Origin of the sequence: Streptomyces sp. SID13666 (assembly GCF_010548325.1) — a bacterium.
Taxonomy (GTDB): Bacteria; Actinomycetota; Actinomycetes; order Streptomycetales; family Streptomycetaceae; genus Actinacidiphila; species Actinacidiphila fildesensis.
The window spans coordinates 57,418-115,088 of record NZ_JAAGLX010000006.1 but is presented as its reverse complement, the minus strand read 5'-3'; the positions used below and the strand labels follow the sequence as shown (position 1 = coordinate 115,088).

Sequence of the window (57,671 nt, the reverse complement as noted above, 5' to 3'; positions counted from 1 at the left end):
GGATCTGTACGAGATCCAGTGGTCCGCGGTGGACGCGGATCCGGCGGCTACGGCAGCGGAGAACACGACCGCCCTCGACGAGAGCGCGCTGCTGCGCGTCGTGTCACGGGCCGATGCCCGGTCCACGGTCATCGACGTTCTCGCGCAGGTGCAGACATGGCTGGCCGACGAGTCCCCCGCCGGTTCGGACGCCAGGCTCGTCGTCGTCACCCGGGGCGCGGTCCCCGCGCTTCCCGGGGAGGACGTCACCGATCTCGCGCAGGCCGCCGTGCACGGGCTGGTCAGGGCCGCGCAGGCGGAGCACCCGGACCGGATCGTCCTCGTCGACACCGACGCGGAGGCCGGTACCGGTCAGATACCCGCCACCGTCCTCGCGTCCGACGAGCCGGAACTGGCCGTCCGCAACTCCCAGTTGTACGCACCGCGGCTGGCCCGTACGGCACCGTCCGCCGAGGCGACCCCTTGGCGCACGGACGGCACCGTCCTGATCACCGGCGGCACCGGCGGTCTGGGCGCGCTCACCGCCCGCCACCTGGTCACTGAACACGGCGTCCGCGACCTCCTGCTCACCAGCAGGCGCGGACAGAACGCCCCCGGCGCAGCCGAACTCGCGGCCGAACTCACCCAAGCCGGCGCCACCGTCACCATCGCCGCCTGCGACGTCTCCGACCGGGACGCCCTCGCGGAACTCCTCGCCGATGTGCCGTTGAGTGCGGTGATCCACACCGCGGGTGTCGTGGACGACGGGACCGTCGAGTCCCTCACTCCCGGCCAGGTGGGCACGGTGTTCGGCCCGAAGGCCGAGGCCGCGCGTCATCTGCACGAGCTGACCGCGCACCTCACCCTCGACGCGTTCGTGCTCTTCTCGTCGACGGCCGCCACCTTCGACGGCACCGGCCAGGCCAACTACGCCGCCGCCAACGCCTATCTCGACGCCCTCGCCACCCACCGCCGTACGCACAACCTGGCCGCGACCTCGCTCGCCTGGGGCCTGTGGGCTCCCGAATCGGGCGGCATGGGGGCGGATCTGACGCAGGCGGATGTCGACAGGGTTGCGCGCGGCGGTGCGTTGGCGCTGGGGCGCGAGGCGGGTCTCGCGCTGTTCGACGCGGCGCTGATCGGCGGGAAGGCCCATCTGCTGCCGGTGCCCTTCTCCACGGCGGCGCTGGAGGCGCGGGCCGGGAGCCAGGGCCTGCCGGCCATCCTGCGGGGGCTCGTCAGGGCACCCGCGGCACGGCGCGGCACCGTAGCGGCCGCAGCGGGTGCCGCGGAAAGCCTGAAGGACCGGCTGCTCAAGCTGCCGCCGGCGGAACGTACGCCGGTGGTGCTGGACCTCGTGCGGTCCCAGGTGGCCGCCGTGCTCGGGCACTCGGGAGTGGACGCCGTCGATCCGGCACGCGGCTTCGGCGGGCTGGGCTTCGACTCGCTCGCCGCCGTCGAGTTCCGCAACCGGCTCACGCCGGCGACCGGGCTGCGCCTTCCCGCGACGCTGATCTTCGACTACCCGACCTCCGAGGCCCTCGCCGAGTACATCCGCGAGCAGCTGGCACCGGCGCCCTCGGGCCCGGCGGCGCTGCGGGCCCTGGAGGCCGAACTGGCGGACCTGGAGGACCGGCTGGTCACCACGACCGACAACGGCGACGTGGACGAGCAGGACCACACCCGGGTCACCGACAGCCTGCGGGCCCTGGTGGCCCGCTGGACCGCACTGCGCGCCGGAGCCGCGGAGGCGGCGGCGTCCGCCGCGGCGGACGAGGCCGAACTGGCCTCGGCCGACGCGGACCAGCTCTTCGACATTCTCGACAGCGAGTTCGAACCTCTCGACTGACCCGCCCGGCGCCGATGCCGGCGCACCCCCGTATGACCCGCATGACTCGTATGAGGAGAGATCCGACATGGTTGTTCAGGACCCCGCGCCGACAGCGGCCACCCGTAAGGAGACGGACCTTTGGCTGCTGGAGCGGCTGGTACCGGGATCGGGCGTCAACAACCTGTCCCTGACCTTCGACGTGGAGGGTGAGATCGACTCCGCGGCGCTGTCCCGGGCGCTGACCCTGGTGGTGCGCAAGTACGACATCCTGCGCACCGTCTTCCGCACCTCCGAGACCGACCTCACCAAGGAGGTGCTGGCGGCCGACGCGATCACCTCGGTCGACGTCACCTCGATCGACGTCACCGAGACGGAAGCCGCCGAGGACGCTCTCCAGGCCGCCGTCGAGGCGTTCGTCGCGGAGCCGTTCGCCCTGGACGGGAGCCCGCTCGTCAGGGCGGCGCGCTTCCGGCGGGCGGGCGGCGCCGGCGATGTGGTGAGCGTCGCGCTCCACCACCTCGTCTTCGACGCGATGTCGACCGTCACGCTGCTCGGTGAGCTGATCAGCGCCTATCAGGCGCCCGACACGTACGCGACCGACCCGGTCGCCGCGGTCGTCGAGGCGGAGCCGTCCGAGGAGAGCGTCGACTTCTGGCGCGACCAGCTCCGCGGTTTCCGCGGCGCGGACGACGGCCTCTGGTACGGGAATCCGGCCTCGGCCACCCCGAACCTGGCGGGCGAGACCCTGCAGTACCTGCTGTCGGACGACGCCCTCGCCGTGGTCGGCCGCCTGCAGCGCGAGCTGCGCGCGCCGGAGGCCGTGATCCTGCTGGCCGCGTACTACCTGCTGCTCGCCCAGCACGGCGCGGGCTCGGACATCGTCGTCGGCTCACCCGTCAGCGTGCGGCCGCCCGGCCACGAGGGCGCCATCGGCTATCACGTCAACGTGCTGCCGCTGCGGGTGCGGATGGACCCGGTCCAGCCGTTCAAGCGGCTGGTGAACCGGGCCCGCGCGGTGTTCCTGGAGAGCCTCGGCGAGCCGGGCGTGACCGCCGAGTCCGTACTGGACGAGGTGCGGGACGGCGGCTCCTCCTCCTGGCGGAACTCGCTCTTCAACCACCTGTTCAACTACGTGCCGGGCGGCACCTCGGGAACGTTCGAGGTGGCCGGGCACCCGGCCAGGATCCGTGGGGTGGAGAACGGCTTCAGCAAGTTCGACCTGGAGTTCTTCTTCATGCCGGAGCCCGAGGCGGCGAAGACCACGATCCGCGCCGTGTTCCGTACCCAGGTCTTCACCCCGGCGGACGTGGAGCTGCTGCTCGCCCGCTACGACGCCCTGCTGTGCACCCTCGGCGACCAGCTGGACCGGCCGATCGGGGAGATCTCCGGCTGGAGCGCGGCCGACCACGCCGCGGTCCTGGCCGGCCACCGGGACGGCCTGCCCGAGGCCCTGCTCGGCCCGTCCGTCGCACCGTTCTCCGGCTACGCGAAGCTCGCCGCCAAGTCCGACAGTTCGGCCCTGACCCGGGCCTTCGTGGCCGCCCCCGACGGGACGGAGCTGCCGGTGGGCGTCCGCGGCGAGCTCTGCCTCGCCGACGAGGCGGTCACCCGCACCGGTGACGTGGCCCGCTGGCTTCCCGACGGCCGGATCGAGATCCTCGGCCGGCTGGACCGCCGGGTGACCGTGCAGGGACTCGCGTTCGGCCTGGAGGACGTCGACGCCGCACTGCTCGCGCACCCCGCCGTCGACGCCGCCGTGACCGTCGCCGCGGGCGGGGTCCTCGTTTCCTTCGTCGCCACCGCCGGCATCGAGGCCGGTCCCGGCCTGCTGGACCAGCTCTGGAAGCAGGTGCGCACCGACCTTCCCGGCCCGGCGGAGCCGGCCCGCATCATCGTCACCGAGGGGCTTCCGACCGTGAACGGCGCCCCTGACCTGCAAGGCCTGCGGCTGCGTGCCGAGGAGCTGCTGCGCACCGAGGCCGCGCCGGAGCCGGTGGACACCACCGAGCTGACCCGTGCGCTGATCGCGCTGTGGAAGCAGTTCCTCAAGCGCGAGGACCTGGACGCGGATTCCGGCTTCTTCACCAGCGGCGGCCACTCGCTGCTCGCCGTCCAGCTGCTGCAGCGCGTCAAGCGCACCACCGGTATCCAGGTGAAGATCCGGCTGGCCGACCTGTTCGCTCACCCGACCCCGGAGAAGCTCAGCGCGTACATCTCGGGCGAGAAGGCGTAGCGGGCCGCAGGAAGCACGACGGAGGGGCTCGTACCGGCTGATCCATCCGGTACGAGCCCCTCTTTCTTGCCTACGCGACGCAGAACTCGTTGCCCTCGGGGTCCTGGAGGGTGACCCCGTAGTGGTCCAGGCCGTCCTGCGACAGGACGCGGACCTTCGTGGCGCCGGCGGCCACCAGCCGTTCGGCCTCGGCGTTCACACGGGCGGTACGGGTCTCCAGCGGTACGTCCCGGCCGCCGCCGACCTTCAGGTCCAGATGCAGCCGGTTCTTGATCGTCTTGGCTTCCGGCACGACCTGGAAGAAGATGCGGGGCCCGGCGCCCGTCGGGTCGACGAGCGAGTCGGCGCAGCTGTTGGACGGGTCGCCGAGCTCATCCTCGGGCACCCCGATGCTGATCCAGTACGCCCGCCAGGTCGCGAACCCGGCGGGCGGTTCCTCCTCGCGGTACCCCAGGGCGGTCGCCCAGAAGGGGACCAGCACGGCGGGTTCGGCACAGTCGATGCTGATCTGCAGAGTGGTCATCCCTCCATCGTGCCCGGAGGGACTGACAGCGGCCGGTCCGGCCGCGCCGCCCCGCTCGTCAGCCGACCTCGGCCAGCCAGGCCTTCATGACGGTGTCGAAGCGCTCGGGCTCCTCGACGTGCGGCATGTGGCTGGACTGCTCGAAGAGCTCCCAGCGGGCGCCGGGGATGTGGTCGAGGAACGGCTGGATGGTGGCGGGGGTGGCCTCGTCGTACGCGCCCGAGATGATCAGGGTCGGGACGGCGACGGCCGGCAGCCGGTCGATGACCGTCCAGTCCTTCAGGGTGCCGATGACGTGGAAGTCGTTGGGGCCGTTCATGGTGCCGTAGACCGTGGGGTCGCTCTGCAGCTCCAGGAGCGTGGCGGCGACCTCGCGCGGCAGCGGGTTCGCCCGGCAGACATGGCGCTGGTAGAAGGCGTACACGGAGCGCTGGTAGTCCGGGTGGTCGAAGTCCTCGGTGGCCTCGTGGCGGCGCAGGGTGTCGCGGTGCACCGGCGGCATCGCGTCCTTGAGGCCCTCGCACGCCGCGCGCCACAGGGGCATGGAGGCCGGGGAGTTGGCGATGACGAGGCCGCGCAGCCCGGCCGGGCGGCGGACGGCGTGCTCCGCGCCCAGCATGCCGCCCCAGGACTGGCCGAACAGCAGGTAGTCGTCGGCGATGCCGAGGTGGGCGAGGAGGTTGTCCAGCTCGTCGAGGAAGAGGTCGACGGTCCAGAAGTCGGCGCCGCGGTCGGGCAGCCGGGTGGAGCCGCCGTTGCCGATCTGGTCGTAGTGGATCACCGGGCGGCCGGTGGACGCGGCGAGTTCGGTCATCCGCAGCAGGTAGTCGTGGGTGGAACCGGGGCCGCCGTGGGCGACGACGAGCGGGGTGCGCCCGGTGTGCAGATCGCCGGTGACCCGGTACCAGGTGCGGTGGCCGCGGAAGGGGGCGGTGCCCTTCTGGGTGGGGGCGGGGAACATCGTGGAGTACCTCACGTCTCGGCTCGGCGGTGGCTCGGGTGGGGAGAGGGGAACGGCCGGGAAACGACACCGGCGCCGTCGGCGGGAGGCTTCCCCGCTGACGGCGCCGGTGCCGGCGGCCGGGCGACGATCAGGCCCTGGCGGCCTCACGGCGGGAGTTGAGGATGACGGCCCCGGACAGGACGACCGTCCAGCCGGCGAGCACCAGGGCGGCGACGAGGGTGCGGGTGCCGTGCAGCAGGGCACCGTGGCCGATGTCGGCGAGCCAGTAGCTCGGCAGGGTCTTGACGACCGCGGTCAGCCAGCCCGGGAATCCCGTGGTGGGCAGGAGCAGTCCGCCGAGGAACCCGAACAGCAGCACCAGGCCCTGGAGGTACATCTGCTGCTGCTCGACGGCCACGTACAGGCCGATGACCAGGCCGAGCACCGCGCACGGCAGGGCGGCGATCCAGATGCCCAGGGTGATCTGCAGCCAGCCGGCGACGGAGAGGTGCACGTCCTGGAGAGTGGCGCCCGCGAGCGCCACGAAGAGCGGGCCGGGCAGCGCCACGATCATGCTGACGACGATCTTCGAGAGCAGGTAGTTGCGCGGCAGCAGCGGGGTGAGCCGCAGCTGGCGGTGCCAGCCGATGGAACGCTCGTGGGCGACCCGGGCGCTGGTGTGCATGGAGGAGGTGAAGGCGCTGTACGCGGCGAGGCTGCACATCAGCCAGGCGCTGTACGTGATGCCGTTGGAGTGCGGGATCACCTGGTTCTTGTAGAGCATGCACTCCATGAGGTAGAGGCCCACGGGCAGCACGATCGCGAAGATGATGAAGCGCGGGCCGCGGAGCATCCGCTTGATCTCGATGGACAGGTAGCCGGTCATGCGGCGTCCTCCTGCACGTCCGTCTCGTCGGCGGCGGTCAGCGAGAGGAACGCCTCTTCCAGCCCGCTGGCGCTGATCTCGATGTCGTACGCGTCGGGGTAGGTGGTGAGCAGGGCGCGCAGGCTCTTGTCGGAGTCCTCGCAGTGCAGTTCGACACGGCCCAGGCGCAGCGCGGCGGCGGTCACGCCGGGCAGTGCGCGCAGGTCCGCCTCCTTCGCGTCGGGGACCGAGGCGCGCAGCACGCGGCCCGCGGTGAGGGCACGGATCTTGGCGACGGTGCCGTCGGCGGCGATCTCGCCACCGCGCATGAGGACGACGCGGTCGGCGAACTCCTCGGCCTCGTCCAGGTAGTGGGTCGCGAAGACCACGGTGCGGCCGGTGTCGGTGAACTTCCGCATGGACTCCCAGAACTTGCGGCGGCTGCCGACGTCCATGGCGGAGGTCGGCTCGTCGAGCACCAGGAGCTGCGGGTTGCCGATGAGCGCGCAGGCGAAGCGGGCGCGCTGGCGCTGGCCGCCGGAGAGCTTGGTGCCGCGGCGGTCGACGATGTCCTCGATGTTGGCGCGGCGCAGCACCTCGTCGAGGGGCAGCGGCTTCTTGTAGAGGGAGGAGATCATCTCCAGCGTCTCGCGGACGGAGATGTCGTCGATCAGCGAGCCCTCCTGGAGGACGGCGCTGACCAGCCCTTCCCGCACCGCGAGGTAGGGGGCCCGGCCGAAGATGCTGATCTCGCCGGAGGTGGGGTGGGACAGGCCGAGGATCATGTCGATGGTGGTGGACTTGCCCGCGCCGTTGGGGCCGAGGAGCGCCACGACCTCGCCGGGGGCGATGGTCAGGTCGATGCCCTTGACCGCCTGGACCTCGCCGTAGACCTTGCGCAGTCCGGTGACGCGGATGGCCGGCTCGGCCTGGGACGCGGGCCCGGACTTCCCCTTGGCCTCAGCGGCTGCGGGAGCCGGCGCGGGCTCCGGCGGTGCCGCTACCGGAACGGTCCCCTCTGCCCTGGCGGTGGTCTTCTCTGTGGTCTTCATGTCACATCCGGATCTGTCGGGAGAGGTCCTGTGCGGTCAGCAGCTCGGCCAGCGCCGTGGCGGCGCCTTCGTCACGCAGCAGGTCGGTGTGATCGCAGTCGAACCGGAGTTCACGGGCCACTGCTCCGGCCGCGCCGTCCGGGTCGGTGGAACGCAGCCGGTTGAGTCCGCTGAGCGGGCTTCCGGAGCTGAAGGCGACGGCGTCCGTCCACGCGGTGGCGGCCGAGGAGTTGAGCTGGCCGGCCGCGACGACATAGGCGACGAAGGAGGTGAAGGACTCGGTGAACTCGGTCCGGCTCTCGGGTTCCAGCTCGATCTCGTCGAAGGCGGCTTCGCTGATCTCCCGGAAGAGTCCGACGAGCACCGGGCCGATGTACCCGAGGTTCTCGGGGTCGGCCTCCAGCGCCTGCCGGGCGGTCTCCTGGGCCTCGGCGACCGGTTCGGCACCGATGATTCCCGCGAACAGCTCGACGGACTTGTGGAACTGCCAGAGCAGACCGAAGGCGTTGGCCTGCTCGGGGTCGAACAGGATGAGCTGGGGGGCTCGTTCCTGCCACTGCGCTATGCGGCCGGCCAGGGCGGCGGCGTACACCGCTCCGGCGCAGAAGCCGAGTACGGCACCGACCTGCTGCCCGCTCGCGCGGACGTCCTCGAACCAGCGGTCGAGGTACTCCTCGCCCGACGGCCCGATGTCGGTGGCGATGGCCTGCGGCATCGTCTCCCAGACCGGATGGCTGGTGGCGGTGAGGCCGACGATGTCGGCGAATCGCGCATCGGGTCGCCCGGTGGCCGTGAAGTCGACCGCGAGGACCAGATCTCCTGGGCCCTTGCCGCCGATTTCCCACCATGCATCGGATTTCTCCACCAACAGCCCCTTCCGTTCCCTGCTGTCCCGTGCACCCGCATGGGGAGTGCTTCCGATGCTAGAAGCGGGCAATTGCACTGAGATCCCCTAGCGGACCCCCTAGCGCCCCCTACTCGTCGGGAGTACTCGCCGCGGCCGGGGCCGGTGCCGCTTCCACGGTCTCCAGCAGGTGCTCGGCCAGCTCCTCGGGCGTCTCGTACTCGTAGATCACGGCGGCGGACAGGCGGGCGCCGACGGCCGCGCCGATCCGATCGCGGAACTCGACGGCGAGCAGCGAGGAGAACCCGAGGTCGATGAACTCGCTGTCGTCCTCGATCTCCTCGGCGGACGCGTGGCCGAGGACGGACGCGGTGACCGAACGCACCAGCTCCAGCAGGAGCTCGGCGCGGGCCGGGCCGTCGGCCGCGTGCAGCCGCCGCTGGAACTCCAGCGGATCGTCGGCCGGCTCTCCCCCAGCTACCGCTGGGAGGTGCCCCCCGACGGCGTCCGGCAGGTCCAGGACGCTGCCGGCGGCACCGGGAGCGGCGGGTCCGGCCGAGGCGCGGCCGGCTGCCGCCAGCCAGTAGTGCTGGTGCTGGAAGGCGTACGTGGGCAGCGGGGTCCGGCGTGCGCCGGTGCCGTCGAAGAGCGCGGTCCAGTCCACGGCGGCGCCGCGCATCCGCAGCCGGGCGGCGGCCTCGGTGACCGCGTGCGGCTCGGTGCGGTCCCTGCGCAGCACGGGGAGCACGGCGGCGGGCGCCGGTGCGGTCAGGCAGTCGCGGACCAGCGCGGACAGGACGGCGTCCGGGCCCAGTTCGACGAACGTGGCGGCGCCCTCGGCCGCCAGGCTGCCCACGGCGTCGGCGAAGCGCACCGTCTCGCGGACGTGCCGCACCCAGTAGTCGGGGCTGCGCAGTTCCTGCGCGGTGACGGGCTTGCCGGTGAGGGACGACACGATCGCGATGGTCGGCTCGAGGTACGTCAGCCCTGCGGCCACCCGCCCGAACCCGTCGAGCATCGGCTCCATCAGCGTGGAGTGGAAGGCGTGGCTGACGGTGAGGCGCTTGGTCTTGCGGCCCAGGTCACGGAAGTACCCGGCGACCGCCTCGACCGCCGCCTCGTCGCCGGAGACCACGACGGCCTCCGGGCCGTTGACCGCCGCGATCCCGACTCCTTCGGCCAGCCGCGGCAGCACCTCCGCCTCGGTGGCCTGGAGGGCCGCCATCGCGCCGCCGGCCGGCAGCGCCTGCATCAGCCGGCCGCGGGCGGCGACGAGCGCCGCCGCGTCCTCCAGCGACCAGAGCCCGGCGACGTGCGCGGCGGCCAGTTCGCCGATCGAGTGCCCGGCGAGCAGGTCGGGCCGCACGCCCCAGGACTCCAGCAGCCGGTACAGGGCCACTTCGAGGGCGAAGAGCGCGGGCTGCGCGTAGCCGGTCGTGTCCAGCAGCGCCGCCTCCGCGGTGCCCGGCTCGGCGAACAGCACCTGCTGGAGGGGGTGTTCGAGGTGCGGGTCGAGCGCGGCGCACGCGGCGTCCAGCGCCCGCGCGAACGCCGGCTGTGAGGCATGCAGTTCACGGCCCATGCCGGGCTTCTGGCTGCCCTGCCCGGTGAAGAGGAAGGCGATACGTCCGCTCCCCTGCGTCTCCTGGACCACGGCCGGGCCCTGGCTGCCCGCCGCGAGCCCCTCCAGCGCGGCCAGCAGCTCCGCCCGGCTGTCGGCGACGAGCGCCGCCCGGTGGCTGAGCTGGCTGCGGGAGGTGGCCAGGGACAGTCCGATGTCGGCGGCCGACAGGTCCGGGCGGTCCGTGACGTGCGCGTGCAGCCGGGCGGCCTGGGCGCGCAGTCCCGCGGCGCCCTTCGCGGACAGCAGCCAGGGCACCGGACGGATCTCCGGGGCCGCGGCGGCCTCGGCCGGCTCCTCCTGCGGTGCCTGCTCCAGGACGACGTGGGCGTTGGTGCCGCTGATGCCGAACGCGGACACCGCGGCGCGGCGCGGCCGGCCGCTGTCGGGCCAGGCGCGGGCCTCGGCGAGCAGTTCGACGGCGCCCGCCGACCAGTCGACGTGCGGGCTGGCCTCGTCGATGTGCAGCGACTTGGGGAGCACCGCGTGCCGCAGCGCCATCACCATCTTGATGACGCCGGCGGCGCCCGCGGCGGCCTGGGTGTGGCCGAGGTTGGACTTCACCGAACCGAGCCACAGCGGCTGGTCCGCGGGCCGGTCCTGGCCGTAGGTCGCGATGAGCGCCTGCGCCTCGATCGGGTCGCCCAGGACGGTGCCGGTGCCGTGCGCCTCGACGGCGTCGATGTCCCCGGTGCTCAGCCCGGCGGCGGCCAGCGCCTCCAGGATCACCTGCTGCTGGGACGGGCCGCTGGGGGCGGTGAGGCCGTTGCTGGCGCCGTCCTGGTTGATGGAGCTGCCCCGCACCAGGGCGAGGACGGGGTGCCCGTTGCGGCGCGCGTCGGAGAGCCGCTCCAGGAGCAGCACACCGACGCCCTCGCCCCAGCCGGTGCCGTCGGCGGCCTTCGCGAACGGCTTGCACCGGCCGTCCGGGGCCAGCCCGCGCTGCCTGCTGAAGTCGATGAACGTGTCGGGGGTGGCCATGACGGTGACACCGCCGGCCAGCGCGAGACCGCATTCGCCGTTGCGCAGCGCCTGCATCGCCAGGTGCAGGGTCACCAGCGACGACGAGCAGGCGGTGTCGACGGTGACGGCCGGGCCCTGCAGCCCCAGCGCGTACGAGACCCGCCCGGAGAGCACGCTGCCGGCCGTACCGGTGCCGAGGAAGCCCTCGACGCCGTCCGGGATCGACGCCCGGTCCGAGCCGTAGTCGTGGTACATGACGCCCGCGTAGACGCCGGTCCGGGTGCCGCGGACGGTCGCCGGGTCGATCCCGGCGTGTTCGAACGCCTCCCAGGACGCCTCGAGCAGCAGCCGCTGCTGCGGGTCCATGGCCAGCGCCTCACGCGGGCTGATGCCGAAGAACGCGGCGTCGAAGTCCCCGGCCCCGGCGAGGAATCCGCCCTCCTTGGCGTAGCTCTTGCCCAGGGCGTTCGGGTCGGGGTCGTAGAGGTTCTCGACGTCCCAGCCCCGGTCGGTGGGGAAGCCGCCGGCGCCGTCGCCACCGGCGGCCAGCAGCTCCCACAGTTCCTCGGGCGAGGTGATCCCGCCCGGGTAGCGGCAGCTCATGCCGACGATGGCGACGGGTTCGCGGGTCCTGTCCTCCAGGTCCTGGATACGGCGGCGGGCCTGGAGGAGATCGGTGGTCGCCCGCTTCAGATAGTCGCGGAGCTTCTGTTCGGTGTCCGTGGTCATGCGTGCTTCAGCTCCTTGTATCGGGCGAGCGGGCGATCAGGTGGGACGGGTCAGTCGGAGCCGATCTCGCCGTCCAGCAGCGCGAACAGCTCGTCGTCCGAGGCTTCGTCGACGGTCGCCGCCGCGTCCTGGGCGGCCGGAGCGGGCGCTGCCGCGTCGTGCCAGCGGGACATCAGCGCCTGGAGGCGCACGGTGACCTTGGAGCGGGTCAGCTTGTCCAACCCGTCGGTGTTCAGCAGCGGTTCGAGCTGTTCCAGGCTCGCGAGCAGCGCCTGCGCGGGGTCGTCGTCGGCGGGGGCCAGCGCCTGGAGGAGGTGGTCGGCCAGCTCCAGCGGTGTCGGGTAGTCGAAGACGAGCGTGGCCGGCAGCCGCACCCCGGTCTCGACGACGAGGCGGTTGCGGAACTCCACGGCCGTCAGCGAGTCGAAGCCGAAGTCCTTGAACGGCTTCTCCGCCTCGACGGGCTGGTCGGCGGCGAAGCCGAGCACGGCCGCGACCTGCTTGCGGACCAGCCCCAGCACCAGCTGCGGCCGTTCGCCGGCCGGCAGCGCCGCCAGCCGCGCGGTGAGACCGCCGTCGGCCGCGGCCGCTCCGCCGGCCGCCGCCGCGCGCCGTACCGGCCCGCGCACCAGCGACCGGAACATGCCGGGCACGTCACCGCTCATGGCGCGGCCCAGGGCCCGGGTGTCCAGACCGACCGGCACCAGGAGCGCCCGGTCCGCGGCCACCGCCGTGTCGAACAGCGCGAGGCCCTGCTCCTGGCCGAGGGCGAGGATGCCGCCGCGCGCCATCCGTTCGACGTCGGCCCCGGTCAGGGCCGACCCCATGCCGCCCGTCGCCGGGTCCCACAGGCCCCAGGCGAGCGCCGTGCCGGGCAGGCCCGCTGCCCGGCGCTGCGCGGCGAGGCCGTCCAGATAGGTGTTGGCGGCCGCGTAGTTGCCCTGTCCCGCGCCGCCGAAGACGCCGGCCGCGGAGGAGAACAGGACGAACGCGTCCAGCTCCAGGTCCGCCGTCAGCTCGTGCAGGTGACGGGCGGCGTCGGCCTTCGGGCCGAGGACGGATGCGACACGGGCCGGGGTCAGCTTGCCGATGACACCGTCGTCCACGATGCCGGCCGTGTGCACGACCGCGCTGAGCCGGACGACACCCGCCAGCAGTCCGGCGAGGCTGTCGCGGTTCGAGACGTCGCAGGCCGCGACGGTCACCGCGGCGCCGGCCGCCTCCAGTTCGGCGACCAGGGTGTCCGCTCCGGGCGCCTCCGGGCCGCGCCGGCTGACGAGCAGCAGGTTCCGTACGCCCCGGGCGGTGACCAGGTGCCGGGCGACGAGCGCGCCCAGACCGCCGGTGCCACCGGTGATCAGTACGGTGCCGTCGGAGCGCCAGGGGGCACCTTCGGCTTCCGCCTCCGACGTGCCGGCGCGGACGAGCCGCGGCGCCCACAACACACCGTCACGGAGTGCCAGTTCGGATTCGGCGGCGGAGAGCACGCCCTCCGGAACCCCGTCCGCGTCGGTGTCCAGCAGGACGATGCGGCCCGGGTTCTCGGCCTGGGCGGCCCGGACGAGACCGGTCACCGCCGCCTGGCCCAGATCCGTCACCCCCTCGCCGGGGGTCACCGCCGCCGCGCCGCGGGTCAGGACGAGCAGCCGCCCGTCCTCGTTCGCCTCATCGGCCAGCCACTCCTGAAGATCCGTCAGTACGGAGGCGACCGCGTCGGCGGCAGAGCGCCCGGCCGGTGCCGTCAGAACGGTCGGCGCGGGTCCGGAGTCCGTGGCAGCGGAGGTGATCTGCTTCCACTCGACGGTGAACAGCGCGTCGTCCGAGGTGTCCGGGGTGCCCAACTGGGCTGCGGACACCGGTCGCAGGGTGAGCGTGCCGATCGACGCGACCGCGCCGCCCTCGGCGTCCGCGACCCGCACCGAGACCCCGCCGGGGGTGGCCGCCGGGGCGAGCCGTACCCGCAGCGCCGTGGCGCCCGAGGCGTGCAGGGTGACGTCCGACCAGGCGAAGGGCAGCCACATGGCGCCCGCGTCCGCGTCGGCCGGGCCGCTCATCAGGCCGGGGCCGCCCAGCGCGACCGCGTGCAGCGCGGCGTCCAGCAGGGCCGGGTGCAGACCGAACAGCCCGGCCTGCGACTCCTCCCGCTCGGGCAGCGCGACCTCGGCGAAGACCTCGTCGCCGAGCAGCCAGGCGGCCCGCAGGCCCTGGAAGGCCGGGCCGTACTCCAGGCCGCGGCCGGCCAGCTCGTCGTAGAGGTCGTCCACCGCGACCGGCTCGGCGCCGGCCGGGGGCCACTGCGCCAGGTCGAACCCGGCGGCGGGGGCCTGCTCGGTGAGCGTGCCGTCGGCGTGCCGCGTCCAGGCCGTGCCCTCCGGCGCGCCCTCCGGCCGGGAGAAGATCGTCACGGCACGCTGCTCGCCGCCGTCCAGCCGCACCCGCACCTGGACGGCGCCCACGGCGGGGACGACCAGCGGCGCGTGGAGCGTCAGTTCCTCCAGTGCGCCGCAGCCCGCCAGGTCACCGGCGTGCACGGCGATCTCGACGAGCGCGGTGCCGGGGACGATCACGGTGCCGTTGACGGCGTGGTCGGCCAGCCACGGGTGGGTGGCCAAGGACAGCCGCCCGGTGAACAGCAGCCCGTCCGACTCGGGGATGCTCACGGCCGCGCCGAGCAGCGGATGTCCCGCCGTGTCCTGGCCGAAGTCGGCGGCGTCGCCACTGGGCAGGGCGTTGGACGTGAACCAGTAGCCGCGGTGCTGGAAGGCGTACGTCGGCAGGTCCACGAGTCCGGCGGCGGCGCGGCCCGCGAAGAACGCCCGCCAGTCGACGCCGATACCGCGCAGGTACAGGCGGGTGACGGCCTCCACCAGGGTCTGTGCCTCGTCGCGGTCCCGGCGCAGCGCGGGGACCAGGACCGACGCGACGGGGTCTGTCACGCTCTCGGCGCCCATCGCGCTCAGCACGGCGTCGGGCCCCAGTTCCAGGAACGCGCTGACGCCCCGCTCCTCCAGCGCCGTCACGGCGTCGGCGAAGCGCACGGCCTCACGGACGTGCCGGACCCAGTAGGCGGGGTCGGTCAGTTCTCCGGTGGTGGCGGTCTGCCCGGTGAGCGTCGACACGATCGGGATCGAGGGCGCGTGGTACGTGAGCCCGGCCGCGACGGCGCGGAACTCCTCGAGCATCGGCTCCATGTGGACGGAGTGGAAGGCGTGGCTGACGGTGAGGCGCTTGGTCTTGCGGCCCTGCTCGTCGAAGTACGTGACGACCTGCCGGACCGCGTCCTCGTCGCCCGAGACGACGATGGAGGTGGGCCCGTTGACGGCCGCGATCCCGACCCGGTCGGTAAGGCGCGGCAGGACCTCGGCCTCGGTGGCCTGGATCGCCGCCATCGCACCGCCGGACGGCAGTTGCTGCATCAGCCGGCCGCGAGCCGCGACCAGCAGCGCCGCGTCCTCCAGGGACCAGACCCCCGCCACCTGCGCTGCGGCCAGCTCGCCGATGGAGTGACCGGCCAGCACCTGCGGCTTGATGCCCCACGCGGCGACCTGCCGGAACAGCGCCACCTCCAGGGCGAACAGCGCGGGTTGGGTGTAGCCGGTAGCGTCCAGCGATCCGTCGTCCCCGAACAGCACGTCCTTGAGCGGACGGTCCAGGTGCGCGTCGAACGCCGCCGCCACCTCGTCGAGCGCCGCCGCGAACACCGGGAACGCGGCGTAGAGCTCCCGCCCCATGCCGGCCCGCTGGCTGCCCTGGCCGGTGAACAGGAAGCCGAGCCGGCCGGATCCGGGGCCGTCGCGCAGGACGCCCGGCGCGCTCCCGCCGTCGGCGAGGGCCGCGAGCGCGGTGAGCAGTTCCTCCCGGCCACCGGCCACCACGCCCGCCCGGTACGGGAAGGCGGAGCGCGTCGTGGCGAGGGCCGAGCCGACCGTGGACGGGTCGGCGGCCACGGAGCCGTCCCGCAGGTACGCGTGCAGCCGCCCGGCCTGGGCGGTCAGCGCCTCCGAGGTGCGGGCGGACAGCAGCCACGGCACCACCGGCAGTTCGGCGACGGCGGGCTCCTCCGCCGTCTCCTCGGCCGGGGTCTCCTCCACGATGACGTGGGCGTTCGTGCCACTGATGCCGAAGGACGAGACACCCGCACGGCGGGTCCGCTCCCCCGCCGGCCACGGCCGGGCCTCGGTCAGCAGCTGGACGGTGCCTGCCGACCAGTCGACGTGCGAGCTGGGCGCGTCCACGTGCAGGGTGCGCGGCAGCTCCTCGTGGTGCAGGGCGAGCACCATCTTGATGATCCCGGCGACACCCGCCGCGCCCTGGGTGTGCCCGAGGTTGGACTTGATCGAGCCCAGCCACAGCGGCTGGTCCTGCGGGCGCTCCTGGCCGTAGGCGGCGATGAGCGCCTGCGCCTCGATGGGGTCGCCCAGCTTGGTGCCGGTGCCGTGCGCCTCGACCGCGTCGACCTGGTCGGCGGACAGCCGGGCGCTCGCCAGCGCCTGCCGGATGACGCGCTGCTGGGACGGCCCGTTGGGCGCGGTGAGCCCGTTGCTGGCGCCGTCCTGGTTGACGGCGCTGCCGCGGACCACGGCCAGCACGCGGTGCCCGTTGCGCCGGGCGTCGCTGAGCTTCTCCAGCAGCAGGACGCCGACGCCCTCCGACAGGCCGGTGCCGTCGGCGGCCTCCGCGAACGGCTTGCAGCGGCCGTCGCCGGCCAGCCCGTCCGCCCGGCTGAACTCCAGGAACGTTCCGGCGGAGCCCATCACCGTCACCCCGCCGGCCAGTGCCAGCGTGCACTCCCCCGCCCGCAGCGCCTGGCCCGCGAGGTGCAGGGCGACCAGGGCGGACGAGCAGGCGGTGTCGATGGTGACGGCCGGGCCCTCCAGGCCCAGCGCGTACGAGACCCGGCCGGACAGGACGCTGCCCGCGACACCGGTCATCATGTGGCCGGCGACCTCGGCGGGCATCTTCTGCAGCCCGCGCAGGTAGTCGGAGCTGCTGACACCGGTGAAGACCGCCGTGCGGGTGCCGGACAGTGCCACCGGGTCGATCCCCGCGCGTTCCAGCGCCTCCCACGACGTCTCCAGCAGCACCCGCTGCTGCGGGTCCATCGCGAGGGCCTCGCGGGGGCTGATCCCGAAGAACTCGGCGTCGAACTCGGCGGCGTCGGCGAGGAAGCCGCCCTCGGGCGCGCCGTCGCCCGCCGCGCCGCCCTTCTCCCGTTCGCTGTCCTGGAACTGGGTGAGGTTCCAGCCGCGGTCGGTGGGGAACGGCGTCAGACCGTCCTCGCCGGCCGCGAGCAGCTCCCACAGCTCCTCGGGCGAGGTGACGCCGCCCGGGAAGCGGCAGGCCATACCGATGATCGCGATCGGCTCGCGGTCCTTGTCCTCCGCCTCCCGCAGCCGCCGACGGGCGTCGTGCAGGTCAGCGGCGACCCGCTTGAGTGTGTCGACCAGCTGCTTCTCGTCCGCCATCAGTTCTCCTCAAAGGTGTGCAGGGCGCCGTCAGGCGATGCCGAGTTCGTCCGTGATGAAGGCCAGGACCTCGTCGGTCGTGGCGTCCTGCAGTCGTTCGTTGACGTTCTCGCCGGTGTCGCCGCCCGCGCCGGCGCGCAGGTTCCTGAACCGGGAGAGCAGTTCCTCCAGGCGGGCGGTGACGGCGGCGTGGACGCTGTCGTCGAGGGACACCTCCGGCAGATAGCCGTCGAGGCGGTCGAGTTCGGCGAGTACGGCGTCGGCCGGGTCGGTCTGCTCGGGGGCGAACTCGCCGTAGAGCAGCCGGGCCAGCGCCAGCGGGGTCGGGTGGTCGAAGACGGCGGTGGCGGGCAGCCGGACACCGGTGGCGGCGCCGAGCCGGTTGCGGAATTCCACGGCGGTCAGCGAGTCGAAGCCCAGCTCCTTGAAGGAGCGGGTGGCGCCGACCGCCGAGGTGCCGGCGAAGCCGAGCACCGCCGCCGCGTAGGACTGCACCAGGTCGAGCAGCACGGTCTCCCACTCGTCGGTGGGCAGTGCGGCGAGCCGCTTGCGCAGCGCGTCGCCCTGGGCGCCGTCCTCCGCGGCCGACGCGCCCTGCGCGGTGCGCCGGGACGGGCCGCGGACCAGGGAGCGCATCAGCGGCGCCACCGGGCTGTCGCCGGCCTGCGACCGCAGGCCCGCGGTGCTGAGGCCGATCGGGACGAGAGCGGGCTCCGTCCCGCCGACTCCGGCGTCGAACAGGGCCAGGCCCTGCTCGGGGCTGAGCGGCCGGATGCCGGAGCGGGCCAGCCGCGCCAGGTCCGTGCTCTCCAGGTGTCCGGTCATACCGCTCGGCTCGGCCCACAGGCCCCAGGCGAGGGACACGGCGGGCAGCGCCGCGGCCCTGCGGTGGGCGGCGAGGGCGTCGAGGTAGGCGTTGGCCGCCGCGTAGTTGGCCTGGCCCGCGTTGCCGAAGACCCCGGCGGAGGAGGAGAACAGGACGAACGCGTCCAGTTCCGTTCCGGCCGCGACCGTCAGCTCGTGCAGGTGGCGGGCCGCCTCGGCCTTGGGGGCGAGGACCGCGAACAGCTTCTCGGGGGTGAGCTTGCCGAGTGTCGCGTCGTCGAGCACACCGGCCGCGTGGACCACCCCGCGCAGCGGCCGCGCCTCCGGAACGGACGCGAGGAGCGCGGCGACCGCGTCGCGGTCGGCGACGTCGCAGGCGGCGACGGTGACGGTGGCGCCCGCTTCGGAGAGTTCGGCCACGAGTTCGGACGCCCCCGGAGCGCCCAGGCCCCGCCTGCTGGTGAGCAGCAGGTGCCGTACGCCGTGCTCGCCGACCAGGTGCCGGGCGACGAGCGCGCCCAGACCGCCGGTACCTCCGGTGATCAGGACGGTGCCGTCGGACTGCCACGGCGCCAGGGCGTCGGCCCGGGCCTCGGCCCGGACCAGCCGCGGGGCGAGGATCTTCCCGTCGCGCAGCGCGAACTCCGGCTCACCGGTGGCCAGCGCCGCCGCGAGCAGCGTCCGGGAGGGGATGCCGGTACCGATGTCCGCGAGGACGATCCGGCCGGGGCTCTCGGACTGCGCGGAGCGGACCAGGCCGTGGACGGCGGACTGCGCGAGGTCGGCGATGTCCTCGCCGGCCTCGGCGGCGACCGCGCCACGGGTGACGACGACCAGCGTGGTGCCGTCGGTGCGCGGGTCGGCGAGCCACACCTGCAGATCGCCGAGCGCCTGCATGACGGTGTCCTCGGTGCCGCTCTGCCAGTGCACGGGCGTCAGGACGGTACCGATGGAACCGTCCAGCTCATCGGTGCTGAAGATCTCCGGCAGGCCGGGGAAGAGCGGGTCGTCGCCGAACACCGCCCAGTCCGTGGGCGCCGGCGGCTGGTCGCCCGGGGCCGTGACGGCGGTCCACTCGACGCGGAACAGCGAGTCGCGGTGCGGGTCGGAGCCGGCCGAGCCGAGCTGGGCGAGCGCCTCCAGGGGGAGGCGGCGCAGCAGCAGGGAGTCGACGGCGGCGACCGGTGCCCCGGTGGCATCGGCGACGTTCAGGGTGACGGCGCCGCTGCCGGGCGCCGCGGCGATCCGGACCCGCAGGGCGGAGGCGCCGACGCTGTGCAGCGCGACACCCGACCAGGCGAACGGCAGCCAGGGCCCCTCCCCTTCCTCGCTGTCCAAGAATCCGCCGAGCGCGATGGCGTGCAGGGCGGCGTCCAGCAGCGCCGGGTGCAGGGCGTAGTCGGCGGCCGCGGAGACCGCCTCGGTGGGCAGCTCGACCTCGGCGAAGAGCTCGCCGTCACGCCGCCAGGCCGCCTGCAGTCCGCGGAAGACCGGCCCGTAGTCCAGGCCGACGGCGCCCAGGTCCGCGTACAGGCTCTCCGTCGTCAGCGCCTCGGCGCCGGCCGGCGGCCACTGGGTGAGGTCGGGTCCCGGGGCCGGGGTGTCCGCGGTCAGCAGTCCGCTCGCGTGCCGGGTCCACGGGGTGTCCTCGTCGCTGTCCTCGGGCCGGGAGAAGACCGCGACCGGGCGGTGCCCGTCGGCGGCGGGCTCGTCGACCAGGACCCGCAGCTGCGTCTCGCCGCGCTCCGGCAGGACGAGCGGCGCCTCCAGGGTCAGTTCGGCCAGCGTGCCGCAGTCGGCCTCGTCACCGGCCCGTACGGCGAGCTCCAGCAGCGCCGTCCCGGGGACGAAGACCACCCCGCCGACCGCGTGATCGCCCAGCCAGGGCTGGGACTTGAGGGAGAGCCGGCCGGTGAGCAGATAGCCGTCGCGGTCGGGCAGCGCCACGGCCGCGCCGAGCAGCGGGTGTCCTGCGGGCGTCTGGCCGAGCCCGGCCGGGTCCACGGACCCGGAGACGGCCTCCAGCCAGTAGCGCTCGCCCTGGAAGGCGTACGTCGGCAGACCGGTGCGCTCCAGCGTGCGGCCGGCGAAGACCGCCGACCAGTCCGGGCGTCCGCCGTGCGCGACCAGCCGCCCGAGGGAGGTCAGGACGCGGCCGGCGCCGCCGTCGTCGCGGCGCAGCGTGCCGGTGACGACGACGTCGTCGGCCCCGGCGGCGGCCACGGTGTCCTGGACGCCGACGGTGAGCACCGGGTGCGGGCTGCACTCGACGAACACCGTGTGGCCGGTGAGCGCGAGCGCCCGTACGGCCGGCTCGAACTTGACGGTGTGCCGCAGGTTGCGGTGCCAGTACGTGGCGTCCATCTCGCTGCCGTCGATCAGCCGGTCCTCCAGCGTGGAGTACAGCGGGACACGTCCCACCTGCGGCCGGACGGGGGCGAGCACGTCCTCCAGCTCCTCGCGCAGCGACTCCACGTGGGAGGAGTGCGAGGCGTAGTCGACGTCGATGCGGCGGGCCCTGATGGTGCGCCGCTCGCAGGTGGCGAGCAGTTCGTCGAGCGCGCCGGGGTCGCCGGAGACGACGGTGGAGGAGGGGCCGTTGTTCGCGGCCACCGAGATCTGGCCGGGCCAGGCGGTCAGCAGCTCCTCGACCTCGGCGGCGGGCAGCGGCAGGGAGACCATGCCGCCGGTGCCGGCGAGACCGACGAGCGCGAGGCTGCGCAGGGTGACGACGCGGGCGGCGTCCTGGAGGGTGAGCGCCCCCGCCACGCACGCGGCGGCGATCTCGCCCTGCGAGTGCCCGACGACGGCGGACGGCCGGATGCCGAGCGACTCCCAGACGGCGGCGAGCGAGACCATGACCGCCCACAGGGCGGGCTGGACCACGTCGACGCGCTCCAGGGACGCGGCGCCCTCGACACCGCGGAGCACGTCCAGCAGCGACCAGTCGGTGAACTCGTCGGCAGCGGCCGCGCAGGCCTCCAGGCGGGCCCTGAACACCGGGGAGGTCTCCAGGAGTTCGGCGGCCATGCCGATCCACTGCGAGCCCTGGCCGGGGAAGACGAAGACCGTCTTACCGGGGGCGCCCGCGAGGCCCTCCTCGACGCCGGCGGCGGGAACGCCGTCGGCGATGTCCTTGAGGGTCTGGATCAGCGTCGGACCGTCCGCGCCCACGAGCACCGCGCGGTGCTCGAAGGGCGTGCGGGTGGTGGCCAGCGCGTGCCCGATGCTGCCGAGCGCGGTGGCACCGAGCTCGGGCGTGCCCGCCAGGTGGGCGTGCAGCTTGCGGGCCTGGGCGCGCAGCGCCATCTCGCTGCGGCCGGTGAGCAGCCACGGCACGGGCGCGGTGTCGGTGGCGGTGAACGGCGCGAGGGCGTCCGGCTCCTCGATGGCGGCGACCGGCTCGACCGCCGGCGCCTCCTCCAGGATGACGTGCGCGTTGGTGCCGCTGAACCCGAAGGCGGAGACGCCCGCCCGGCGGGCGCCGGACCCGCCGCGCGGCCACGGCCGCGCCTCGGTGAGCAGCTCCACGTTCCCCGCGGACCAGTCGATGTGCGGGCTGGGCTCGCCGACGTGCAGCGTCGCCGGCAGTTCCTCGTGACCGAGCGCGGTGACCATCTTGATGACGCCCGCGATACCCGCGGCGGCCTGGGTGTGCCCGAGGTTGGACTTGACGGAGCCGAGCCACAGCGGCTGGTCGGCGGCCCGGTCCTGGCCGTAGGTCGCGATGAGCGCCTGCGCCTCGATCGGGTCGCCGAGCCGGGTGCCGGTGCCGTGCGCCTCGACCGCGTCGATGTCGGCGGCGGCCAGTCCCGCGCTCGCCAGCGCCTGCCGGATGACCCGCTGCTGGGAGGGGCCGTTGGGTGCGGTGAGCCCGTTGCTGGCGCCGTCCTGGTTCAGGGCGCTGGCGCGGACCACAGCGAGGATCTCGTGCCCGTTGCGCTGCGCGTCGGAGAGCCGCTCGACGAGGATCATGCCGACGCCCTCGGCCCAGCCGGTGCCGTCCGCCGTGGACGCGAACGCCTTGCAGCGGCCGTCGGCGGCCAGTCCCCGCTGGCGGCTGAAGTCGACGAACGTGTCCGGGGTGGCCATGACGGTGACACCGCCGGCCAGCGCCAGCGTGCACTCGCCGCGCTGCAGGGCCTGGATCGCCAGGTGCAGGGCGACCAGGGACGAGGAGCAGGCCGTGTCGACGGTGATCGCCGGCCCCTCCAGCCCCAGCACGTACGAGACGCGCCCCGACAGCACCCCGGCGGACGTCCCGGTCCCGAGGAAGCCGTCGACGCCCTCGGGCAGTTCGCCGAGCCGGGTGCCGTAGTCGTGGTAGATCACACCGGCGAAGACACCGGTCGAGCTGCCGCGCAGCGTGGCCGGGTCGATCCCGGCCCGCTCCAGCGCCTCCCACGAGGTCTCCAGCAGCAGCCGCTGCTGCGGGTCCATGGCGAGGGCCTCACGCGGGCTGATGCCGAAGAAGGGGGCGTCGAAGTCGGTGGCGTCGTACAGGAACGCGCCCTGGTCGGTGTACGTGGTGCCGGGGCGTTCGCCCGTGGGGTCGTAGAGCGACTCGACGTCCCAGCCGCGGTCGTCGGGCAGCCCGGCCATCGCGTCGGTGCGGGTGGCGAGCAGCTGCCACAGGTCCTCCGGGGAGCGCACCCCGCCGGGGAACCGGCAGCCCATGCCGACGATCGCGATGGGCTCGTCACCGGAGACCGTCGTGCTCGCCACCGGTCCCGCACCGCTCGCCGCCAGCTCGCCGACGAGCTCCGTGCGCAGGAACGTGGCCAGCACGTCCGGCGCCGGGTAGTCGAAGACGAGGGTGGCGGGCAGCCGCAGACCGGCCGCGGACCCGAGCCGGTTACGGAACTCCACACCCGTCAGCGAGTCGAACCCGAGGTCCTTGAACGCCCGGGACGGGTCGATGGCCTCGGCGCCGGAGTGGCCGAGAACGGCCGCGACGTTGCTGCGCACCAGGTCGAGCAGGAACTCCTCCTGCTCGGCGAGGGTCATCGCGGCCAGCCGCGGACCGAGCTCCAGCGCGGCCCCGGCGGTGGCGGCACGGGCGGTACGGCGGGCCGGAGCCCGTACCAACGCCCGCAGCAGCGGCGGCACTTCGTCGGGCGCCGCGGTCGCCGGCAGTTCCAGGTGCATCGGGACGAGGGCGTGCGCGGCGAGGCCGACGGCCGTGTCGTACAGCGCCAGGCCCTCGGCGCTGCTGAGCGCCGCCGCCCCGGAGCGCGCCAGCCGCTCGCGGTCGACCGCCTCCAGGACGTCGGCCATGCCGCCGCCCTCGGATGCCCAGGCGCCCCAGCCCAGCGACAGCGCGGGCAGGCCCGCGCCGCGCCGGTGCGCGGCGAGCGCGTCCAGGTAGGCGTTGGCGGCCGCGTAGTTGCCCTGGCCGGGGTTGCCGAACGTGCCGGCCGCCGAGGAGAACAGCACGAACGCGGCGAGGTCCAGGCCGCGGGTCAGCTCGTGCAGGTGACGGGCGGCGTCGGCCTTCGGGCCGAAGACCCGGTCGACGCGCTCGGGGGTCAGCGACGCGAGGATGCCGTCGTCGAGCAGGCCCGCCGCGTGCAGCACGGCCGTCAGGGGGTGCGCCGCCGGTATCGCGGCGAGCGTGGCAGCCAGCGCCTCACGGTCCGCGGCGTCGCAGGCGGCGAACGTGACGCTCGCGCCCAACTCTTGGAGTTCAGCGGCGAGTTCGGTGGCCCCGGGCGCCTTGAGACCGCGCCGACTGGTGAGCAGCAGGTGGCGTACGCCGTACTCGGTGACCAGGTGGCGGGCCAGCAGCCCGCCGAGCGCGCCGGTGGCGCCGGTGATCAGCACCGTGCCCTCGGGGGCGAGCGGCGCGGGCACCGTCAGGACCAGCTTGCCGGTGTGGCGGGCCTGCCCGATGTGGCGGAACGCCTCGGGCGCCTGCCGTACGTCCCAGGCGGTGACGGGCAGAGGGAGCAGCGCGCCGCTGTTGAAGAGTTCCAGGAGAGCGGCGTACATCTCCTGGATCCGCTCGGGACCCGCGTCCATGACGTCGAACGCCCGGTACGCGACGCCCGGGTGGTCGGCGGCGACCGTGTCCGCGTCCCGGATGTCCGTCTTGCCCATCTCGACGAACCGCCCGCCACGCGGCAGCAGCCGCAGCGACGCGTCCACGAACTCGCGGGCGAGGGAGTCCAGGACGACGTCCATGCCGCGGCCGCCGGTCGCGCCGAGGAAGCTCGGCTCGAAGTCCAGGGTGCGGGAGGACGCGATCCGGTCGTCGGTCAGACCGAGGCCGCGCAGCGTCCCCCACTTGCCGGTGCCGGCCGTGCCGTACACCTCGGCGCCCAGGTGGCGGGCGAGCTGCACCGCGGCGATACCGACACCGCCGGCGGCGGCGTGGATGAGGATCCTCTCGCCGGACTTCAGCCCGGCCAGATCGTTGAGCGCGTAGTACGCCGTCAGGTAGACCACCGGTGCGGCGGCCGCCTCGGCGAAGGTCCAGCCGATCGGCATCGGCGCGACGAGCCGGTGGTCGACGACCGCGAGCGGCCCGAACGCACCCGAGAACAGACCCATCACGCGGTCGCCGGGCGCGAACCCGCTGACGCCGGGGCCGGTTTCCACGACCACACCGGCCGCCTCGAGACCGAGCCGGCCCGCGTCGCCCGGGTACATGCCGAGCACGTTCATCACATCGCGGAAGTTCAGGCCCGCGGCGCGGATCGCGACCCGGATCTGGCCTTCGGCGAGCGGCTCGGCCGCCTCGGGGAAGTCGGCGACGTAGATGCTGTCGAGGGTCCCGCTGGCGGTGAAGTCCAGCCGCCAGGGGGCCGTGTCGGGATGGGCCGGAGGAGTCGTCAGAGTGTCGGCCGGCGAGCTGCGGAGCAGGCGCGCGGTGTGCGCCTGCCCGCCGCGCAGCGCCAGCTGGGGCTCGTCCGCGGCGATCGCGGCGGCAATCGCCGGGACCAGGGCCGCGGCCGACGCCGGAGTGCCGTCGAGGTCCACGAGCACGATCCGGTCCGGGTACTCGGACTGCGCGGACCGCGCCAGGCCCCACACCGCGGCCGCACCGGGGTCGGCGACGGCGTCGCCGGGAGCGGCGGCCAGAGCACCGCTGGTGACGAGCACCAGCCGCGCGCCGGGCAGCTGATCGGCGTCCAGCCACTCCTGGAGCAGCGCCAGAGCACGGTGCACGGTGGTGCTGATGGACGCGGAACCGGCGGTGGTGAACTGCGCGAGGGTCAGCTCGGCCTCGGCCGTCGCTTCCGTCAGGGTCTCCCCCGCCGCGGTGAGCGCGTCGGCCAGGCCGAACGTGTCGGCGCCGATCAGCGTCCAACTGCCGCCGGGGCTGGCCTCGTCGGCGACCTGGAGCGGAGTCCAGTCGATCCGGAACAGCGACTCGTGGTGGGCGGAGCCGCCGGCGGTCGCCGTCAGCTGATCCACCGCGAGGGCGCGCAGCACGAGCGAGCCCACGGACGCGACCGGTGCTCCGGCGGCGTCGGCCAGCTGGATTGCCACACCGCTGCCGGAGGCCGCGGGTGACACCCTGATCCGCAGCACACTCGCACCGGCCGCGTACAGGGCGACGTCCGACCAGGCGAAGGGGAGCTGCGGCGCGCTGCCGTCCTCGACGAAGTCGCCGAGGCTGATCGCGTGCAGCGTCGCGTCCAGCAGCGCCGGGTGCAGTCCGAACGCCTCGGTGTCCGCGCCGGCGTCCTCGGGCAGCGACACCTCGGCGAAGACGTCGTCCCCGTGCCGCCAGGCGGCCCGCAGACCCTGGAAGAGCGGGCCGTACTCCAGGCCCGACGCCGCCAGGTCGTCGTAGAGGTGACCGGTGTCGATCGCGCTCGCGCCGGCCGGCGGCCACTGCGCGAAGTCGAACTCCGGGTCGGGAGCCAGCACCGACGCCGTCAGCAGGCCGTCGGCGTGGCAGGTCCAGGGAGCGTCGTCGGGCGCGTCCTCGGGCCGCGAGAAGACCGTGACGGGCCGCAGCCCGCCCGCGTCGGCCTCCCCCGCCTGCACGCGCAGCTGAACGGCACCCTGCTCGCCCAGCACCAGCGGCGCCTGGAGCGTCAGCTCCTCGACGGTGCCGCACCCGACCTCGTCGCCCGCCCGCACGGCGATCTCGACGAGAGCGGCTCCCGGGACGATGACCGTGCCGGAGACGGCGTGATCGGCCAGCCAGGGGTGGGTGTTGAGCGAGAGCCGCCCGGTGAACAGCACGCTGTCCGTGTCCGGCAGCGCGATCGCACCGCTGAGGAACGGGTGACCGCCGGAACGCAGCCCCAGCCCGGTCGCGTCACCGGTCGACGCCACCGTGCGCGGCCAGTACTGCCGGTGCTCGAAGGCGTAGGTGGGGAGGTCGACGGGAGTGTGCCCGGCGCCGAAGAAGGCCGGCCAGGAGACGGTGCCGCCGTGGGCATGGAGGCGGACGAGTGCCTCGGTGAGGAGCTGGGCCTCGTTGTGGTCGCGGCGGAGGGCGGGGATGAGGGTGGTGGTGTCGGTGGCGGATTCGGCGGCCATCGCGGTGAGAACGGCGTCGGGGCCGAGCTCCAGGAACTTCGTGACGCCTTGGTCCTGGAGGGTGGTGACGGCGTCGGCGAAGCGGACGGCTTCGCGGACGTGGCGGACCCAGTAGGCGGGGTCGGTCAGCTCCTCGGTGGTGGCTGCGTGTCCGGTGAGCGTCGAGACGATCGGGATGGACGGTGCGGTGTAGGTGAGCCCTGCGGCGATGGTGCCGAACTCTTCGAGCATCGGCTCCATGTGGAGGGAGTGGAAGGCGTGGCTGACGGTGAGGCGCTTGGTCTTCCGTCCGATGCCGTCGAAGTGCGCGATCACGGCTGCCACGGCGTCTTCGTCACCGGAGACGACGATGGAGGTGGGCCCGTTGACGGCCGCGATCCCCACCTTCTCGGTGAGCTGCGGCAGGACTTCGGCCTCGGTGGCCTGGATCGCCGCCATCGCACCACCGGCGGGAAGTTGCTGCATCAGCCGGCCACGAGCCGCAACCAGCAGCGCCGCATCCTCCAGCGACCAGACACCGGCCACATGCGCTGCCGCGAGCTCACCGATGGAGTGACCTGCCAGCACCTGCGGCCGGACCCCGAAGGACTCCAGCAGCCGGAAGAGTGCGACCTCCAGCGCGAACAGAGCCGGCTGCGTAAAGCCCGTCTCGTTCAGCCGGCTGTTCGCCTCGGCAAACAGAACGTCCTTGAGCGGCAGTTCAAGGTGCGCGTCGAGCGCCGTACACACCGCGTCCAGCGCCTCCGCGAACACCGGGAAGGCGGCGTAGAGCTCGCGTCCCATACCGGCCCGCTGGCTGCCCTGCCCGGTGAAGAGGAACGCCGTGCGGCCTCCGTGAGCGGAGCCCTGTACGAGGCCGGGGGCATTGCCGCCCTCGGCCAGCGCCGTCAGTCCGGCGATCAGACCGTCGCGGTCGGCGGCGACGACGCCCGCCCGGTGGGAGAACACCGCACGGGTCGTGGCCAGGGAGTATCCGACAGCGGCCGGGTCGAATCCGTGCTCGGCGTCGGCGAGCAGGTGATCCCGCAGGCGGGCGGCCTGGGCCTGGACGGCCTCCGGCGTCCTGCCGGACAGCGTCCACGGCACCACCGGCAGCTCGGCGACGGGAGCGGCTTCCTCGGCCTGCGCCTCTGCGGGGGCTTCTTCCACGATGACGTGGGCGTTCGTTCCGCTGATGCCGAAGGACGAGATGCCCGCGCGGCGAGTCCGCTCCCCGGCCGGCCACGGCTGGGCCTCGGTCAGCAGCTCGACGTCACCGGCACTCCAGTCGACATGCGAACTGGGAGCGTCGACGCCCAGCGTGCGCGGCAGTTCCTCGTGCTGCATCGCCAGCACCATCTTGATGATGCCCGCAACACCGGCGGCAGCCTGCGTGTGACCGAGGTTCGACTTCACCGAACCCAGCCACATCGGCCGGCCCTCCGGGCGGTCCTGCCCGTACGTCGCCAGCAGCGCCTGGGCCTCGATCGGGTCGCCGAGCTTGGTGCCGGTGCCGTGCGCCTCGACGGCGTCGACCTGGTCGGCCGAGAGCCGGGCGCCGGCCAGGGCCTGGCGGATGACGCGCTGCTGCGAGGGGCCGTTGGGGGCCGTCAGTCCGTTGCTCGCGCCGTCCTGGTTGACGGCGCTGCCGCGCACGAGCGCGAGTACGCGGTGGCCGTTGCGCTTGGCGTCGCTGAGCTTCTCCAGCAGCAGCATGCCGACGCCCTCGCCCCAGCCGGTGCCGTCCGCGGCCTCGGCGAAGGGCTTGCAGCGGCCGTCGGGGGCGAGGCCGCGCTGGCGGCTGAAGTCGACAAAGGTGTCGGGGGTGGCCATGACGGTGACGCCGCCGGCGAGCGCGAGCGAGCACTCGCCGGTGCGCAGCGCCTGAGCCGCCAGGTGCACGGTGACCAGGGACGACGAGCAGGCCGTGTCGACGGTGACGGCCGGGCCCTCCAGCCCGAAGGCGTACGAGACCCGCCCGGAGGCGAGGCTGCCGCCGACGCCCAGGAAGCCTTCGACGTCATCGGCGGCGTGTTCGAGGACGTCGCTGTAGTCGCCGTACATGACCCCCGCGAAAACACCGGTCGCGCTGCCGCGCACCGAGGCCGGGTCGATGCCCGCGCGCTCGAACGCCTCCCACGACGACTCCAGCAGCAGCCGGTGCTGCGGGTCCATGGCCACCGCTTCACGCGGGCTGATCCCGAAGAAGCCGGGGTCGAAGTCCGCGGCACGGTCCAGGAAACCGCCGTGCCGGGAGTACGTCCTGCCGACCGCGTCCGGGTCGGGGTCGTAGATCCCCTCGACGTCCCAGCCACGGTCCAGGGGGAACGACGACACCCCGTCGCCGCCCGCCGCGAGCAGCGCCCACAGCTCCTCGGGCGACGTGACCCCGCCCGGATACCGGCAGGCCATCCCCACAATCGCGATCGGCTCGTGGCCCGCGCCGGAGAGCTGGCGGTTCTGCTCGCGCAGTCGCTCCGTCTCCTTCAGCGACGCGCGCAGAGCCTCAACGATTCTCTCGTTCGATGCAGACGTTGCAGACACCTGAACCTCACCCATTCGCGTCATCAGAAGTCGGACCCTTCGAGCGCCTTCGAGATGAGGCTCTCGGCATCCATATCGTCGATCGATTCGCTCGCGTCCTCGGCCGTCGGGCCGTCGTCCTCCGTCTGGAGGCCCGCGAGGTGCAGCAGTGTGTCCAGCAGTCCGGTCTCCCGGAGCCGGGCCAGTGGGATGGCGAGCAGCGAGGCGCGGACGGTCTCCTCGTACGCGGCGGTCCCCGGATCCGTGGTGGTGTCGGGGGCCGCTTCGCCGAGCAGGAAGTCGGCCAGCTCCCGCGGGGTCGGATAGTCGAAGACGAGCGTCGCCGGGAGCCGCACTCCGGCCGCCGCGCTCAGCTGGTTGCGGAACTCCACCGCGGTGAGCGAGTCGAAGCCGAACTCCTTGAACGGCTTGCCCAGCTCCACCTCCTGTGCCGCGGTGAGGCCGAGAACCGCGACGACCTGGCTGCGGACCAGCTCGACGACCACCGGGAGGCGCTCGTCGGACGGCAGCGCCGCCAGCCGCTGGGCCAGACCGGACGCCCCGGCGCCGGAGTCCCCCGCGGCGGCCGTGCGCCGGACCTTGCCGCGGACCAGGCCGCGGAAGAGACCCGGTACCTCGCCGCCCGCGGAGCGCACCAGCGCGGGCACATCGAGCCCCGCGGGGACCAGCACCGCCCGGTCCGAGACCAGCGAGGCATCCAGCAGGGCCAGGCCCTGCTCCTCGCCCAGGGCCAGGACGCCCCCACGGGCCATCCGTTCCACCTCGGCCCCGGTGAGCTGCGAACCCATCCCGCCGGCTTCCGGCGCCCACAGACCCCAGGCGAGGGAGACCGCGGGAAGACCGTTGGCCCGGCGGTGGGTGGCCAGCGCGTCGAGATAGGCGTTGGCGGCGGCGTAAGCACCCTGCCCCGCACCGCCCAGTACCCCGGCCGCCGACGAGAACAGGACGAACGCGTCCAGGTCCGTCCCGGCCGTCAGCTCGTGCAGGTGGCGCGCCGCCTCGGCCTTCGGGGCGAGTACGGCGGCCAGCCGCTCGGGAGTCAGCGACCCGAGGACACCGTCGTCCACGATGCCGGCCGCGTGGATCACGGCGGTCAAGGGGACCTCGTGCAGCAGTTCCGCGAGGGCGTCCCGGTCGGAGACGTCGCAGGCGGCGATGGTGACGGTGGCGCCGGCTTGGGTGAGTTCGGCCGCGAGTTCGGCTGCGCCGGGGGCGTTCTGTCCGCGCCTGCTGGTGAGCAGGAGGTCTCGGACGCCGTGTTCGGCGACCAGGTGGCGGGCGGTGAGCGCGCCCAGACCGCTCGTGCCGCCGGTGATCAGGACGGTGCCGTCCGTGCGCCAAGGGGTCGCCTCGGCGGACGGCGCCGTACGCACCAGGCGGGGGGCCAGGAAGGCCCCGGCGCGCAGTGCCAGTTCCGATTCACCGGAGGAGGTGAGGGCGGTGGCCGGTATCTCCTCGACGTCGGTGTCGACGAGAACCAGACGATCCGGGTTCTCGGCCTGTGCCGCCCTGACGAGACCCTGAACGGCGGCCTGCGCGAGGTCGGTGACGTCCTCCCCCGGAAGCGCGACGACCGCGCCCCGGGTGACGACGACGAGCCTGGCGTCCGAGTCGACGTTGGCCTCGTCGGCCAGCCACTGCTGCAGTCCGGCCAGTACGGTGGAGAGCGTCTCGGCCGTTCCGAGCCCGGACGGGGCGCGCAGCAGACCCTCCTCGGGGATCACCTCGGTGGACGCACCGGCACCGGCCGGGTCCGCGACCTGCACCCAGTCCAGCCCGAACAGCGCGTCGCCGTGCCGCGTGACCGGCACCTGCTCGGCGAGCGGCCGCAGCGTCAGCGAACCGACCGACGCGACCGGTGAACCGGCGGCGTCCGCCAGTTGCAGCGTCACACCGCCCGGCCGGTCCGCTGGGGCGATCCGGACGCGCAGCGCCGTGGCACCGGTGGCGAAGAGGGCCACATCGTTCCAGGAGAAGGGCAGTTGGGCGCGCCCATCGTCCTCGAAGAACCCGCCGAGACCGATGCCGTGCAGTGCCGAGTCGAGCAGTGCCGGGTGGAGCCCGAACCCGCTCGTCTCGGCGCCCTCGGCCAGCGAGACCTCCGTGAAGACCTCGTCCCCGCGCTTCCAGGCGGCCTCCAGCCCCTGAAAGCCCGGCCCGTACTCCAGGCCCAGCAGGGCCAGTTCGTCGTAAAGGCTTTCGACCGCCACGGCATCGGCCCCGGCCGGCGGCCACTGCACCAGATCGAAGCCCGCAGCCGTGGCCGTCGAGGAGAGCACGCCTTCCGCGTGCTGCACCCACTGCTCCTCGTCCGAGCCCTCGACGCGCGAGAACACGCTCACCCGCCGTCGGCCGGAACCGTCGTCCGCATGTGTTCTGACCCGCAGTTGGGTCGCCGAAGTGGGAAGGACGACGAGGGGCGCGTAGAGCGTCAGCTCCTCCAACGTGCTGGTGTCCGTGTGGTCGCCGGTGTGGATGACGAGGTCGGCGAGCGCGGCACCGGGGACGATGATCGTGCCGTTGACGGCGTGATCCACGAGCCACGGGTGGGTGTGGAGCGCGAGCCGCCCGGTGAACAGCATTCCTTCCGAGTCCGGCAGCGCTATCGCCGCGCTGAGGAGCGGGTGCGTGGTCTCGCTCTGGCCGAAGCCCGAGGCTTTCCCACTGGGTGCGACGGTGTCGGCGAGCCAGTAGTGCTGGTGCTGGAAGGCGTAGGTGGGGAGATCGACGGGGGTGCGACCGGCGCCGAAGAGGGCCGGCCAGGCGACCGTTACGCCCCGGGTGTGCAGCCGCACCAGCGCCTCGGTGAACAGCTGGGCTTCGTCGTGGTCGCGGCGGAGGGCGGGGATGAGGGTGGTGGTGTCGGTGGCGGATTCGGCCGCCATCGCGGTCAGGACGGCGTCGGGGCCGAGCTCCAGGAGGGTGCTGACGCCTTGGTCCTGGAGGGTGGTGACGGCATCGGCGAAGCGCACGGCTTCGCGGACGTGGCGGACCCAGTAGGCAGGGTCGGTCAGCTCCTCGGTGGTGGCGGCCTGTCCGGTCAGCGTCGAGACGATCGGGATGGACGGTGCGGTGTAGGTGAGCCCGGCCGCGATGGTGCCGAACTCCTCGAGCATCGGCTCCATGTGGAGGGAGTGGAAGGCGTGGCTGACGGTGAGGCGCTTGGTCTTCCGTCCGATGCCATCGAAGTGCGCGATCACGGCGGCCACGGCGTCTTCGTCACCCGAGACGACGATGGACGTGGGTCCGTTGACGGCCGCGATCCCCACCCTCTCGGTGAGCTGCGGCAGGACTTCGGCCTCGGTGGCCTGGATCGCCGCCATCGCACCACCGGCGGGCAGTTGCTGCATCAGACGGCCACGAGCCGCAACCAACAGAGCCGCATCCTCCAGCGACCAGACCCCTGCCACATGGGCTGCCGCGAGCTCACCGATGGAGTGACCCGCCAGCACCTGCGGCCGGACCCCGAAGGACTCCAACAGCCGGAAGAGCGCGACCTCCAGCGCGAACAGAGCCGGCTGCGTAAAGCCCGTCTCGTTCAACCGGCTGTCCGCCCCGGCAAACAGAACGTCCTTGAGCGGCAGTTCAAGGTGCGCATCGAGCGCCGCACACACCGCGTCCAGCGCCTCCGCGAACACCGGGAACGCCGCGTACAGCTCACGTCCCATCCCCGCCCGCTGACTGCCCTGCCCCGTGAACAGGAACGCCGTCCGGCTCGGTCCTGCGAGGCCGCGCACCACGCCTGGTGCGTTCCGGCCTTCCGCGAGGGCCGACAGCGCGGACAGCAGCCCGTCGCGGTCGGCGGCCACGACGCCACCCCGGTGCGCGAACACCGCACGGGTCGTCGTCAGTGCGGATCCGACCGCCGCCGGGTCCAGGCCGGCATCGGCCAGGACGAGTTCGTGCAGGCGGGCGGCCTGGGCTTGGACGGCGTCCGGCGTCTTGCCGGACAGCACCCACGGCACCACCGGCAGCTCGGCCGAAGTGACAACCTCTGTCACGACCTCTGCGGGGGCCTCCTCCACGATCACGTGGGCGTTCGTCCCGCTGATGCCGAAGGAGGAGACACCCGCACGGCGCGGACGCTCCCGCACCGGCCACGGCTGCGCCTCCGTCAACAGCTCGACGGAACCCGCCGACCAGTCCACGTGCGAACTGGGAGCGTCGACGCCCAGCGTGCGCGGCAGCTCCTCGTGCCGCATCGCCAGCACCATCTTGATGATCCCCGCGACACCGGCGGCAGCCTGCGTGTGACCGAGGTTCGACTTCACCGAACCCAGCCACAGCGGCCGGCCGGCCTCCCGCTCCTGTCCGTAGGTGGCGATGAGCGCCTGTGCCTCGATCGGGTCGCCGAGGGTCGTGCCCGTTCCGTGCGCCTCCACCGCGTCGACCTGGTCGGCCGAGAGGTTGGCGCCGGCCAGGGCCTGGCGGATGACGCGCTGCTGGGACGGGCCGTTAGGGGCCGTCAGTCCGTTGCTCGCGCCGTCCTGGTTGACGGCGCTGCCCCGGACCAGGGCCAGCACGCGGTGGCCGTTGCGCCGCGCGTCGGACAGCCGCTCCAGGAGCAGCATGCCGACGCCCTCGCCCCAGCCCGTACCGTCGGCGGCCTCCGCGAACGGCTTGCAGCGGCCGTCGGGGGCGAGGCCCCGCTGCCGGCTGAAGCCGACGAAGGTCTCCGGGGTGGCCATGACCGTCACACCACCCGCCAGCGCCAGCGAGCACTCGCCGGAGCGCAGGGCCTGACCGGCCAGGTGCACCGTGACCAGGGACGACGAGCAGGCGGTGTCGACCGTGACGGCCGGGCCCTCCAGCCCGAAGGCGTACGCGACGCGACCCGAGGCGACGCTGCCGGAGCTGCCGGTCCCGAGATAGCCCTCCAGGTCGGCGGGATAGCTGTTGAGCCGGATGCCGTAGTCGTTGTACATGACGCCGGCGAACACCCCGGTGGAGCTGCCGCGTACGGTCGCCGGGTCGATGCCCGCGCGCTCGAACGCCTCCCAGGCGGACTCCAACAGGAGCCGGTGCTGGGGGTCGGTGGCCAGGGCCTCACGCGGGCTGATGCCGAAGAACGCCGGGTCGAAGTCCGCGGCCTGTTCCAGGAATCCGCCGTGCCGGGAGTACGTCTTGCCGATCGCGTCCGGGTCCGGGTCGTACAGACCGGCCACGTCCCAGCCCCGGTCGTCCGGGAACGGTGTCACGGCGTCGCCACCGGCGGCGAGCAGCGTCCACAGCTCCTCGGGCGAGGAGACCCCGCCGGGGAACCGGCACGCCATGCCGACGATCGCGATCGGCTCGTCGGCCATCGAGCCGGAACCGGTCACCAACTCGGTCGAGCCGGCCGCCGCTTCCCCTGCCGCGTCCTCGCCCAGCAGCTCCACCAGCAGGAACTCGGCCACGGCGGTCGGCGTCGGGTAGTCGAAGACGAGCGTCGCGGGCAGCCGCACCCCGGCCTCCGCGCCCAGCTGGTTGCGGAACTCGACTCCGGTGAGGGAGTCGACGCCCAGCTCGCTGAACAGGCTGTCGGCCGCGACGTCCTCCGGCCCGCCGAAGCCCAGCACGGTCGCGATCTGCCCACGCACGAGCCCGAGCAGCAGCTCGTGCCGCGCGGCCGGAGCCAGCGCCGTCAGGCGCTCCTCCAGCGACACGGGCCCGGTGCCCGCACCGGCGCCCACCTGCACGGCCCGGCGGGCGGGAGCCTTGACGAGTCCGCGCAGGATCGCCGGCACCTCGCCGGGAGCGGCGGCCAGGGCCCTGAGGTCGAGCCGGATCGGCACCAAGTGCGCGTGCTCGCTGCGCTGCGCCGCGTCGAAGAGCGCCAGGCCCTCCGTCGCGTCGAGCGCGAGCACGCCCGCACGGGCCATCCGCTCCAGATCCGTCGAGGACAGCCCTGCGCCCATTCCGCCGGTTTCGGGTGCCCATAGGCCCCAGCCGAGGGAGGTGGCGGGGAGTCCTTGGGTGCGGCGGTGGGTGGCGAGGGCGTCGAGGTAGGCGTTGGCTGCGGCGTAGTTGCCCTGTCCGGTGCCGTCGAACGTGGCGGCAGCGGAGGAGAACAGCACGAACGCGTCGAGAGTCAGGTGCGCGGTCAGTTCGTGCAGGTGACGGGCGGCATCCGCCTTGGGTGCCAGGACCTCCGTCAGGTGCTGCGGGGTGAGCGCGGCGAACGTCGCGTCACGCAGCACACCGGCGGTGTGGATCACGGCGGTCAGGGTGACCCCGTCCAGAAGCGCTGCGAGCGCGTCCCGGTCCGACACGTCGCACGCGGCGATCTTCACCGTCGCACCCAACGCGGTCAGTTCTGCGGTGAGTTCGGTGGCGCCGGGGGCGTCGGGGCCGCGGCGGCTGGTCAGCAGCAGGTCACGGATCCCGTACGCGGTGACCAGGTGACGGGCCAGCAGGGCGCCCAGACCACCGGTACCACCGGTGATCAGCACCGTGCCATCCGAACGCCACACCACCGGGGCAACCCCAGCGGCCGGAGCAATGCGGGCCAGGCGCGGGACGAGGATCTCCCCGCCACGAAGCGCCAGCTCAGGCTCACCCGAGACCAGCACACCCTCAGGAATCTCGTCAGTGTCCGAGTCCAACAGGACCATGCGGTCAGGGTGCTCGGACTGCGCGGAACGGATCAGACCCCACACCGCCGCCTGACCCAGCTCCGCAACACCCTCACCCGGCAGAACAGCCACCGCACCCCGCGTCACCACCACCAAACGGCCGTCCGCATCAGCGGTCAACCAGTCCTGGGTGAAGGCGAGTACGGCGTCGAGCGTCTCGTTCGCCGTCGCTCCGGCCGGGCACCGGTACACCGTCGCGTCGCCCGTTCCGTCGGCCGAGGCCGCCGGCGCGGGGAGCGCGATCCAGTCCAGGTGGAAGAGCGAGTCGTGGGCGAGGCGCTCCGGGGTGGCGAAGTCATCGGCCGCGATCGGCCGCAGCGCGAGGGCGCCGACCGTCGCCACCGGTACGCCCTGGTCGTCGGCGAGCTGCAGCGCGTAGCCCGAGTCCGCGGGGGCGATCCGCACCCGCAGCGCGGTCGCACCGGTCGCGTACACCGCCACGTCGGACCAGGCGAACGGCAGCTCGGCCGCGCCGTTGTCCGTCTCCCGCAGGGCGATGCCGTGCAGAGCGGCGTCCAGCAGGGCGGGGTGGAGAGCGAAGGCGTCGGCCTCGGCTCCTTCGGTGCCTTCCGGCAGGACGACCTCGGTGTAGACGTTCTCACCGAGGCGCCAGGCGGCCTGCAGACCCTGGAAGAGCGGCCCGTACTCCAGTCCCAGCCCGGCCAGATCGGCGTAGAGGCTCTCCACCGCGACCGGCTCGCTGCCGGCGGGCGGCCACTGCGCCAGGTCGAACCCGGGCTCCGGAACGTCGGCGCTCAGCACGCCCTCGGCGTTCCGGACCCACTGCCGGTCGTCCGTCGTCTCCTCGGCGCGCGAGAACACGCTCACCGTCCGCCGGCCACGCGCGTCGGCCTCGCCGACCGTGACCCGCAGCTGTACGGCGCCCTGTCCGCCGAGCACCAACGGCGCCTGGAGCATCAGCTCCTCCAGCGCTCCGCAGCCCGTCTCGTCGCCCGCCCGCACGGCGATCTCGACGAGCGCCGCACCGGGCACGACCACGGTGCCGGAGACCGCGTGCTCCGCCAGCCACGGGTGCGACGACAGCGACAGCCGCCCGGTGAAGAGCACCCCGTCGGAGTCGGGAAGAGCGATGGCCGCTCCCAGCAGGGGGTGTTCCGCATCCGCGAGGCCGGCCGCCCGGACGTCTCCCGCCGTGACGGCGGCCCGCTCCGGCCAGTAGTGCTGGTGTTGGAAGGCGTAGGTGGGCAGGTCGAGCAGCGGGGTGGTCGCGCCGATGCCGAAGAAGGCCCGCCAGTCGACCTCGACGCCACGCGTGTGCAGTGCGGCGACGGACGACACGAAGGTCTCGGCCTCGTCCTGCTCCCGACGCAGCGACGCGATCAGTGCGGTACCGGCCGCATCCGTGACGCTGTCCGCGCCCATCACCGTCAGAACGGCGTCGGGGCCCAGTTCCAGAAATGTGGTGACGCCCTGGCCCTCAAGGGTGGTGACGGCGTCGGCGAAGCGCACGGCCTCGCGCACGTGCCGGACCCAGTAGGCGGGGTCGGTGAGTTCTTCGGTGGTGGCGGGCTGTCCGGTCAGCGTCGAGACGATCGGGATCGAGGGCGCGTTGTACGTGAGCCCGGCCGCGATGGTGCCGAACTCCTCGAGCATCGGCTCCATGTGCAGGGAGTGAAAGGCGTGGCTGACGGTGAGGCGCTTGGTCTTCCGTCCCACGGTCGCGAAGTGCGCGATGACCCCGGCGACAGCGTCCTCGTCACCGGACACGACGATGGATGTCGGGCCGTTGACGGCCGCGATCCCCACCTTCTCCGTGAGCGTGGGCAGGACTTCGGCCTCCGTGGCCTGGATCGCTGCCATCGCACCGCCGGAGGGAAGCTGCTGCATCAACCGGCCACGAGCCGCAACCAGCAGCGCCGCATCCTCCAGCGACCACACCCCCGCGACATGCGCGGCGGCCAGCTCACCAATGGAGTGACCGGCCAGCACCTGAGGCCGGATCCCGAAGGACTCCAACAACCGGAACAACGCCACTTCCAGCGCGAACAGAGCAGGCTGCGTGAAGCCCGTCTCGTCCAACCGGTCATCGTCGGCGAAGAGAACATCCTTCAGCGGCAGTTCAAGGTGCGCGTCGAGTGCGGCACACACCGCGTCCAGCCCCTCCGCGAACACCGGGAAGGCCGCGTAGAGCTCACGCCCCATCCCCGCCCGCTGGCTGCCCTGCCCCGTGAAGAGGAACGCCAGATCGCCGGAGCCGGCCACAGTCGTCTTGGCCTCACCGTCAACGACCGTGCCCAGAGCGGCCAGCAGACCGTCACGGTCCGCCGCCACCACACCCGCACGATGCGCGAAGCCCGCACGCGTCGTCGCCAGCGCCGAACCCACCGACACCGGATCCAGACCCGCATCGGCCAGCACGAACTCCCGCAACCGGGCCGCCTGAGCCTTCAACGCCTCCGGCGTCTTGCCCGACAGCACCCACGGCACCACCGGCAGCTCAACCGAAGCAACCGCATCCGCCACGACCTCGGCCGGAGCCTCTTCCACGATCACATGCGCGTTCGTCCCACTGATCCCGAACGACGACACACCCGCACGACGCGGACGCTCCCGCACCGGCCACGGCCGCGCCTCCGTCAACAACTCAACAGACCCCGCCGACCAGTCCACATGCGGGCTGGGAGCGTCGACGCCCAGCGTGCGCGGCAACTCCTGGTGCCGCATCGCCAGCACCATCTTGATGATGCCCGCAACGCCCGCGGCGGCCTGCGTGTGACCGAGGTTCGACTTCACCGAGCCCAGCCACAGCGGCCGGCCGGCCTCCCGCTCCTGCCCGTACGTCGCCAGCAGCGCCTGCGCCTCGATCGGGTCGCCCAGCCGGGTGCCCGTGCCGTGCGCCTCGACGGCGTCGACGTCACTGGTCGTGAGCGAACCGGCGGCGAGGGCCTGCCGGATGACGCGCTGCTGGGACGGGCCGTTGGGGGCCGTGAGTCCGTTGCTCGCGCCGTCCTGGTTGATCGCGCTACTGCGCACGACCGCCAGCACCCGGTGGCCGTTGCGCTGCGCGTCGGAGAGCCGCTCCAGGAGCAGCATGCCGACGCCCTCACCCCAGCCGGTGCCGTCGGCGGCCTCGGCGAACGGCTTGCAGTAGCCGTCGGGGGCGAGGCCCCGCTGGCGGCTGAAGTCGACGAAGGTGTCCGGGGTCGCCATGACCGTCACGCCGCCCGCGAGGGCGAGCGAGCACTCGCCCGAGCGCAGCGCCTGGCCGGCCAGGTGGACGGCGACGAGCGAGGACGAGCAGGCGGTGTCCACGGTCACGGCCGGGCCTTCGAGGCCCAGGGTGTACGAGACACGGCCGGAGGCGATGCTGCCGCCGACGCCCATGAAGCCCTCGGTGTTGCGGTGGGCGGACTGCTCCAACACCGAGGTGTAGTCGTGGTACATCACGCCGGCGAAGACGCCGGTGGAGCTGCCGCGTACGGTCGCCGGGTCGATGCCCGCACGCTCGAACGCCTCCCACGACGACTCCAGCAACAGCCGGTGCTGCGGGTCCATCGCGAGTGCCTCGCGGGGGCTGATCCCGAAGAAGCCGGGGTCGAAGTCGGCCGCCCGGTCCAGGAATCCGCCGTGGCGCGAGTACGTCTTGCCGACCGCGTCCGGGTCGGGGTCGTAGATGCCTTCGACGTCCCAGCCACGGTCGACCGGGAACGACGACACCCCGTCGCCACCGCTCGCCAGCAGTGCCCACAGCTCCTCGGGCGAGGAGACCCCGCCGGGGAACCGGCAGGCCATCCCGACGATCGCGATCGGCTCGTCGAGCACGGATCCCGCCGCCGGGACCACTGCGGCCGTCACGTCGGCCGCGCTCGCGGCCTCCTCGCCCAGCAGCTCCACCAGCAGGAACTCGGCCACGGCGAGCGGCGTCGGGTAGTCGAAGACGAGCGTCGCGGGCAGCCGCACCTCGGCTTCGGCGCCGAGGCGGTTGCGGAACTCCACCGCCGTGAGCGAGTCGAAGCCGAACTCCTTGAACGGCTTGTCGCCGGCGACCTTCTGCACGCCGTCGTAACCGAGCACGGCGGCCACGTGGCGCCGGACGAGGTCGAGGAGCAGCCGGCGCCGTTCCACTCCGGTCAGTGCGCCGAGGCGCTCCGCCAGCCCGGTGGCGTCCGTGGCGGCCGATGCCGCCGCCTTGCGGGCGGTGGGGGCCGGACGCGTCAGACCGCGCAGGACGGCGGGGAGGGTGTTGAGCCGGGCCCGCTGCTCCAGGGCGCTCCTGCCGAAGGCGACGGGGAGCAGGTGGGCGTGGTTGTCGGCGAGCGCGGCGTCGAGCAGGGCCAGTCCCTGCTGCCGGCCGATCGCGAGGACGCCGGAGCGTTCCATCCGCTCCACGTCCGCCGTGGTCAGCTCGGCGCCCATGCCGCCGACCGCCGGGTCCCACAGGCCCCAGGCGAGCGAGAGCCCGGCCAGTCCCTGGCTCCGGCGGTGGACCGCCAGCGCGTCGAGGTAGGCGTTCGCGGCGGCGTAACCGCCCTGCCCTGAACCGTCGAACGTGCCGGCGGCGGACGAGAACAGGATGAACGCGTCGAGGTCGGCGTCGGCCGTCAGCTCGTGGAGGTGCCGGGCCGCGTCCGCCTTGGGGGCCAGGACGGCGGCCACCCGGTCGGCGGTGAGCGAGGTGATCATGCCGTCGTCGACCACGCCCGCCGCGTGCACGATCGCGGTGATCGACTCCTCGGCGAGCAGCTGGGCCAGCGCGGAACGGTCGGAGACGTCGCAGGCGGCGACGCTCACCGAAGCACCGGCCGTCTCCAGCTCGGCCACCAACTCGGTGGCGCCGGGGGCCTGGAGGCCGCGGCGGCTGGTCAGCACCAGGTTGCGGACTCCGTGCTCGGCGACCAGGTGGCGCGCGGTGAGCGCGCCCAGGCCGCCGGTGCCGCCGGTGATCAGTACGGTGCCGTCGGCGCGCCACGTCACTCCGCCGGTGGCGGGAGCGGTGCGCGCCAGGCGCGGTACGAACAACTGGCCCTCCCGGAGCGCCAGTTCCGGCTCCCCCGAGACCGTGACAGCGTCCGGGATGTCGTCCGTGTCCGTGTCCGCGTCCGCGTCCGCGTCCGTGTCGAGGAGGACGATGCGGCCCGGGTGCTCCGTCTGTGCGGCCCTGACGAGGCCGTGGACGGCGGCCTGCGCGAGGTCGGTGATGTCCTCGCCGGGAAGGGCAGCGACCGCGCCCCGGGTGCGGACGACGAGGCGTGCGTAGGACGCCTCCTCGTCGGCCAGCCACTCCTGCAGCCGCGCCAGGACTCCGGTGACCGCCTCGGCGGGGTCGACCCCCGCAGGAACGCTCAGGATCTCCGCTGCCGCACCCGCGTCCTCGTGCGACGCCTGCTGTGGCAGCGGGCTCCACCGGATCTCGTACAGCTCACGGTCGTGCGCGCTCTGCAGCTCACCGGTGGCGACCGGGCGCAGGGCCAGCGAACCCACCGTGGCCACGGGAGCGCCCTGGGGGTCGGCCAGCCGCAGGGTGTAGCCGGAGGCCGCGGGGGTGATCCGCACCCGCAGGGCGGTCGCGCCCGCCGCGTGCAGAGCGACGTCGGACCAGGCGAACGGCAGCTCGGCCGCGCCGCCGTCCGGCTGCGCGAGCGCGATTCCGTGCAGGGCGGCGTCCAGCAGCGCGGGGTGGATGCCGAAGCCCGCGGCCTCGACCCCTTCCGGCAGGGCGACCTCGGCGAAGATCTCCTCGCCGTGCCGCCAGGCGGCCCGCACTCCCTGGAACGTCGTCCCGTACTCCAGGCCGCTCGCGGCCATCGCCGCGTACAGCCCGTCGACCGCTACGGCCTCGGCCCCGGTCGGCGGCCACTGCGCCAGGTCGAAACCGGCTGCGGCTGCGGTGTCATGGGGCGCGAGCAGACCGTCGGCGTGCCGCGTCCAGGCGCTCTCGGAGGCGTCCTCGATACGCGAGAACACCACCACCGTCCGCCGTCCGTCCCGACCGGGCTCACCGATCTGTACCCGCAGCTGAACGGTCCTGGTGCCGGGCACCACCAGCGGTGCGTGCAGCGTGAGTTCGTCCAGCACACCGCAGCCGGTCCCGTCGCCCGCGCGCACGGCGATCTCGACGAGCGCCGCCCCCGGCACGACGACCGTGCCCGCGACCACGTGCTCCGCCAGCCACGGGTGGGAGCCGAGCGACAGCCGGCCCGTGAACAGCAGCCCGTCCGACTCCGGCAGCACGACGGCCGCGCCGAGCAACGGGTGCCCCGCGTCCACGAGGCCGACGGCGGCCATGTCACCGGCGGCCGAGGCGGCCGGGGTGTCCAGCCAGTAACGGCTCGACCGGAAGGCGTAGGTGGGGAGGTCGACGAGCGCGCGACCGGTGCCGAAGAAGGCCGGCCAGTCGACCGTGACGCCCCGGGTGTGGAGGGTCGCGAGGGAGGTGACGACGACCTGCGCTTCGTCGTGGTCGCGGCGGAGTGTCGGGACGAGGGTCGTGTTCTCCGTGGCGCTGTCGGCGCCCATGGCGGTCAGGACCGCGTCGGGGCCGAGCTCCAGGAAGGTGCTGACGCCCTGGTCCTGGAGCGTGGTGACGGCATCGGCGAAGCGCACGGCCTCGCGGACATGCCGGACCCAGTACGCCGGGTCGGTCAGCTCCTGGTCGGTGGCGGCCTTGCCCGTCAGTGTCGAGACGATCGGGATCGAGGGCGCGCTGTACGTGAGCCCGGCCGCAACGGCACGGAACTCTTCGAGCATCGGCTCCATGTGAACGGAATGGAAGGCGTGGCTGACGGTGAGGCGCTTGGTCTTCCGTCCGATGCCGTCGAAGTGCGCGATCACGGCAGCCACGGCGTCCTCGTCACCGGAGACGACGATGGACGTGGGGCCGTTGGCTGCCGCGATACCCACCTTCTCGGTGAGCTGCGGCAGGACTTCGGCCTCGGTGGCCTGGATCGCCGCCATCGCACCACCGGCGGGCAGTTGCTGCATCAGGCGGCCACGTGCCGCAACGAGCAGCGCCGCGTCCTCCAGCGACCAGACCCCTGCCACATGGGCTGCCGCGAGCTCGCCGATGGAGTGACCCGCGAGAACCTGCGGCCGGACCCCGAAGGACTCCAGCAGCCGGAAGAGCGCCACTTCCAGCGCGAACAGAGCCGGCTGCGTAAAGCCCGTCTCGTTCAACCGGCTGTCCGCCTCCGCGAAGAGAACATCCTTCAGCGGCAGTTCAAGGTGCGCATCGAGCGCCGCACACACCGCGTCCAGCGCCTCCGCGAACACCGGGAACGCGGCGTACAGCTCACGCCCCATCCCCGCCCGCTGACTGCCCTGCCCCGTGAAGAGGAACGCCGTCCGGCCGGAGCCGGCCAGGCCCTGCACCGCGCCGGGGGCGCTCCCGCCCTCGGCGAGTACCGCCAGTCCGGCCAGCAGACCGTCACGGTCGGCGGCCACGACGCCACCCCGGTGCGCGAACACCGCGCGGGTCGTCGCGAGTGCCGAACCGACCGCCGCCGGGTCGAGACCCGCGTCGGCCAGCACGAACTCCCGCAGGCGTGCCGCCTGCGCCCGCAGCGCCTCGGGCGACTTGCCCGACAGCACCCACGGCACCACCGGCAGCGCCGGGACCACGGACGCCACGACGTCTTCAACAGCGGCCTCGGCCGGAGCCTCCTCCACGATCACATGCGCGTTCGTGCCGCTGATGCCGAAGGACGAGACGCCCGCGCGGCGCGGGCGCTCCCCCGCCGGCCACGGCCGGGCCTCGGTCAGCAGCTCGACGGAGCCCGCCGTCCAGTCCACGTGCGAGCTCGGGGCGTCCACGTGCAGGGTGCGGGGCAGTTCCTCGTGCCCGAGGGCGAGCACCATCTTGATGATGCCGGCGACGCCCGCGGCGGCCTGCGTGTGGCCGAGGTTGGACTTGACCGAACCGAGCCACAGCGGACGGCCGTCCGCCCGCTCCTGTCCGTACGTCGCCAGCAGCGCCTGCGCCTCGATCGGGTCGCCGAGCCGGGTGCCGGTTCCGTGCGCCTCGACGGCGTCGATGTCCTCGGCCGAGAGCCGGGCGCCGGCCAGGGCCTGCCGGATGACGCGCTGCTGCGAGGGCCCGTTGGGGGCGGTGAGCTGGCTGCTGGCGCCGTCCTGGTTGACCGCGCTCCCCTTCACGACGGCCAGTACGCGGTGACCGTTGCGGCGCGCGTCGGACAGTCGCTCCAGGACCAGGACGCCGACCCCTTCGCCCCAGCCCGTGCCGTCGGCCGCGTCGGCGAACGGCTTGCACCGGCCGTCCGCGGCGAGGCCGCGCTGCTGGCTGAAGTCGACAAAGGTGTCAGGGGTCGCCATGACCGTCACACCGCCCGCGAGGGCCAGCGAGCATTCGCCCTGGCGCAGCGCGGAGGCGGCCAGGTGGACGGTGACGAGGGAGGAGGAGCAGGCGGTGTCCACGGTCACGGCCGGGCCTTCGAGGCCCAGGGTGTACGAGACACGGCCGGACAGGACGCTGCCCGCGGTGCCGGTGCCGAGGAAGCCTTCGACGCCTTCGGGCACGACCGTGCGGTCGGTGCCGTACTCGTGGTACATGATGCCCGCGAAGACGCCGGTGGAGCTGCCGCGCATGGTCGCGGGGTCGATGCCGGCGCGTTCGAACGCTTCCCAGGACGCCTCCAGCAGCAGCCGCTGCTGGGGGTCGGTCGCCAGGGCCTCGCGCGGGCTGATGCCGAAGAACTCGGCGTCGAACTCGGTCGCGTCGTGGACGAAGCCGCCTTCGCGGGAGTACGTCTTGCCGGTGGCCTCGGTGTCCGGGTCGGGGTCGTAGATGCCCTCGACGTCCCAGCCGCGGTCCGACGGGAAGTCCGATATCGCGTCGCCGCCGGCGGCGAGCAGGTCCCACAGTTCCTCGGGATTGCGTACACCGCCGGGGAACCGGCAGGACATTCCGATGATGGCAATCGGTTCGCGCTGCTTGTCCTCCTCTTCACGGAGGCGCCGACGCGTCTCCCTCAGCTCGGCCGTAGCCCGCTTGAGGTAGTCGAGGAGCTTTTCTTCATTCGACTCTTTCGACACGTGGTCCACCTCATGAGGAAGAACTGGAACAGCCATTCGTTCCGGCCACGCTATTTCGGCCCTTCCGGACCAACCACCCCTGCCCACCCCTATCCGGCGATGGCGGTCAGGGGTGGGCAGGGGTGGACAGAGGGGCCGCCGCAAACGCCGCAGGGCACGGCATCCCGCCAAGGATGCCGTGCCCCCGATGTACTGTTCCAAGCCCTCTTCGCCAGTCAACCGGCCGGCCGGTCAACCGACCGGTCGGCCGACCGTCAGCCGACGGGGACCAGGAGACCCGACAGCGTTCCCCACAACGCGCCCGGCGTCTCGAACGTCTCCATGGCGAGCGCGTCGTCGGTGAACTTGACGTCGTACGCGTTCTCCAGCGCGATCAGCAGGTCGACGATGCCGAGGGAGTCGAGGCCGAATTCCCGGAGATCGAGCTCGGGGGTGAATTCGGCGTCCTCGGGCAGGAATGAGAGATGGGGCCTGACGATTTCTTCGAACTGGGCGTCCCACATACGAATGCTTCCTTTCTGTCCCGTCAGTCCCGGGCCAGGATCATTTCGACCACGCTGTGCTCCGTGGACAGGTGCTTGATCGAGCGGATTTCGAAGCCGGCGCCTTCCGCCTGCTTGCGCATGTCCGGCTCGGAGCGGATACGGGTGCCCTCCTCGCAGACGACCATCTGGAAGAGCGAGCGGATCGCGGACGCGTTGTCGTGGCCGAGCAGCGGCTCGATCACGAAGAGCACCGGCTCGGCCGCCAGGCCCTCGGAGTCCTCGACGGTGCGGACCATGGCCTTGCGCACGGTCTCCAGGATCTTGACGCTGCTGTCCGGGCTCCAGTTGTGGAGTACGTTCTTGAGGAAGTACGCGTCGCCGCCCGCCGGAACCTCCGCGAAGAAGTCCGACTCGACGAACGTCAGCCGGCGGATGAGGTCCTCGTTGCCGGTGGCGGCGAGTTCCTTGGTGCCGCGCTCGGCGACGTCGGCGCGGTCGGCGACGACGCCCTCGACGTCGGGGTGCGCGCCCAGGATGCCCTTGAGCAGGTGGCCGGTGCCGCCGCCGATGTCGACGACCTTGCGGATCCACGAGAAGTCGAAGTCACGGGCGAGTTCGGCGGCGGCCGGGCGGGTGATGTCCGCCATGGCCTTGTCGTAGATCTCGCCGGCGTCGGTGTCCTGGTCCATGTAGGCGTAGATGGAGCCGCCGTACTCGGACTGGGAGGCCGGCTTGCCGGTCTTGACGGTCGTCAGCAGGTCGCGCCAGACGTCGTAGTACATCTCGCCGCCGAGTACGCACCAGTAGCGCATCGACTGCGGGTGGTCGTCGCGCAGCGGCTGCGACGTCTCGGTGTGCTCGAACGTGCCGTCCTCGTTCTCCTTGAAGACGCCGACGATGCCGAGCACCCGCAGCAGGTACAGCACCCCGTCCGGGTCGGAGTCGGTGAGCTGCGCGAGCTCCGCGGGCGACTTGGGACCGTCCGCGAGGTGGTCGGCGATACCGAGCCGGGCGGCGACGCTGAGCGAGCGGGAGATCCACCCCATGCCCGCGAGTTGCAAGAGCGACATCGTGTTCATCCTCTACTGGTTGAAGACCGAAGGGCAGGAGGGACGTACGGGACCTGTGCGGCGCTACGGGACCTGTGTGGTGGTACGGGACCTACGTGGTGGAGAGCGAGGGGACCGGAGCCGCGTCGTCGGAGTCCTCGGAGACGGCCGCGGCCAGCCGCAGCGCGGTGCGGTGGTCGACCACGTCCTGGAGACTGAAGCGGACGCCGCTCCTGCGGGCCTTGTTGGCCACCTGGGCGGCTCCGAGGCTGGTGCCGCCGAGCGCGAAGAAGTCGTCGTCGACGCCGACCCTGGCCGCCCCGGAGTACTGGGCGAACAGCTCGCACAGCAGCGTCTGGACCTCGGTCCACGGGGCGCGGAACGCGGTCAGGGAGGCGAAGCGGGGAACCGGCAGGGAGCCGGCCTCCAGCTTGCCGTTGGCGTTCAGCGGGAGGGCGTCCAGGGTGAGGATCACGCTGGGGACCATGTATTCGGGCAGCGTCTCGGCGGCGTACGCGGACAGCCGGCCGACGTCGATGCCGCCCTTGGACGACGGCACCACATAGGCGATCAGGTGGGCGCTGCCTGCGCCCTCCTGATGGACCGTCACCGCGGCCTGGCCGACCTCCAGCCGGCGCAGCAGCGCGGACTCGATCTCGCCCAGTTCGATGCGGAAGCCGCGGATCTTGACCTGGCCGTCGAACCGGCCGAGGAAGTCCAGGGTGCCGTCGGCCGAGCGGCGCACCCGGTCGCCGGTCCGGTACATCCGCGATCCGGGGGCGCCGAACGGGTCGGCGACGAAGCGTTCCGCGGTCAGTCCCGGCCGGTTGAGGTAGCCGCGGGCCAGCTGGCCGCCCGCGATGTACAGCTCGCCGGTCCTCCCCGCCGGGACGGGCCGCAGGGACCCGTCCAGGACGTGGAGTTCACTGGCGTGGGTGGGGCGTCCGATGGACACCGCGCCGGGCTGCAGCTCGTCGTCCGGCGCCAGGATGTGCACGCAGCAGCCGACGGTGGCCTCGGTCGGGCCGTACTCGTTGACGACGGTGACGCCCGGGTTGTCCTTGCGGAACGTCTCGACGGTCTCGGAGAGCAGCAGTTCACCACCCACCACCAGTTCCCCGGTGGGCGCGGACTCCGGCGGCAGCGTCGCGAGGAGCGCCATGTGCGACGGGGTGACCTTCAGGAACGTGGGCCGCTCGCGCACCTCCTCCAGCGGGCCGACCTGGACGCGGCCGCCGGAGATCAGCGGCGCGTACAGGGTCGTGACGGTCATGTCGAAGGCCACGGAGGAGTGCAGCAGGGCCCGGCCCGCCGCGCTGGGGTAGGTGGCGCGGGCGTAGTCGAGGTAGGCGGCCAGCGGGCGGTGCGTGACGACGACGCCCTTGGGCCGGCCGGTCGATCCCGAGGTGTAGATGACGTACGCCGGGTTGTCCGGGCGCAGCGGCGCGGTCCGGTCGGCGTCACCGGGGTCGGTGGCCGGGGCCGCCGCGACGAGGGCGGCGGTCTCCGGGTCGTCGAGCGCGATCACCGGCTGGTCGCCGGTGGCGGAGCCGGCTTCGGCCGCGGTGGTCACCAGCAGCGCGGGCCGGGCGTCGGCCATCATGAACGTGAGCCGCTCGGCCGGGTTGTCCAGGTCCAGCGGCAGATAGGCGGCCCCGGCCTTGAGCACGGCGAGGAACGCCACCACCAGATCGAGGGAGCGGCGCATCCCGACGGCCACGAGCTGTTCGGGTCCCGCGCCGCCGGCTATCAGGTGGTGCGCGAGGCGGTTCGCCCGTGCGTTCAGTTCGGCGTACGTGAGTTCAGTACCGCCGTCGGAGACCGCGACGGCCCCGGGCGTGCGCCGTACCTGCTCCTCGATCCGGGCGGGCAGCAGCCCGCCGTCCGTACTGTCGGTCGTGCCGGTCCCGCGCGGACCGGCGTCGATTCCCCCGTGGTCAGCCATGGGTCACCTGCCTGCGGTTGATTCGGTGCGGTCGCCGGAGAGCAGCTCCGACAGGGCGCGGGCGACGCCGTTGATGCGCAGCAGGTCGTCGTGGTCGACGTCGAAGCGGATCTCCCGGCCGACGGGGTACGCCGGCGGGCCCGAGGTGATCGCGATGCCGCGGGCCCACAGCGGCAGCGGGTCGATGGACGAGGCGGCGGCCAGGTAGCCGACCAGCGAGCCGAAGACTCCGGCGAGATCGTCGCGGATGTCGTCGTCGAGTTCGAGGCGTTCGGCGGCGGTGCCCACCGCGCGGGTGAAGATCAGGGCGAGTTCGGGGCCGACTGCCGCGAGGTCGTCGGCGTAGCGCCGCTCGATCTGCCGTCCCGCCTCGTGGAACTCGGTCAGTTCCTCGGGCATCAGCAGCGAGGCGAGCGAGTCGCCCGCGGCGTGGAAGTCCTTGTACAGGCCGACCGTGTTGGGCAGTTCGGGGTCGAACAGCACCAGGGCCGGGGTGTCCTGCCACGCACCGATCCGTTCGGCGAGCGCGGCGGCGAAGACCGCTCCCGCGCAGTAGCCGAGGACGGCGGTGACGCGCCGGCCGCTCTCCCGTACGTCGGTGAGCCACCAGTCGACATAGCCGTCGAGGGCGACCGCGTCGTCCGCGGTCGGCGGGAGCGTCGTCCAGAAAGCGGCGGCGGGCGGGTCCAGCCGGGGAGCGAAGTCGGCGAAACTCGCCTGGGTGCGCCCGCTGGTGCTGAAATCGACCGACAGAATCAATTCGTCCCGGTCGCCTTTTGTCAGCGATTTCCATGAAAGGAGACTCACGTGATTCCCAATCCAGCCGATTCCAGGAATTCTTCCGTTGGCATGACGCTAGACGAAAGGTGCTGACGGGCGGACCCCCTAGGCACGCCCGCCGCACCCCTAACCGTCACGAGCGCAGGGGTCGGACAGCCGCTAGCCCGCGACGGCCACGCCCATGCGCCGGGTGATGGCGTCGAGCACTTCCTTCGGCCGGTCGGCGAGGTAGAAGTGGCCGCCGCCGGGGAACACCTGGAGCTCGCAGGCGCCGGTGGTGTGGTCGCTCCAGGCAGCGGCCTCGGCGAGCGTGGTCGTCGGATCGTCGTCGCCGACGAACACCGTGACGGGGCAGTCGATCCGCACCCCGGCGTCCGCGCGGTAGGTCTCGACCGCCTTGTAGTCGTTGCGGATCGAGGGGATGGCGAGCCGCATGATCTCCTCGTTGCCCAGCACCCGCGAATCGGTTCCGCTGAGCCGGCGCAACTCCGTGATCAGGCCCTCGTCGTCCTTCTGGTGCACCCGGTCGGCGCGGGCACGGGACGGGGCGCGGCGGGCGGAGGCGATCAGCCGGGCGGGCGCGGGCAGGCCGGCGTCCGCCATGCGCCGGGCGACCTCGAAGGCCACCGTGGCGCCCATGCTGTGGCCGAAGAACGTCAGCGGTTCGTCGGCGAACTCCCGCAGGTCCTCGAAGACCCGGTCGGCGAGCTCCGCGATGGTGTCGATGAGCGGTTCCTTGCGCCGGTCCTGCCGGCCCGGGTACTGCACGACCAGTACGTCGATGTCCGGGGCGAGCGCCTGCGACACCGGGAAGTAGAAGCTCGCCGATCCGCCGGCGTGCGGGAAGCAGACCAGGCGCGGGGTGCCCGCGAGGGCGGTGTGGTAGCGCCGGATGTACTGATTGCTGGTGGTAGGGGCGGTGCTGGTCATGGTTCTCCTCACAGAGGGGGCAGGGTGGGCATCAGCGGGCCCTGGTCCACCGGGAGTTCGGGAAGGAAGCCGAACAGCATCGAGGTGAGCCCCCACATCCCGGTGAATTCCGCGACCTCGGCGTCGTCGACGTCCACTCCGGTGTCGCGCAGCGCGGCGGCGAGCCACCGCTGCTTCTCCGGGTCGCCCGGGGACGCCTGCGGTTCGGAGACCGGGACGGCGGCGGGCAGCGATCCGGCGGCGAGGTCCGGGCGGCGCAGGTGCCAGTTGGTGTTCGACTGGTAGACGTCGGCGAGCGCCGCGAGCCCGAAGTCGCTCCACGGCAGGCCCGCGAGCTGCAACGACAGCGGCATGCCGTCGCCGCCGAAGCCCATCGGGACCGCGACCGCCGGGAAGCCGACGGCGCTCCACAGGCCGGGCAGCCAGGAGACGGTGCCCAGCGCGGCGGGGTCGTCGTAACGGGGCGCGGTGGTCGGCCAGGTCGGGGTGGCCATCGCGTCGAGGCCGTCGAAGCGTTCGCGCAGGCTCGCGGCGGCCGAGGCGCGGACCCGCTGTGCGTGCAGATAGGTGGGCGCGCCGACCAGGCCGCCGAGGACGGCGGTCCGGCGGAACGGCCGCCCGTACTCCGCCCAGCGGGTGCGCAGCCCGGCGCCGTGCAGCTCGAACGCCTCCGCGAGGAGGGTGATGAACTGCGCCGCGAACAGCGGGTACACCTCGGGGAGTTCCACGGTGACGATCTCGGCGCCGGCTTCCCGCAGCTCTTCGAGGGCGCCGGCGAACGCCGCCGCGCAGTCCTCCGACAGCTGCGCCGACTCCTCGAGCGCCTTCGCCGGAACGCCGATGCGGGCGCCGCGCAGGTCGGTCCGCCAGCCGGTGGCGTCCGGCCGCCCGGCCAGCACCGCGAGGGTGCTCGCGCAGTCCCTGACGTTGCGGGCCAGCGGGCCGACGACGTCCAGCGAGCGGCTCAGCGGGCGGCAGCCGCCGTCGGGGACCAGGCCGTGGGTGGGCTTGAAGCCGGTGACGCCGCACAGCGCCGCCGGGATGCGGATGCTGCCGTTGCTGTCCGTGCCGAGGCCGACGTCGAACAGCTCGGCGGGCAGCCCGTTGGCGCTGCCGCAGCTGGAGCCGCCCGTCCAGCGGTTGAGGTCCCACGGGTTGCGCGGCACCGGGAAGTCCAGCGCCGGGTCGGGCCGGCCCAGCGCGTGCTCCGCCATGGTGGTGCGGCCCAGCGGTACCGCGCCCGCCGCCCGCAGCCGGGCGACCGGTACGGCGTCGCGCCCGGCCCACCAGTCCGCGTCGTGCACCCGGCTCTGGCAGGTCGCGGGCGCCTCACGGGTCGCGAAGACATCCTTCACGCCCAGCGTCAGCCCGTGCAGCGGCCCGGCCTCGGCACCGTCCGCCACGGCGGTGTCCAGTTGCTCCGCCGCGGCGGCGGCCTGTTCGGTGAACCGGCCGAGATACGTACCGAGTACCGGGTCGAGCCGGTCCGCCCGGTCGAACGCCTCTGCCACCCGGGTCCTGACGTCAGCCATTCCCGTCCATCCTGTCCTCGGCCGATCCCTGCTGAATTCGGACTCCGAGTCTAGGTAAGGGGAATTGTGGTCCAGACCCCCTTTCCTGCCCCCTAGCACCCCCTGTCGACCTGCTGTCAGAACTTCCCCCGACTACCGTGAAAGGGCCCACGGGGAACATGGTGCGACCGTGCCCGTCCGGGCTCTGAGGGCCTATTCGGCCGGTTCACGGGGGAGCCTTCCTTGATAATGGATGTGAATTCCTGGCCGGTCGGGCAGGTCGCGCTCGCCGACGACTCCGGACCCGGCCCACGGCAGTTGACGGCTCTGGTCCTGGACGTCCTCGGACCGGGGCTCGCGCCCGGCGGGCTCCCGCCGCTGTCCGGCGAGCCGCTCACCGTCCGTACCGGCAGCTACGTGGTCGACCCGCCGTTCTTCGGCAACGGCGACCTCGGCCGGCTCGCGGTGGCCGGCACCGTCAACGCGCTCATCGCGACCGGAGCCGACCCGTACGCCCTCACGCTCGGGCTGATCGTCGAGGCCGGGACACCGCTGCAACTCCTGCACCGCATCACGGAGTCCATCCGCGACACCGCCCATGAGGCGGGGATCGCCATCGCCGCCGTCGACACCCGGGTGGTGCGTGCGGGCGACGCCGACCAGCTGTTCCTCACCGCCACCGGCATCGGGGTCCACCGCCGTCCGCCGCTGTCGCTGGGCGCGGTACGGCCCGGCGACCGCGTCCTGGTGACCGCGCCGCTCGGCAACCACGCCGTCCATCTGCTGTCGCTGCGGGCCGGACTCGGCTTCGAACACCATGTGCCCAGCGACTGCGCTCCGTTGACGTCCCTGCTGAACGGGCTGCCGCCGGGCGCGGTCCGGGCCGCCGCACCGATCACCTCGGGCGGACTCGCCGCGACGCTGCGCACCTGCGCGACGGCCCGCGGGCTCACGCTGCGGATCGACGAGGGGGCGCTTCCCGTCCAGTACGAGGCGCGGCCCGCCTTCGAACTGCTGGGCCTGGCACCGCTGCACACCGCGAACGCCGGCTCGATGTGCCTCTTCGCGCCACCGGCGGCGGCCGACGCGGTCCTCGCCGCGCTCCGCTCCCACCCGTACGGCCGCCAGGCCGCCATCGTCGGCACGGTCACCGACGACACCGCCGGGGCCGTTGAGCTCCGCTCCCCCGACGGGCCGGTCCACCGGCTGCCCGCCGGGGTGCCGCCGGGCAGCGCGGAACCACCGCGGCTGCGCTGACGGCCGCGCCCCGCGCGGCGGAACCCCTCAGGCCGCCGCGACCAGCCGGTCGTAGCCGCGCAGCAGCGTCAGGGCGGCGGCGGTCGCGAGGACCGGCAGCAGGGTGAAGCCGAGCAGCACGCCCAGTTCGGCCGTGGAGCTCTGCTGGGCGGACTCGCCGTCGGTGGACGAGGCATAGCCGAAGATCTGCAGGACCAGCCCGTAGAGGAAGGGCGCCAGGGCGAGGCCGAGCATCTCGCCGGTGGTGAAGACGCCGGAGAAGACACCGGCCTGGCGGCGGCCGGTGCGTTCGGTGTCGTGGGTGGTGCGGTCGGTGAGCATCGCGTACAGGAAGAGCAGCTGGCCGGCGTGCCCGGTGCCGGTCACGGCGATGGCGACGGCGACCACGGCGACGGGCAGGTCCGGCGAGGCGAGCAGCAGCAGGCAGCCGGCGATGAAGAGCCCGCAGGCGGTGGCGTATCCCTGGCGGTTGCCGATACGGGAGCCGAGCCGCGACCAGAGGTTGACGGTGAGCAGGTTCGGCAGGACGAAGGCGCCGACGACCAGCCCGGTGGCGTCCGAATCGTGCAGCACGTGGTCGGTGAAGTACGGGGCTCCGACGAGCATGAAGCCGGTCGCGAGGGACTGGACGACGCCGCAGCGCAGCAGCGCCATGAACGGGGCGTTGGCGCGGGCCACGGCGAACTGGTGGCGCAGGCTCGGCTCGCTCTCCAGGACCCGGTCACCGCGGGTTCCGGCCGTGCCGAGGAAGGCGCCGACCGCTCCGGCGGTGATGACGAGCGCGCCGAACAGGCCGACCCAGCGGTGTCCGGGAATGCCCCCGCCGCCCGCGTCCGCGATGGCGGGTCCCGCGGCGCCGGCGATCAGCGCGGCGATACCGATGACGGCCACCCGGCCGCCGACCAACCGCAGTTGGTCCTGGCGCCGGGTGGTGATCTCGGCGGGCATGGCCGCGTACGGCACCTGGAAGAACGCGAAGGCCGTCGCGGAGAGCAGGAATCCGGCGCCGGTGAACCAGGCGCCCGCCGTACCGGCCGCCACGCCCGAGAACATCAGCGCGAACGTCAGGGCCGCGGCGAGACCGCCGAGCAGCACATACGGCCGGCGCGCGCCCCAGCGCGTCCGGGTGCGGTCGCTCGCCCGGCCGACCAGCGGGTTGAGTACCGCGTCCCACACCTTGGGGAGCAGCACGACCGTGCCGGCCAGGGCGGCCCCGATACCGAGGGTGTCGGTCAGATAGGGCAGCAGCAGAAGGCCCGGCAGGGTGTTGAACGTTCCGGTGACCAGCGAGCCGGAGGCGTAGCCGAAGCGCAGGCGCGCGCCCGGGACGGCGGGCGCGGCCTGCGGTCGGGGCCGCGCCGGCAGGACAGCTTGTTCGGGTTCGACGGCCGTCATGACGTGCTCCTCCGACATCGGTCGGGGACGTGGCGGGATGCCGCCAGGCCCACTTGCCCCCGAGCCTGACCAACGGGCAGCCTTGGCGGAAGTCGGGGAATTCCCCCACATGGCACTTCCTGTCGTGCAGCTTCCGGACAGGGGAACGCTCTTGGCCGGGTCCCCCGGGGGCGGGCACGCTGCGAGTGCCGCCGAGATCACCGGGACCCTGGAATCACCGAGGACAGCGAGGACAACGTGCCGCCTGTGGAGACCGCCCTGTCGCAGGCCACCGGCTCCGCACCGGTCGGCCGTCACAAGGAACTGCTGTTCCTGGAGGAGTCGTTGCGGCTCGCCCGGACGTCGGCGCGGATCGTCTCGCTGGCCGGTGAGCCATGGGTCGGCAAGTCCCGGCTGCTGGCGGAGCTGATCGCCGCGGCGCACGACGGCGGCTGGACGGTGGCCGCGGGCCGGGCCGGACGGCTCGGCGGACCCGTGCCGTTCGAGGTGTTCGTCGACGCGCTCGACGACCAGCTGGCGCGCATCGGCCCCGACCTGGCCGAACGGCTGGGCCCCGGGGAGGCGGACCGGCTCGCCGGGGTCTTTCCCGCGCTGGCCGCGGGGCGCCAGGAGCCGTCCGGGCCGGTCCCGGCCGACCCGGACGCGTACTGGCTGATCCGCGCGATGCGCGCCCTGATCGGACGGGCGGCGGAGGCGAACGGACTGCTGCTGGTCCTCGACGACGTGCACCGGGCCGATCCGCTATCGCTGCAGCTCCTGGACCACCTGGTCCGGCATCCGCCGCAGGCACCGGTGCTCATCGCGCTCGCCTACCGCGACTCCCCCACCGCGCGCCATCTCTCATCGCTGCGTACCCTGCGGGCACACGGCGCCACGCCGTCCTGGCGACACCTGGACGTCGCCCCGCTCCCCGAGCGGGACGCCGCCGCGCTGCTGCCGCCCGGACTCGACCCGATCCGGCGCCAGTTGCTGCTGCGCGACGCAGCCGGGGTACCGGGGCTGCTGCACGCCCTGCGGGACGCGGGCCGGCTGCCGGTCAATCCGGACGCCGCTTCCGTGGACTTCCGCGCGCTGTCCCCGGTGGCCTGGCGGACCGCCTGCGCCGCCGCCCTGCTCGGCGACCCGTTCACGCCCGGCACCGTCGCCGAGGTGGCGGAACTGCCGCTGGAACGGGTGCTCGGCGGGCTCGACGATCTGCAGAGCGAGGGCCTCATCCGGCCCGACGGCCATCTGCGCCGCTTCCGCTTCCGGCACCCGGCCGTCGCGGGCCTCGTCCTGCGCGCCACCGACGCCGGCTGGCGCTACGGCGCGCAGGGCCGGGCGCTGCGGGCCACCGCGCAGGGATCGACGCAGGGATCGACGCAGGGAACAGCGCAGGGAAGCACGCAGGTGACCGCCGCACCCGCCCGCAAGCCGATGCCACTGTCCGCGATGACGGACGCGATGGACGCGGAGGACCTGACGGCCGACCTGCCGGACGGGCCCGGCGCCGTCGAGCTGGCGTCGCTGAGCCGCCGTGAGGTCCAGGTCGCCGTGCTCGTCAGCGCGGGCTTCACCAATCAGCAGATCGCGGGGCGGATGCAGCTCAGCCCCAAGACCGTGGAGACGTATCTGAGCCGGATCTTCAAGAAGCTGGGTGTCGTGTCCCGTACGCAGGTCGCCCATCTGGTGGGGCGCGGCGGCCGTCACCTCTAGGAGCGAGGGGCCCGAGGCGCCCGGGTATAGCGAAGGCCCCGCCCAGGGGTCCGGGGGAAGACCCGGGGGCGGGGCTCGCGGGTTGCCCAGGGCTCCCATGCGGGGGAGTAAGGGAGCGGGGGCAGCGGTACGAGAGTGCGCCTGACCTCATGGGCTTCGCTAAAGCCTCACCGGAGGATCAACGGGGCGGAGTTCCGGCCGTGCAGCTTGCTGCCACCGCTCTCAGCTGGCCCGGACCCCCCTGGCTCCGGAACCTTGGACGAGGAGACTCCCGACGCCGCATCCGCGGGGAAGACGCCGGACCAAGGAGACGCCATGACAGTAAAAAGCGCGGCCACCGCTGAACTGGCACTCGGCAACGGCACCCGCCACCTCATCCACTGCCCGCCGTCGTGGGACCACTACCTGCTGGATGCCCCGAGCGTCGGGGAGGAACACTTCGTGCTGGCCGGTGAGCTGCCGCGGGCGCATCCGCTGTTCAACGACGGTCCCGGCCACTTCCATGACGCACAGATCGTCACGGAGACGATCCGGGAGATCGGCGAGTTCGTCGGCCACCGCTACTTCGGGGTGCCGCAGGACCGGCCGGGGCTCTTCTTCGGCTTCAACCTGCACCTCACCGAGCTGCGCGCCTGGCGCACCGACTGGGCCAACGCGACGGACTCGGGCACGGCGAGGATGACGACGGGCATCACCGCGAAGCCCGCGAACGCGATGAACGGCGTACCGCGCGGCCTCGACTTCCAGATCGACGTGAAGATCAACGACATGCCGTGCTGCACCGGCACGGCGGGGCTGGTCTTCCTGATGCCGCAGCTGCACCGCAACCACCTGGCCCACAACCGCCAGGCGCTGCGCGCCGCACCGGAGCTGGACGATGCCCCGGACGGGGCGCTGCGGCCGGTGGACCCGGCCGAGGTCGGCCGCTCCGCGGTCTCGAACGTCGTGGTCAGCGAGCCGTCGGAGTCCTCGCGCGGCCGGCTCACGACGTGGGTGCTGACCGACAACCCGAATCCGGTCTTCGCCCCCGAGGGCGGCCACCTGTCGGGGACGCATCTGCTGGAGTCGTTGCGCCAGACCTCGCTGCTGGCGGCCGGCCGGGCCTTCGGGCTCGCCCCCGCACGCAGTACGCCGACCTCGTCCGAGGTGCACTTCCGCAGCTACGCGGAGCCCGAACTGCCGTTGCGCTGCACGGCGGTGCCGGGGGCGCTCGGCCGGGACGAGTACGGCCGGCCGGCCGTGCCCGTGACGCTGACGGTGACGCAGCGGCGGCGTGCCGTAGCGGAGGCCAGGACCACCGTGGTCCAGGACTTCTGACCCGGCGCCACCGACCGGTCCTTGTACGTACGACAGCAGGCCTTGCACAAACCTTGCACGCGGGAACGCAGAGCGGGACGGGGGTAACGCGATGAGATTCTGGATTCTGGGCCCGATGGAGATCGGTGGGGACGACGGGCCGGAGGCCGGACCCGACGGCGCCGCCACGCCCGCCGTCTCCTACACACCGCGCGCCGCCAAGCTGCGCGTCGTGCTGGCCGCCCTGCTGGTGCGGGCGAACGAGGTGGTGTCGGTCGAGAGCCTGATCGACGAGCTGTGGCAGGACAACCCGCCGCGCACCGCCACCACGACCCTGCAGGTCTACGTCTCCCAGCTGCGCAAGCTGCTGCACTCCGCGGACCCCGAGCACGGCCGCGACACCCTGCTGACCCGCCCGCCCGGCTATCTGCTGCGGCTGGAGCCCGACCGGCTCGACATGACCACGTTCGAGGAGCTGCACGCCCGCGGACGCAAGGCCCTGGAGACGGAGGACTACGCGTCCGCCGCGGAACTGCAGCAGCGGGCCATCGCGCTGTGGCGCGGACCGCTGCTCTCGGACACCCCGCACGGCCCGCTGCTGGGCGGTGCGGCGGTCCGGCTGACCGAGGCCCGGATGACGGCGCTCGACCAGCGGATCCGCGCGGACCTCCAGCTCGGCCGGCACCGCGGGCTCATCGCCGAACTGCAGTCCCTGGCCTCGGAGCACCCACTGCGCGAGGAGTTCCACGCCCATCTGATGGTGGCGCTGTACCGGACCGGCCGGCAGGCGGAGGCGCTGCGTACGTTCGG

The 57,671-nt window shown here is 73.1% G+C and carries 22 protein-coding genes (2 of these 22 only partly in view); 6 read left to right on the top strand and 16 right to left on the bottom strand.

What is annotated here, in order from left to right:
* Window positions 1-1,828: the 3' portion of a type I polyketide synthase gene (locus G3I60_RS45350; RefSeq protein WP_239069763.1), read on the top strand. It extends 9,008 nt beyond the left edge of the window; only the last 1,828 of its 10,836 coding nucleotides appear in the window; the start codon falls outside the window, past its left edge; it ends in the stop codon at window positions 1,826-1,828.
* A 67-nt stretch (window positions 1,829-1,895) separates the two neighbouring features.
* Window positions 1,896-4,043, top strand: a complete 2,148-nt coding sequence (locus tag G3I60_RS12195) for a condensation domain-containing protein (RefSeq protein WP_164293350.1) — start codon at window positions 1,896-1,898, stop codon at window positions 4,041-4,043.
* Between the two features lie 70 nt (window positions 4,044-4,113).
* On the opposite strand, the gene G3I60_RS12190 is transcribed toward G3I60_RS12195, so the two are convergent.
* The 15 genes from G3I60_RS12190 to G3I60_RS12120 all read right to left on the bottom strand — a co-directional run bounded on the left by G3I60_RS12190 (window position 4,114) and on the right by G3I60_RS12120 (window position 51,239).
* The gene (locus G3I60_RS12190) at window positions 4,114-4,566 is read right to left on the bottom strand and encodes a VOC family protein (RefSeq protein ID WP_138357916.1); all 453 of its coding nucleotides are present in this window, start codon (window positions 4,564-4,566) and stop codon (window positions 4,114-4,116) included.
* Between the two features lie 58 nt (window positions 4,567-4,624).
* Window positions 4,625-5,527: a proline iminopeptidase-family hydrolase gene (locus tag G3I60_RS12185; protein ID WP_164293349.1), complete on the bottom strand. Its 903-nt coding sequence runs from the start codon at window positions 5,525-5,527 to the stop codon at window positions 4,625-4,627.
* A gap of 130 nt (window positions 5,528-5,657) precedes the next feature.
* Window positions 5,658-6,395, bottom strand: coding sequence for an ABC transporter permease (locus tag G3I60_RS12180; RefSeq protein WP_138357912.1), 738 nt, complete (start codon window positions 6,393-6,395; stop codon window positions 5,658-5,660).
* The gene (locus G3I60_RS12175; RefSeq protein ID WP_138357910.1) at window positions 6,392-7,426 is read right to left on the bottom strand and encodes an ABC transporter ATP-binding protein; all 1,035 of its coding nucleotides are present in this window, start codon (window positions 7,424-7,426) and stop codon (window positions 6,392-6,394) included. The genes G3I60_RS12180 and G3I60_RS12175 overlap by 4 nt, the downstream gene beginning before the upstream one ends.
* A 1-nt stretch (window position 7,427) precedes the next feature.
* Complete coding sequence (locus G3I60_RS12170) at window positions 7,428-8,291, bottom strand: hypothetical protein (RefSeq protein ID WP_138357908.1); 864 nt, start codon at window positions 8,289-8,291, stop codon at window positions 7,428-7,430.
* A gap of 109 nt (window positions 8,292-8,400) precedes the next feature.
* Window positions 8,401-11,583 carry a type I polyketide synthase gene (locus tag G3I60_RS12165; RefSeq protein ID WP_164293348.1) on the bottom strand — a complete coding sequence of 1,061 codons (3,183 nt, stop codon included), beginning with the start codon at window positions 11,581-11,583 and terminating at the stop codon, window positions 8,401-8,403.
* 50 nt (window positions 11,584-11,633) lie between these two features.
* Window positions 11,634-17,048: a type I polyketide synthase gene (locus G3I60_RS12160; RefSeq protein ID WP_164607114.1), complete on the bottom strand. Its 5,415-nt coding sequence runs from the start codon at window positions 17,046-17,048 to the stop codon at window positions 11,634-11,636.
* 30 nt (window positions 17,049-17,078) lie between these two features.
* Window positions 17,079-28,895: an SDR family NAD(P)-dependent oxidoreductase gene (locus G3I60_RS12155; protein ID WP_343240905.1), complete on the bottom strand. Its 11,817-nt coding sequence runs from the start codon at window positions 28,893-28,895 to the stop codon at window positions 17,079-17,081.
* Between the two features lie 23 nt (window positions 28,896-28,918).
* Window positions 28,919-44,518: a type I polyketide synthase gene (locus tag G3I60_RS12150; RefSeq protein WP_343241937.1), complete on the bottom strand. Its 15,600-nt coding sequence runs from the start codon at window positions 44,516-44,518 to the stop codon at window positions 28,919-28,921.
* A gap of 254 nt (window positions 44,519-44,772) precedes the next feature.
* Window positions 44,773-45,021: a phosphopantetheine-binding protein gene (locus tag G3I60_RS12145; protein WP_138350835.1), complete on the bottom strand. Its 249-nt coding sequence runs from the start codon at window positions 45,019-45,021 to the stop codon at window positions 44,773-44,775.
* A gap of 23 nt (window positions 45,022-45,044) precedes the next feature.
* Window positions 45,045-46,073, bottom strand: a complete 1,029-nt coding sequence (locus tag G3I60_RS12140) for a methyltransferase (protein ID WP_164293344.1) — start codon at window positions 46,071-46,073, stop codon at window positions 45,045-45,047.
* Between the two features lie 91 nt (window positions 46,074-46,164).
* Window positions 46,165-47,997: an amino acid adenylation domain-containing protein gene (locus G3I60_RS12135; protein WP_164293343.1), complete on the bottom strand. Its 1,833-nt coding sequence runs from the start codon at window positions 47,995-47,997 to the stop codon at window positions 46,165-46,167.
* A gap of 3 nt (window positions 47,998-48,000) precedes the next feature.
* Entirely contained in the window at window positions 48,001-48,756 is a 756-nt protein-coding gene (locus tag G3I60_RS12130) for a hypothetical protein (protein WP_164293342.1), read from the bottom strand.
* 180 nt (window positions 48,757-48,936) lie between these two features.
* On the bottom strand, window positions 48,937-49,707 hold the full coding sequence (locus G3I60_RS12125; RefSeq protein ID WP_164293341.1) for a thioesterase II family protein: 771 nt from the start codon (window positions 49,705-49,707) through the stop codon (window positions 48,937-48,939).
* 8 nt (window positions 49,708-49,715) lie between these two features.
* Window positions 49,716-51,239 carry an amidase gene (locus tag G3I60_RS12120; protein WP_164293340.1) on the bottom strand — a complete coding sequence of 508 codons (1,524 nt, stop codon included), beginning with the start codon at window positions 51,237-51,239 and terminating at the stop codon, window positions 49,716-49,718.
* Between the two features lie 228 nt (window positions 51,240-51,467).
* Here G3I60_RS12120 and hypE point away from each other — a divergent pair, with 228 nt between their 5' ends.
* Complete coding sequence (hypE, locus tag G3I60_RS12115) at window positions 51,468-52,475, top strand: hydrogenase expression/formation protein HypE (RefSeq protein WP_164293339.1); 1,008 nt, start codon at window positions 51,468-51,470, stop codon at window positions 52,473-52,475.
* A gap of 27 nt (window positions 52,476-52,502) precedes the next feature.
* Here the strand turns inward: hypE and G3I60_RS12110 are convergent, their stop codons facing one another.
* The gene (locus G3I60_RS12110) at window positions 52,503-53,870 is read right to left on the bottom strand and encodes an MFS transporter (protein ID WP_164293338.1); all 1,368 of its coding nucleotides are present in this window, start codon (window positions 53,868-53,870) and stop codon (window positions 52,503-52,505) included.
* Window positions 53,871-54,116: 246 nt separating this feature from the next.
* Here G3I60_RS12110 and G3I60_RS12105 point away from each other — a divergent pair, with 246 nt between their 5' ends.
* The 3 genes from G3I60_RS12105 to G3I60_RS12095 all read left to right on the top strand — a co-directional run.
* Window positions 54,117-55,565 carry an AAA family ATPase gene (locus G3I60_RS12105; protein ID WP_164293337.1) on the top strand — a complete coding sequence of 483 codons (1,449 nt, stop codon included), beginning with the start codon at window positions 54,117-54,119 and terminating at the stop codon, window positions 55,563-55,565.
* Between the two features lie 315 nt (window positions 55,566-55,880).
* Window positions 55,881-56,882 carry an AfsA-related hotdog domain-containing protein gene (locus tag G3I60_RS12100; RefSeq protein WP_138350844.1) on the top strand — a complete coding sequence of 334 codons (1,002 nt, stop codon included), beginning with the start codon at window positions 55,881-55,883 and terminating at the stop codon, window positions 56,880-56,882.
* Between the two features lie 91 nt (window positions 56,883-56,973).
* Window positions 56,974-57,671 carry the beginning of an AfsR/SARP family transcriptional regulator gene (locus G3I60_RS12095; RefSeq protein ID WP_164293336.1) on the top strand. It continues 2,071 nt past the right edge of the window, so the window shows 698 of its 2,769 coding nt (coding positions 1-698); it begins with the start codon at window positions 56,974-56,976; the stop codon falls past the right edge of the window.

Excerpts from the sequence above, each read along its gene's own strand:
- G3I60_RS12125 (WP_164293341.1), bottom strand. The coding sequence starts at position 49,707 with ATGACCAGCACCGCCCCTACCACCAGCAATCAGTACATCCGGCGCTAC.
- G3I60_RS12160 (WP_164607114.1), bottom strand. The coding sequence starts at position 17,048 with ATGGCGGACGAGAAGCAGCTGGTCGACACACTCAAGCGGGTCGCCGCT.
- G3I60_RS12135 (WP_164293343.1), bottom strand. The coding sequence starts at position 47,997 with ATGGCTGACCACGGGGGAATCGACGCCGGTCCGCGCGGGACCGGCACG.
- G3I60_RS12110 (WP_164293338.1), bottom strand. The coding sequence starts at position 53,870 with ATGACGGCCGTCGAACCCGAACAAGCTGTCCTGCCGGCGCGGCCCCGA.
- G3I60_RS12100 (WP_138350844.1), top strand. The coding sequence starts at position 55,881 with ATGACAGTAAAAAGCGCGGCCACCGCTGAACTGGCACTCGGCAACGGC.
- G3I60_RS12140 (WP_164293344.1), bottom strand. The coding sequence starts at position 46,073 with ATGTCGCTCTTGCAACTCGCGGGCATGGGGTGGATCTCCCGCTCGCTC.
- G3I60_RS12195 (WP_164293350.1), top strand. The coding sequence starts at position 1,896 with ATGGTTGTTCAGGACCCCGCGCCGACAGCGGCCACCCGTAAGGAGACG.
- G3I60_RS12145 (WP_138350835.1), bottom strand. The coding sequence starts at position 45,021 with ATGTGGGACGCCCAGTTCGAAGAAATCGTCAGGCCCCATCTCTCATTC.
- G3I60_RS12180 (WP_138357912.1), bottom strand. The coding sequence starts at position 6,395 with ATGACCGGCTACCTGTCCATCGAGATCAAGCGGATGCTCCGCGGCCCG.
- G3I60_RS12120 (WP_164293340.1), bottom strand. The coding sequence starts at position 51,239 with ATGGCTGACGTCAGGACCCGGGTGGCAGAGGCGTTCGACCGGGCGGAC.
- G3I60_RS12190 (WP_138357916.1), bottom strand. The coding sequence starts at position 4,566 with ATGACCACTCTGCAGATCAGCATCGACTGTGCCGAACCCGCCGTGCTG.
- G3I60_RS12175 (WP_138357910.1), bottom strand. The coding sequence starts at position 7,426 with ATGAAGACCACAGAGAAGACCACCGCCAGGGCAGAGGGGACCGTTCCG.
- G3I60_RS12165 (WP_164293348.1), bottom strand. The coding sequence starts at position 11,583 with ATGACCACGGACACCGAACAGAAGCTCCGCGACTATCTGAAGCGGGCG.
- hypE (WP_164293339.1), top strand. The coding sequence starts at position 51,468 with ATGGATGTGAATTCCTGGCCGGTCGGGCAGGTCGCGCTCGCCGACGAC.
- G3I60_RS12185 (WP_164293349.1), bottom strand. The coding sequence starts at position 5,527 with ATGTTCCCCGCCCCCACCCAGAAGGGCACCGCCCCCTTCCGCGGCCAC.